Origin of the sequence: Chryseobacterium sp. RLHN22 (assembly GCF_051011795.1) — a bacterium.
GTDB lineage: Bacteria > Bacteroidota > Bacteroidia > Flavobacteriales > Weeksellaceae > Chryseobacterium > Chryseobacterium zhengzhouense.
Window position 1 is genome coordinate 1 of record NZ_JBPCHW010000007.1, and the last position, 57,671, is coordinate 57,671.

56 protein-coding genes (1 of these 56 running past the window's edge) are annotated in these 57,671 nt (G+C 34.4%); 22 read left to right on the plus strand and 34 right to left on the minus strand.

The features are described from left to right. Positions 1-58: 58 nt before the first annotated feature. From ACR1PN_RS08725 to ACR1PN_RS08740, 4 genes are all read right to left on the minus strand, one after another. On the minus strand, positions 59-883 hold the full coding sequence (locus tag ACR1PN_RS08725) for an alpha/beta hydrolase (RefSeq protein ID WP_433979724.1): 825 nt from the start codon (positions 881-883) through the stop codon (positions 59-61). 207 nt (positions 884-1,090) lie between these two features. After that, positions 1,091-3,427 carry an ATP-dependent helicase gene (locus ACR1PN_RS08730; protein WP_433979725.1) on the minus strand — a complete coding sequence of 779 codons (2,337 nt, stop codon included), beginning with the start codon at positions 3,425-3,427 and terminating at the stop codon, positions 1,091-1,093. 129 nt (positions 3,428-3,556) lie between these two features. Continuing rightward, positions 3,557-3,925: a response regulator transcription factor gene (locus ACR1PN_RS08735; RefSeq protein WP_433979726.1), complete on the minus strand. Its 369-nt coding sequence runs from the start codon at positions 3,923-3,925 to the stop codon at positions 3,557-3,559. Further along, complete coding sequence (locus ACR1PN_RS08740; protein WP_378182006.1) at positions 3,926-5,779, minus strand: ATP-binding protein; 1,854 nt, start codon at positions 5,777-5,779, stop codon at positions 3,926-3,928. 173 nt (positions 5,780-5,952) lie between these two features. Here ACR1PN_RS08740 and ACR1PN_RS08745 point away from each other — a divergent pair, with 173 nt between their 5' ends. The 3 genes from ACR1PN_RS08745 to secG all read left to right on the plus strand — a co-directional run bounded on the left by ACR1PN_RS08745 (position 5,953) and on the right by secG (position 9,838). After that, positions 5,953-7,266, plus strand: coding sequence for a M16 family metallopeptidase (locus ACR1PN_RS08745; RefSeq protein WP_433979727.1), 1,314 nt, complete (start codon positions 5,953-5,955; stop codon positions 7,264-7,266). 54 nt (positions 7,267-7,320) lie between these two features. Then, positions 7,321-9,366 (plus strand): M16 family metallopeptidase, encoded by a 2,046-nt coding sequence (locus ACR1PN_RS08750; protein ID WP_433979728.1) that lies wholly within the window; start codon positions 7,321-7,323, stop codon positions 9,364-9,366. A gap of 124 nt (positions 9,367-9,490) precedes the next feature. Beyond that, the gene (gene secG / locus ACR1PN_RS08755; protein ID WP_378182015.1) at positions 9,491-9,838 is read left to right on the plus strand and encodes a preprotein translocase subunit SecG; all 348 of its coding nucleotides are present in this window, start codon (positions 9,491-9,493) and stop codon (positions 9,836-9,838) included. A 50-nt stretch (positions 9,839-9,888) separates the two neighbouring features. On the opposite strand, the gene ACR1PN_RS08760 is transcribed toward secG, so the two are convergent. Continuing rightward, entirely contained in the window at positions 9,889-10,725 is an 837-nt protein-coding gene (locus tag ACR1PN_RS08760; RefSeq protein ID WP_433979729.1) for a glycosyltransferase family 2 protein, read from the minus strand. A gap of 3 nt (positions 10,726-10,728) precedes the next feature. After that, positions 10,729-11,340, minus strand: coding sequence for a recombination mediator RecR (gene recR / locus ACR1PN_RS08765; protein WP_378182021.1), 612 nt, complete (start codon positions 11,338-11,340; stop codon positions 10,729-10,731). Between the two features lie 165 nt (positions 11,341-11,505). On the opposite strand from recR, the gene ACR1PN_RS08770 reads away from it, so the two are divergent. From ACR1PN_RS08770 to ACR1PN_RS08800, 7 genes are all read left to right on the plus strand, one after another. Further along, positions 11,506-12,111 (plus strand): hypothetical protein, encoded by a 606-nt coding sequence (locus ACR1PN_RS08770; protein ID WP_378182024.1) that lies wholly within the window; start codon positions 11,506-11,508, stop codon positions 12,109-12,111. A 57-nt stretch (positions 12,112-12,168) separates the two neighbouring features. Then, entirely contained in the window at positions 12,169-12,660 is a 492-nt protein-coding gene (locus ACR1PN_RS08775; RefSeq protein WP_433979730.1) for a hypothetical protein, read from the plus strand. A gap of 131 nt (positions 12,661-12,791) precedes the next feature. Continuing rightward, positions 12,792-14,237, plus strand: coding sequence for an aminoacyl-histidine dipeptidase (locus tag ACR1PN_RS08780; protein ID WP_433979731.1), 1,446 nt, complete (start codon positions 12,792-12,794; stop codon positions 14,235-14,237). Between the two features lie 272 nt (positions 14,238-14,509). Further along, the gene (gene tnpA, locus ACR1PN_RS08785; protein ID WP_433979732.1) at positions 14,510-14,935 is read left to right on the plus strand and encodes an IS200/IS605 family transposase; all 426 of its coding nucleotides are present in this window, start codon (positions 14,510-14,512) and stop codon (positions 14,933-14,935) included. Positions 14,936-15,060: 125 nt separating this feature from the next. After that, positions 15,061-15,528 carry a hypothetical protein gene (locus ACR1PN_RS08790; RefSeq protein WP_433979733.1) on the plus strand — a complete coding sequence of 156 codons (468 nt, stop codon included), beginning with the start codon at positions 15,061-15,063 and terminating at the stop codon, positions 15,526-15,528. 4 nt (positions 15,529-15,532) lie between these two features. Then, the gene (locus ACR1PN_RS08795) at positions 15,533-16,114 is read left to right on the plus strand and encodes a TIGR00730 family Rossman fold protein (protein ID WP_433979734.1); all 582 of its coding nucleotides are present in this window, start codon (positions 15,533-15,535) and stop codon (positions 16,112-16,114) included. A 5-nt stretch (positions 16,115-16,119) separates the two neighbouring features. After that, entirely contained in the window at positions 16,120-16,488 is a 369-nt protein-coding gene (locus ACR1PN_RS08800; RefSeq protein ID WP_433979735.1) for a hypothetical protein, read from the plus strand. Positions 16,489-16,585: 97 nt separating this feature from the next. Here the strand turns inward: ACR1PN_RS08800 and ACR1PN_RS08805 are convergent, their stop codons facing one another. Next, a complete protein-coding gene (locus tag ACR1PN_RS08805) occupies positions 16,586-16,915 on the minus strand; it encodes a ferredoxin (RefSeq protein ID WP_378182046.1) in 330 nt (109 codons plus the stop codon). 75 nt (positions 16,916-16,990) lie between these two features. Beyond that, a complete protein-coding gene (locus ACR1PN_RS08810; protein ID WP_433979736.1) occupies positions 16,991-18,046 on the minus strand; it encodes an NAD(P)/FAD-dependent oxidoreductase in 1,056 nt (351 codons plus the stop codon). A gap of 155 nt (positions 18,047-18,201) precedes the next feature. Here ACR1PN_RS08810 and ACR1PN_RS08815 point away from each other — a divergent pair, with 155 nt between their 5' ends. Further along, positions 18,202-18,972, plus strand: coding sequence for a DUF3108 domain-containing protein (locus ACR1PN_RS08815; protein WP_378182052.1), 771 nt, complete (start codon positions 18,202-18,204; stop codon positions 18,970-18,972). A 561-nt stretch (positions 18,973-19,533) separates the two neighbouring features. On the opposite strand, the gene ACR1PN_RS08820 is transcribed toward ACR1PN_RS08815, so the two are convergent. The 5 genes from ACR1PN_RS08820 to ACR1PN_RS08840 all read right to left on the minus strand — a co-directional run bounded on the left by ACR1PN_RS08820 (position 19,534) and on the right by ACR1PN_RS08840 (position 24,282). Further along, on the minus strand, positions 19,534-20,178 hold the full coding sequence (locus tag ACR1PN_RS08820; protein ID WP_378182055.1) for a response regulator: 645 nt from the start codon (positions 20,176-20,178) through the stop codon (positions 19,534-19,536). Continuing rightward, a complete protein-coding gene (locus ACR1PN_RS08825) occupies positions 20,175-21,926 on the minus strand; it encodes a sensor histidine kinase (protein ID WP_433979737.1) in 1,752 nt (583 codons plus the stop codon). Before ACR1PN_RS08825 ends, ACR1PN_RS08820 begins: the two co-directional genes overlap by 4 nt. Before the next feature lie 278 nt (positions 21,927-22,204). Then, positions 22,205-23,215, minus strand: coding sequence for a phenylalanine--tRNA ligase subunit alpha (pheS, locus tag ACR1PN_RS08830; protein ID WP_433979738.1), 1,011 nt, complete (start codon positions 23,213-23,215; stop codon positions 22,205-22,207). Positions 23,216-23,341: 126 nt separating this feature from the next. Then, positions 23,342-23,608 carry a hypothetical protein gene (locus ACR1PN_RS08835; RefSeq protein ID WP_433979739.1) on the minus strand — a complete coding sequence of 89 codons (267 nt, stop codon included), beginning with the start codon at positions 23,606-23,608 and terminating at the stop codon, positions 23,342-23,344. Between the two features lie 14 nt (positions 23,609-23,622). Next, positions 23,623-24,282, minus strand: a complete 660-nt coding sequence (locus ACR1PN_RS08840; RefSeq protein ID WP_433979740.1) for a YceI family protein — start codon at positions 24,280-24,282, stop codon at positions 23,623-23,625. Between the two features lie 73 nt (positions 24,283-24,355). On the opposite strand from ACR1PN_RS08840, the gene ACR1PN_RS08845 reads away from it, so the two are divergent. Next, the gene (locus tag ACR1PN_RS08845; protein WP_433979741.1) at positions 24,356-25,291 is read left to right on the plus strand and encodes a sulfate/molybdate ABC transporter ATP-binding protein; all 936 of its coding nucleotides are present in this window, start codon (positions 24,356-24,358) and stop codon (positions 25,289-25,291) included. Positions 25,292-25,514: 223 nt separating this feature from the next. Here ACR1PN_RS08845 and ACR1PN_RS08850 read toward each other — a convergent pair whose 3' ends face one another. After that, entirely contained in the window at positions 25,515-25,847 is a 333-nt protein-coding gene (locus ACR1PN_RS08850) for a zinc ribbon domain-containing protein YjdM (protein ID WP_433979742.1), read from the minus strand. 278 nt (positions 25,848-26,125) lie between these two features. Between ACR1PN_RS08850 and ACR1PN_RS08855 the strand changes: the two genes are divergently transcribed. The 7 genes from ACR1PN_RS08855 to ACR1PN_RS08885 all read left to right on the plus strand — a co-directional run bounded on the left by ACR1PN_RS08855 (position 26,126) and on the right by ACR1PN_RS08885 (position 35,200). Beyond that, positions 26,126-27,331 (plus strand): RsmB/NOP family class I SAM-dependent RNA methyltransferase, encoded by a 1,206-nt coding sequence (locus ACR1PN_RS08855; RefSeq protein WP_433979743.1) that lies wholly within the window; start codon positions 26,126-26,128, stop codon positions 27,329-27,331. A 99-nt stretch (positions 27,332-27,430) separates the two neighbouring features. Continuing rightward, positions 27,431-29,095 (plus strand): GLPGLI family protein, encoded by a 1,665-nt coding sequence (locus ACR1PN_RS08860; protein ID WP_433979744.1) that lies wholly within the window; start codon positions 27,431-27,433, stop codon positions 29,093-29,095. A gap of 316 nt (positions 29,096-29,411) precedes the next feature. Then, positions 29,412-31,079: an asparagine synthase B gene (asnB, locus tag ACR1PN_RS08865; RefSeq protein WP_433979745.1), complete on the plus strand. Its 1,668-nt coding sequence runs from the start codon at positions 29,412-29,414 to the stop codon at positions 31,077-31,079. Positions 31,080-31,223: 144 nt separating this feature from the next. Next, positions 31,224-32,042, plus strand: a complete 819-nt coding sequence (locus tag ACR1PN_RS08870) for a hypothetical protein (protein WP_378182082.1) — start codon at positions 31,224-31,226, stop codon at positions 32,040-32,042. 98 nt (positions 32,043-32,140) lie between these two features. Further along, positions 32,141-33,280 carry a leucine-rich repeat domain-containing protein gene (locus ACR1PN_RS08875; RefSeq protein ID WP_433979746.1) on the plus strand — a complete coding sequence of 380 codons (1,140 nt, stop codon included), beginning with the start codon at positions 32,141-32,143 and terminating at the stop codon, positions 33,278-33,280. Positions 33,281-33,513: 233 nt separating this feature from the next. Next, entirely contained in the window at positions 33,514-34,713 is a 1,200-nt protein-coding gene (tyrS, locus tag ACR1PN_RS08880) for a tyrosine--tRNA ligase (protein ID WP_433979747.1), read from the plus strand. 52 nt (positions 34,714-34,765) lie between these two features. After that, positions 34,766-35,200 carry a GNAT family N-acetyltransferase gene (locus ACR1PN_RS08885; RefSeq protein WP_433979748.1) on the plus strand — a complete coding sequence of 145 codons (435 nt, stop codon included), beginning with the start codon at positions 34,766-34,768 and terminating at the stop codon, positions 35,198-35,200. Positions 35,201-35,219: 19 nt separating this feature from the next. On the opposite strand, the gene ACR1PN_RS08890 is transcribed toward ACR1PN_RS08885, so the two are convergent. The 10 genes from ACR1PN_RS08890 to panD all read right to left on the minus strand — a co-directional run bounded on the left by ACR1PN_RS08890 (position 35,220) and on the right by panD (position 44,494). Next, entirely contained in the window at positions 35,220-36,731 is a 1,512-nt protein-coding gene (locus ACR1PN_RS08890; protein WP_433979749.1) for a helix-hairpin-helix domain-containing protein, read from the minus strand. Between the two features lie 13 nt (positions 36,732-36,744). Then, on the minus strand, positions 36,745-37,332 hold the full coding sequence (locus ACR1PN_RS08895; protein WP_433979750.1) for a hypothetical protein: 588 nt from the start codon (positions 37,330-37,332) through the stop codon (positions 36,745-36,747). Continuing rightward, entirely contained in the window at positions 37,329-38,276 is a 948-nt protein-coding gene (locus ACR1PN_RS08900) for an RNA-directed DNA polymerase (protein ID WP_433979751.1), read from the minus strand. The genes ACR1PN_RS08895 and ACR1PN_RS08900 overlap by 4 nt, the downstream gene beginning before the upstream one ends. A gap of 12 nt (positions 38,277-38,288) precedes the next feature. Further along, positions 38,289-39,647, minus strand: a complete 1,359-nt coding sequence (locus ACR1PN_RS08905) for a PP2C family serine/threonine-protein phosphatase (protein WP_433979752.1) — start codon at positions 39,645-39,647, stop codon at positions 38,289-38,291. Beyond that, positions 39,648-40,691 carry a TerY-C metal binding domain-containing protein gene (locus ACR1PN_RS08910; RefSeq protein ID WP_433979753.1) on the minus strand — a complete coding sequence of 348 codons (1,044 nt, stop codon included), beginning with the start codon at positions 40,689-40,691 and terminating at the stop codon, positions 39,648-39,650. Positions 40,692-40,841: 150 nt separating this feature from the next. Beyond that, on the minus strand, positions 40,842-41,480 hold the full coding sequence (locus tag ACR1PN_RS08915; RefSeq protein ID WP_065722070.1) for a vWA domain-containing protein: 639 nt from the start codon (positions 41,478-41,480) through the stop codon (positions 40,842-40,844). Positions 41,481-41,559: 79 nt separating this feature from the next. Next, positions 41,560-42,225 (minus strand): TerD family protein, encoded by a 666-nt coding sequence (locus ACR1PN_RS08920; protein WP_378182106.1) that lies wholly within the window; start codon positions 42,223-42,225, stop codon positions 41,560-41,562. 153 nt (positions 42,226-42,378) lie between these two features. Further along, the gene (locus ACR1PN_RS08925) at positions 42,379-42,954 is read right to left on the minus strand and encodes a TerD family protein (RefSeq protein WP_378182109.1); all 576 of its coding nucleotides are present in this window, start codon (positions 42,952-42,954) and stop codon (positions 42,379-42,381) included. Between the two features lie 170 nt (positions 42,955-43,124). After that, a complete protein-coding gene (locus tag ACR1PN_RS08930; RefSeq protein ID WP_433979754.1) occupies positions 43,125-44,141 on the minus strand; it encodes a lysylphosphatidylglycerol synthase transmembrane domain-containing protein in 1,017 nt (338 codons plus the stop codon). Positions 44,142-44,143: 2 nt separating this feature from the next. After that, the gene (gene panD / locus ACR1PN_RS08935) at positions 44,144-44,494 is read right to left on the minus strand and encodes an aspartate 1-decarboxylase (RefSeq protein ID WP_433979755.1); all 351 of its coding nucleotides are present in this window, start codon (positions 44,492-44,494) and stop codon (positions 44,144-44,146) included. A gap of 399 nt (positions 44,495-44,893) precedes the next feature. Between panD and ACR1PN_RS08940 the strand changes: the two genes are divergently transcribed. After that, positions 44,894-45,193 carry an HU family DNA-binding protein gene (locus ACR1PN_RS08940; RefSeq protein WP_378182116.1) on the plus strand — a complete coding sequence of 100 codons (300 nt, stop codon included), beginning with the start codon at positions 44,894-44,896 and terminating at the stop codon, positions 45,191-45,193. Positions 45,194-45,246: 53 nt separating this feature from the next. On the opposite strand, the gene pdxH is transcribed toward ACR1PN_RS08940, so the two are convergent. Further along, a complete protein-coding gene (gene pdxH, locus ACR1PN_RS08945) occupies positions 45,247-45,888 on the minus strand; it encodes a pyridoxamine 5'-phosphate oxidase (RefSeq protein WP_433979756.1) in 642 nt (213 codons plus the stop codon). Positions 45,889-45,911: 23 nt separating this feature from the next. Here pdxH and ACR1PN_RS08950 point away from each other — a divergent pair, with 23 nt between their 5' ends. Together ACR1PN_RS08950 and ACR1PN_RS08955 are read left to right on the plus strand one after the other, a co-directional pair. Then, on the plus strand, positions 45,912-46,460 hold the full coding sequence (locus tag ACR1PN_RS08950; RefSeq protein WP_433979757.1) for a YqgE/AlgH family protein: 549 nt from the start codon (positions 45,912-45,914) through the stop codon (positions 46,458-46,460). Between the two features lie 104 nt (positions 46,461-46,564). Further along, entirely contained in the window at positions 46,565-47,146 is a 582-nt protein-coding gene (locus tag ACR1PN_RS08955) for an N-acetylmuramoyl-L-alanine amidase family protein (protein ID WP_433979758.1), read from the plus strand. Between the two features lie 81 nt (positions 47,147-47,227). Here the strand turns inward: ACR1PN_RS08955 and ACR1PN_RS08960 are convergent, their stop codons facing one another. From ACR1PN_RS08960 to ACR1PN_RS09000, 9 genes are all read right to left on the minus strand, one after another. Beyond that, positions 47,228-48,037, minus strand: a complete 810-nt coding sequence (locus ACR1PN_RS08960) for an aminotransferase class IV (RefSeq protein ID WP_433979759.1) — start codon at positions 48,035-48,037, stop codon at positions 47,228-47,230. A 78-nt stretch (positions 48,038-48,115) separates the two neighbouring features. After that, on the minus strand, positions 48,116-48,502 hold the full coding sequence (locus ACR1PN_RS08965) for an START-like domain-containing protein (RefSeq protein ID WP_034673241.1): 387 nt from the start codon (positions 48,500-48,502) through the stop codon (positions 48,116-48,118). Between the two features lie 178 nt (positions 48,503-48,680). Next, entirely contained in the window at positions 48,681-49,865 is a 1,185-nt protein-coding gene (locus tag ACR1PN_RS08970) for an aspartate aminotransferase family protein (RefSeq protein ID WP_433979760.1), read from the minus strand. A 232-nt stretch (positions 49,866-50,097) separates the two neighbouring features. After that, positions 50,098-51,843: an OstA-like protein gene (locus ACR1PN_RS08975; protein WP_433979761.1), complete on the minus strand. Its 1,746-nt coding sequence runs from the start codon at positions 51,841-51,843 to the stop codon at positions 50,098-50,100. Positions 51,844-51,846: 3 nt separating this feature from the next. Then, positions 51,847-52,320 carry a Fur family transcriptional regulator gene (locus ACR1PN_RS08980; RefSeq protein WP_047399628.1) on the minus strand — a complete coding sequence of 158 codons (474 nt, stop codon included), beginning with the start codon at positions 52,318-52,320 and terminating at the stop codon, positions 51,847-51,849. 75 nt (positions 52,321-52,395) lie between these two features. Next, entirely contained in the window at positions 52,396-54,387 is a 1,992-nt protein-coding gene (locus ACR1PN_RS08985; RefSeq protein ID WP_378182139.1) for a KUP/HAK/KT family potassium transporter, read from the minus strand. A gap of 125 nt (positions 54,388-54,512) precedes the next feature. Next, positions 54,513-55,493 (minus strand): pyruvate dehydrogenase complex E1 component subunit beta, encoded by a 981-nt coding sequence (locus tag ACR1PN_RS08990; RefSeq protein WP_433979762.1) that lies wholly within the window; start codon positions 55,491-55,493, stop codon positions 54,513-54,515. A gap of 111 nt (positions 55,494-55,604) precedes the next feature. Continuing rightward, entirely contained in the window at positions 55,605-56,021 is a 417-nt protein-coding gene (locus ACR1PN_RS08995; protein WP_378182145.1) for a DUF2147 domain-containing protein, read from the minus strand. Positions 56,022-56,167: 146 nt separating this feature from the next. Beyond that, on the minus strand, positions 56,168-57,671 hold the 3' portion of the coding sequence (locus tag ACR1PN_RS09000) for an LTA synthase family protein (RefSeq protein ID WP_433979763.1). Its footprint extends 425 nt past the window's final position; 1,504 of the gene's 1,929 nt are visible here — the last part of the coding sequence; its start codon lies beyond the right edge, outside the window; it ends in the stop codon at positions 56,168-56,170.

A 57,671-nucleotide genomic window follows, 5' to 3' on the forward strand; every position in this document is an offset into this window, starting at 1 on the left:
AACCCGGCTTTTCCTTTTCCCCCCCTCCCCCCCCCCCCCCCCGAAACGGTATCAGAAATTATTTTTTATTTTTAAGTTTCTCAACTCTTTTTATTTCATTTAAAAGCAATGGGAACGCCGGATGAGCCATTCCGCCGTGATCAAAACCATCCAATTCATACAGAACTGTTTCTTTATGACCTTTCAGCTTCATCATTCGCCACATATAAGCGTTTTCTTCATATCTTCCGAGAAGCTCTTTTTCACGGTCACCGGTAATAAGAAGCAAGGGTGATGCATCGGAACGGATAAAATGCAGAGGAGCCATTTCATCGATTCTTGCATCTAATTCATCAATTCCTTTTTCTTTCCTTGTCGTAAAATGCGAAATCATTTGTCCGCTGAAAGGGATAATTCCCGCCAGTTTATTGGCGTCGATCTGGTATTTATTCAAATACGATTTATCCAAACCAACCATGGATGCAAGATAACCACCCGCAGAATGACCTGTAATGAAAATTAATTCTTCGCTTCCGCCATAATTTTTAATATTTTTAAAAACCCAGGCTGTTGCAGCCGCGGCATCTTCAATGTATTTTGGAGCTTTTACTTTTGGAGAAAGGCGATAATTAACTCCAATTACGGCCACTCCTTTGCTTTTTAATTCTTCGGGAATATCTTTTTCTCCACCTGTAATTCCGCCCCCATGAAACCAGATTACGGTTGGAAATTTTTTAATATTAGTAGGAATATAAACATCCAAAACACATCTTTCATTGATATATGCATCAGATCTATTCGTTTTCTCATCGTAATAATGAATATTGCTGATGGTTTTATAATCCTGCGCAAATATTTGGATTGAAATTAAATTAAGAAAGAGTATAAAAAGAATTTTTTTCATTTTGAATATTTTGGAGTTTAATTGAAATAAATCCCACAGACAATTCAGTTTAAGTTTTATTTCAAATTACAGATTTTATTTGCCCCGAATGCACGAATTAATGAAGATTTTATTAATAACAAAATATCAAATTCGTGCATTCGTGGCTATCTTAATTTTACGCAATCAGCTATAGAATCCGCAAAATCTGTTGGACTATATTTTTTTTTAAATCTTCGTCAGTTTAGCATACTTCAAAATCAGATTCTTCTCGCCCTCATGCAAGAAAACAACTTTGGCTTTGATATTTTGTGGATCTGTTCCGTCTAAGAAGGCAACCTCCCCAATTCCGAAACGATCGTGTCTTACCTTGTCTCCCACTTCAATATCCTGAGAAGAAGCTCCGCTCGGATTAATGATTTTTGCTGTACTTACAGGTTTTAGTTTTCTTGGTTCAGCAATCGGCTTGTCGTTTTCGCTTTTAGAAATTGTTTTCTTTTCAACTTTTTTGAAGCTTCTCACTTCTGAAGGGTGCTCATCAAAAATATTGGAACTGATTCCGGATTTGTTGATAAATCGTCCTTCCATTGCCGGATTCAGGAACTCAATAAACTGATCATCGACCTCACTTAAAAATCGTGAAGGTTCAGCATCCGTAATTTTTCCCCATTGAAAACGGGAAACTGCGTATGAAAAAAATGCCTGTTTTTCGGCCCTTGTTAAAGCAACGTAAAATAAACGTCTCTCCTCTTCAAGGTCTTCTCTGGTTGCCGAACTCATAAAGCTCGGGAACAAATTTTCCTCTAATCCTACCAAGTGAACGACAGGAAATTCAAGACCTTTTGACAAGTGAATTGTCATTAAAGAAACCATATCTTCGTCACCATTCTTTTTATCTTGAGTATCGGCAGAAAGGGCTATATTTTCAAGGAAATTCGGTAAACTCGGGTCTCCGTCTTCGATCTGCATCTGTTCTTCAATGAAACCCTGCATCGAGTTCATCAATTCCTGAACGTTTTCTACCCTTGATATACCTTCCGGAGTCTGGTCGTCTTTTAAAAATTTAATCAAGCCGCTTCTTTTAGCCACTTCCATTGCAACATTATAAGCAGTCTCTGTTTTAAGCAAAACCTGAAATGCTTTGATCATCGACCAAAAATCGCTCAGCTTGTTTATCACACCATTATTAAAACCTAAATGCGGTGCATAAATCGGGAGATTATCCAAAACTTTAGAAACCGAAAGATTTTGTGCATCAGCAAAGACAATCAACTTGTTTTGAGTAGTTTCGCCAATTCCTCTTGCCGGATAATTGATGATTCTCATCAAAGCTTCAGAGTCATTTTCATTGACCAAAAGTCTCAAATAACCCAACAAATCCTTAACTTCCTTTCTTTGATAGAATGACAAACCGCCATAAACTTTATACGGAATATTTTTTCGTCTTAAAGCATCTTCAAACGCACGGGTTTGTGAATTGGTACGGTATAAAATCGCAAAATTGCTGAATTTCCTTTGCTCTCGGTTGTGAAGTTCCCAGATATTTCCGGCTACGAAATTGGCTTCATCAGCATCGGAAAGCGAACGGTATACTTTTATTTTTTCACCTTCTTCGTTTTCACTGAAAACATTTTTCTTGAACTGCTGAAGGTTTTTGGCAATAACAACATTGGCTGCGTTTACAATATTCTGTGTCGAGCGGTAATTTTGTTCCAGAGAAACGGTTACGGCTTCCGGATAATCTTTTTTAAAATTTAAAATATTATAAATATTCGCTCCACGGAACGAGTAAATCGACTGTGCATCGTCTCCGACCACACAGATATTTTCGAATTTCGAAGCCAAAGCTTTTACAATTAAATACTGAGAGTGGTTCGTATCCTGGTACTCATCTACCAAAATATATCTGAATCTATCTTGATATTTCGCCAAAACTTCAGGAAATCTTGTTAAAAGCTCATTGGTCTTCAATAACAAATCATCGAAATCCATTGACCCATTTTTAAAACATTCCTCTACATATTTCTTATAAATTTTCCCCATGAATTTCATATTGGCTTTTTCATCAGCCTCCATTAATTCCGGATTATTTTCATAAGCTCTTACCGTAATCAGATTGTTTTTATAATTCGAAATTCTTGCTAATACTTTTTTAGGCTTGTAAAGATCACCATCAATATTTAAATCTTTAATAACTTTTTTAAGCACATTCAAAGCATCCTGCTGATCGTAAATCGTAAAATTGGAAGGATATCCTAAATAGTGAGCCTCACTTCTCAAAATTCTTGCAAAAACCGAGTGAAAAGTTCCCATCCAAAGGCTTTTCGCATTGCTTTGTCCTACAACTTTTGCAATACGCTCTTTCATTTCTTTCGCCGCCTTGTTGGTAAAGGTAAGCGCAAGAATATTAAAAGGATCTATTCCATTGGTAATCAAATGAGCAATACGCATCGTAAGAACACGTGTCTTCCCGGAGCCCGCTCCCGCAAGAACCATTAATGGCCCCTGTAACGTCGTAACCGCTTCAAATTGTGATTCATTCAGTCCTTTCAAATAATCCTCCATACTGCAAAAAAATTAGGAATACAAAATTAGTGTATTATAAGGAGAATTCAAATTCAGATTAAAACTCTTATTGAATAGCATTATTATCAATTAAATTACAAGAAAATCTTTTTTATAAATTTATGATGATTACTTTATATAAGTACGTATTCTGGCTATCATATCTCCCATATCAAATGGCTTTGCAATAAAATCATTGGCTCCCGCATCCAGTGCAGACTGTTCTAATCCTCTGCTTGCCGACATTATTAATACCGGAATATCGCGAAGGTTCTCATCGGCTCTTATTGTACGGCTAATATCTCTTCCGTCTTCTCCCGAAAGCCACATATCCATTAAAATAACATCGGGTTTTGGTTGTGAATTTAAAGCATTAAGCATATCTGATCCTTTGTAAAATTTAGATATCGTTAAGCCTTCAAATTCCATCATCATTTCGATAGAATCAACAATGGCAGGACTGTCATCCAAAACTAAAACTTGTGCAGAAGTAGACATTTATATTTTAAATTTAGGTATTTCGAAGCAAAACTCAGACCCATTTCCCTCAATAGAATGAACATAAATTCTGCCTCCCGTTCGTTTTATAATTTCTGATGAAATAAAAAGACCAAGTCCCAAGCCGGGAAATGTATGTTCTTTCGTCTCATTTACCCGATAATATTGTTCAAAAACTTTCTGCAGTTTATTTTCCGGAATTCCTATACCGAAATCTTTTACGCTGAATTTAATTGTATTATCCTGCAAATCTGTTGAAACCTCAATTTTATCTGCATCAGGAGAATATTTAATAGCGTTGCTGATAAGATTGCTCATTACCTGAGAAATCCTGTGACGATCGGCAGTTACATCTCCTATCTTATAATGATTGAACAAGATTCTGTGTCTTGCTGTCATTTGCTGCTCGGCAATTATTTCATCCACCAGCTGATCAAAATCAAACTCAGATTCATTTAACTGAATCTTTCCTTTCTGAATTTTTGTGACGTCCAGCAAATCGTTGACTAAATCTGTTAATTTATCGATCTGATGATTCATTCTCCTTGCTACCTCGGCATTTCTGGTATCAGACTGCTTATTAAGATTTTGCTCAATAAATTGAGTGTATAATTTAAGACTTGTAAGCGGTGTTTTGAGTTCATGACTGGCAATGCCGAGAAAATTATCTTTCTGTGCCTGTAGCTGTTTAAAGTCATCAATGTCTGTAAATGTTCCAATCCATTGTTTTATTTCTCCTTTTTCGTCTATGTTAGCAACAGCTCTTCCTAAAAACCACCTGTATGTATCAGGGTTCTGAGGATCCAAAAATTCATATTCCACTTCAAACGGCTTTCCTGTTTTGACACTTTCATCCCAAACTTTCAGGACTTCAGGATATACTTCAGGTTTTATAATTTTTTCTATCGCTTCGTTGACATCATCATCTTTACTGAATCCCATATATTTATACCAACTATCATTCATATACGTTATCTTGCCATTCTTATCACACGTCCATACAAACTGCGGCATCGAGTCAGCAAGATCTCTGTATTTTTTTTCGCTTTCCTGAATTTTTGTTCTTGCTTCTACCAGATCGGTAACGTTTACCGCCATATTATGAATGGCATACACTTCTCCAGCAGAGTTCTTTAAAGGTTTATAAGAAAAATTATAATAAAAAGTCTGGAGTTTACCATCTACAACAAGCTCTACCTTATCTTCTGTTGCAGTATATGTTTTTCCGGTTCTGAATATATCTTTCAGAATACCTATGAACGGCTGTCCCTCAAGCTCAGGAAGGGCATCTTCAAGCTTCATCCCAATTACAGATTTATCTTTACCCCAGGTTTTAAGCATCGGCTCATTAGCAAGCTCAATCAACAGATCTTCCGAGCGATAAATTGCTATGGAATAGTCTGACTGCTTAATCAGATCCTCAAAACGGTATTCACTTTCTTTCAGCTTTTGCTCCGAAACTACCTGATCCGTAACTTCTGTAGCCACAATACTTACTCCTATTATTTTTTGATGATCATTATAGACAGGCGCGTATATGAAGTTGAAAAAATGTTCTTCATAACTTCCATATTTTTGCAGAAAAACAGACCATCTATTTCCGTTGAATGTTTCTCCTTTTTTGTAAACATGATCAAATATTTCAATAAATCCTTGAGATTTTATTTCGGGAAGTGCCTCAAACAATGGCTTTCCGATAACTGATTCATCACGTCCCCAAAGCTCAAGAATCTGAGGATTTGCACTATTAATAATAAACTCATCCCCGATTACCAGTGACATTGCGACAGGTGCTTTACTAAATAAAACAGACAGTGAGTCCTGTGAAATATTATGATGTAAAAAATTTTCCATTTCAACGGTTTACAGTCTGCAAAAATAGATGTTATTTTAAACTTCACGATAACTTTAAATACCACATAAGTTTTTAACAAATATTCTTAATTGTTTACAGAATAAACTTTTTTATTTTGTTAATGTAACAATTAACGTATTTTTGACACTCATTGATAAAACAATTTCTATTTATGAAAAAACGACTTCTTAGTGCTGCAGCGGCTGCCTTTTTCGGAGTGATGCTTAATGCACAGCAAATCAAATTTGAAGAGTATGATTTACCAAACGGTTTACATGTAATCTTGCATCAGGATAATTCTGCGCCGGTAGTTACAACAGGTGTAATGTATCACGTTGGAGCAAAAGATGAAGTAGTGGGAAGAACTGGTTTCGCACACTTTTTTGAGCACCTTTTATTTGAAGGAACTCCAAATATCAAAAGAGGAGAATGGTTTAAAATTGTTTCTTCGAATGGCGGACAGAACAATGCAAACACTACAAACGACAGAACTTATTATTACGAAACTTTCCCCTCAAACAACGAGCAGTTAGGTCTTTGGATGGAGGCAGAAAGAATGCGTCATGGTATCATCAACCAAATCGGGGTAGATACTCAGAGAGAAGTTGTAAAAGAAGAGAAAAGACTGAGAATGGATAACCAGCCTTATGGAAATCTGTTCACAAACGTACAGAAAAACCTTTTCACAAAACACCCGTACAATTGGTCAACAATCGGTTCTATGGAAGATCTGAATTCTGCAAAATTAGAAGAATTTCAGGCTTTCTATAAAAAATATTACGTTCCGAACAACGCAACATTGGTTGTAGCAGGAGACATCAAACCTGAGCAAACAAAAAAATGGATTGAAACATACTACGGAAGCATCCCGAAAGGAACAATTTATCCTAAAAACTTCCCGAAAGATGAGCCAATTACAAAAGAAAAAGAAGTAACAGCTTATGATCCGAATATTCAGCTTCCAGCTTATGTTTTCGCATACAGAACGCCGGGTAACAAAGAGAAAGATGCATATATTCTAGATATGCTTTCTTCATATTTAAGTAACGGGAAATCTTCAGTTTTATATAAAAAATTGGTAGATCAGGAGAAAAAAGCGCTTCAAGTAGCGGCTTTCAATCAAGGTCTTGAAGATTACGGTATTTTTGCATTTTTTGCAATCCCAATGGGAGCTACAACGAAGCAGACTTTACAGACAGACATCGATGCTGAAATTAAAAAACTTCAGACGACTTTAATTTCTGATGAAGATTACCAAAAGCTTCAGAATCAGTTTGAAAATCAGTTTGTAAATGCAAACTCAAGCATTCAGGGAATTGCTGCTTCATTGGCTACAAACCATGTATTGATGGGAGATACAAATCTTATCAACAAGGAAATCGACATTTACAAATCGATCACCAAGCAGGATTTACAAAATGCGGCTAAAAAGTATTTAAATTCTAACCAAAGAATCATCCTTAATTACTTACCTGAAAAAAAATAATCGTATAAAGACATCCGTGTTTTAGATATGATTATAAATTTTAAATTTTTTACAATGAAAAAACAATTTACCTATATAGCCGTAGCATTTTTATTCTCAGGAATGCTTTCTGCACAAAAAATTGACCTTAATGCGATGCCAAAACCGGGACCAACTCCTGCCATCAACATTGCAAAACCTAAAACTTTCCAGCTTAAAAACGGGATAACCGTAATGGTGGTTGAAAACAACAAATTACCGAGAGTAAACGTGAGCCTTTCTATGGACAGACAACCTTATTTTGAAGGTCCTGTAGCCGGAGTAAGCGAAATCATGGCAGATCAGCTTGGTAACGGAACAACTACGTTAAGCAAAGACGCTTTCAACAAAAGAGTAGACTTTTTAGGAGCTAACTTAAATTTTTCTTCTGCAGGAGCTTCTTCTAACTCCCTTTCGAAATATTTCCCTGAAGTTTTGAATTTAATGGCTGATGCCATTATCAATCCTAAATTTTCTGCTGATGAAATTACAAAATCTAAAGAAAGAGCTATTGAAGGATTAAAATCTTCAGAGAAGAGCGCAGATGCAATCGCTTCAAGAGTTTCAAATGCATTAGCTTACGGAAAAGATACTTCAAGAGGAGAATTTGAAACAGAAGAATCAATCAATAAAATTCAGCTTGCAGATGTTCAGAATGTGTACAAAAAATATTACGCTCCGGACAATGCATATCTTGTGATTGTAGGTGACGTAAAATTTGATCAGGTAAAGCCAATGGTTGAAAAAGCATTCAACAACTGGAAAAAAGCAGATACAAAATTCCCTGCTTTAGAACCTGCTGCAAATGTTGCTAAAACAGAGATCAATGTAGTAGATGTTCCTTCTGCAGTACAGTCAGTAGTTTCTGTAGGAAACCTGAATACATTGAAAATGAAGGATCCTAATTATTTCCCTGCAACAATTGCCAACTACATTCTTGGTGGTGGTGGAGAAGCCAGACTTTTCATGAACCTGCGTGAAAAAAACGGATTTACTTACGGTGCTTATTCCGATATGAGCGCAAGCAAATATTCTCCTTCTTTCTCTGCTGAAGCAAGTGTAAGAAATGAGGTTACTGACAAAGCAGTAAAAGAATTCATGAACGAAATCAATGGAATTTCTACAGTAAAAGCAGATGAACTTGAAAATGCTAAGGCAAAATTGAAAGGAAGCTTCATTATGGCATTAGAGCAGCCTGCAACCATTGCAAGATTTGCTGTTAACCAAAAAGTTCAGGATTTACCTGCTGATTTTTATACCAATTATTTAAAATCTATCGATAAAGTAACTGCAGCTGATGTTTCTAATGCCGTGAAAGCTACTATTTTGCCTAATCAGAGCAGAATTTTCATCGCTGGTAAAGCTTCTGATATTTCTGAAGGATTGGAAAAATTAGGTTACCCTGTAAAATATTACGATGCTTATGCAAATCCAGTAGCAAAACCAACAGTTCAAAAAGTTGATGCAAGTGTAACTGTGGCTTCTGTTGTTGATAAATATATTAATGCAATTGGTGGCAAAGCTAATTTGGCTAAAATAAATTCTTACACTACCAACGCATCAATGTCTATGCAAGGGCAGAACCTCGATTTTAAAATTGTTAAAGCGCAAGGAGGAAAAGAGCTTCAAACAATTTCTGCTGGTGGAATGACAGTTCAAAAACAGGTTTTTGACGGAAAAACAGGTTATTCTGAGCAAATGGGACAAAAAGTTCAAATGACTAAAGAAGAAATTGCTGACAATTTGAAAAACACTGAACTTTTCGAGGAATTAGGTTTTGCAAAATCTGCAGATTACAAATTAGCAGGAATTGAAAAAATCAACGGTGAAGATTCTTACGCAATCAAATCTGGTGATAAAGCTTATTACTACAGTGTAAAAACAGGTCTTAAAACAGGAGAAACAGAAACTGTAAGCGCGCAAGGGCAAACATTTACTGTTCCTACAACTTTTGCTGATTACAAAGATGTTTCTGGTGTGAAAATGCCTTACACCATTACCGTAAACCAGATGGGTATGGAAATGGTGATGAAAGTGAAATCTTACGAGGTAAACCAGGCTAAAGATTCTGACTTCAAATAAGAATTTATATATTTTTTGATAAAACGGTGGCTTTTGCTGCCGTTTTTTATTTTTAGCGTAAATCTTATTTTGTTGTTCGATAAAAAAAGATTAAATTTGCCCATTCAAAAAGATATCAGAATTAATGGATACTATATTTACACTATTGATGGTTCTAATTATGATTGCCAGCGTTTTATTGGTAATCGTTGTAATGGCTCAAAACCCGAAAGGCGGAGGTCTTTCGAGTACATTCGGAGGTGCTTCTTCTGCACAGTTCGGAGTACAGAGAACCAATGATTTTATGGAAAAATCTACATGGACCCTTGGAACAGTAATCATCGTTCTGATTTTGATAAGTGTTGTGGTAACAGGTAAGCCTAAGCAAACAGCAGCCCCTATTCCAACACCGGCTAAAACTGAAGCTCCTGCAGAAAAGGCTCCGGCTTCTACTAAAACTTCAGCTCCGGTAAGCGTTCCGGCTTCTAAATAAGCAATTATTACTTAAGATAAAATGAAAGCAACTCCATTGAGTTGCTTTTCTTATTTCAGTTTGATTTGTTCGATTTTGTGTCTGAGTTTTAAACCAGCTTTCAGAAAAGAATACTGTAAAGGTTTGCTTTCTTTGTAATATTTATCGATGAAAATCTGCATTGCCCCATAAAATCTTTCCAGATAAACATTATCTTTTATTGTGCTCTCTCCTTTATGATGAAGAATGGAAGCTCTACCATAATAATAGTTTTGATAACCGTGATTCAGCAAAGTGTAACAAATATCGATATCTTCGCCGTACATAAAATATTTTTCGTCTAAACCACCTATTTTATTATAAGCAGCTTTTTTAATCAGAAAAAATGCTCCGGTTATTACTTCAACCTCAGCAATTTCAAATTCTCCGATATCGTTTCTGTAATAGGACTTTGAGGTATTTTTTTTAAATTTTGTAAACAGTTTCTCGAAAGAATTAAACATATCCGGAACCGATCTCTTACTTTCAGGAAGAAATACACCGTTTGCATCATGCATTCTCACTCCTAAGCATCCAAATTTAGGTTTCGAATCGGCAAAATCCAACACTTCATTCATATACAAACCTTCGATTTCCGTATCGGGATTTAAAATCAGAAGATATTCGCCTTTAGCAGATTCAATGGCTTTATTATTGGCTTTAGCAAAACCATCATTCGTTTCGGAAGCAATAAAATGAAATTCAGGAAACTCAGAAATAAGATTTTTCCACGAAGAATCGGTTGAATTGTTATCAATCACAATGACTTCATAACTGACATTTTCTAAATATTTTTTAATAGAAAACAGACAGTTTCTAAGAAGTTGAGTTACATTATAATTAACGATAATCACAGAAAGTTTTACCATCTTCTAATCCTTTTCGTTATAAGGCAATCTATTCACTATTGATCTCCCTAAAGAAATTTCATCTGCATATTCCAGCTCATCGCCTACAGAAATCCCTCTTGCAATACTTGAAAATTTAATATCAAAATTCTTAAACTTTTTGTAGATATAATAAGCGGTTGTGTCACCTTCCATGGTTGCACTTAAGGCAAAAATAAGCTCTTTCGCTTTGCCTTCATTCAGTTTCCTTTCTATACTCGAAATATTCAATTGGTTTGGTCCTACTCCTTCCATTGGAGAAATTTTCCCGCCTAAAATAAGATATTTCCCGGTATACTTTCCTGTATTTTCAATTGCAATCACGTCACGAACATCTTCTACAATACAAACTACATCATCATTTCGCTTATGATTACTGCAGATTTCGCAAATATCAAAATCTGAAAAATTATGACATTCTTTGCAATATTTTATTTCATTAACCAGATTAATGAGTGATGTTCCCAGATTTGTTGCTCTCGAATTGGGTTGTTTCAGCAAATGAAGCGCTAAACGTAAAGCCGTTTTTCTGCCAATTCCCGGAAGTCCGGAAATTTCTTCTACTGCTTTTGCCAATACTTTACTTGGATAATCCATAATTACAAAAATACGCATTAAACTTGTAAAATAAATCTAAAAGCAGGTAATGAGGTATGATTTTTGATAACTAAAGATTTTTTTTAAATTCACAATTAAATGATTTTAAAAGTCTAGAATTATTTAAATTTACCTTTCAAAATATAAACTTGAAAATAAACTAAAATGGTACTTAACAACTTAAACTATCCGCTGGATTTTAAATTTAAAATCACAACGCTTGCCAGCGATTTCAACATTACAGACAGAAACGGGAATTATGTAGCATACGTTCGTCAGAAAATGTTTAAACTGAAAGAAGATGTGGTTGTTTTTAATGACGAAAGCAAGACAAAAGAACTCTTCAGAATTCAGGCAAACCAATGGATTGATTTCAATGCGTCATATTCTATCAAAGATGTATTCAACACAAAAAACTTCGGAAGATTAGCAAGAAAAGGTGTACGCTCTATATGGAAATCTACTTACAATGTCTTGGATGAAGCAGATCAGCAGAAATTCACAATTACAGAAGATAACGCCTGGGTAAAATTTTTCGACGGAATGGTAGGTGAAATCCCAATCATCGGGATGTTTACCGGATATTTTTTAAATCCTTCGTACACGGTAAAAGGAATTGACGGAAAAGAATATTTCAGACTAAAAAAAATGCCTTCGTTCTTTGGAAGAAGATTCCAATTAGACCGTTTGATTGATATTGATGATGAAGACGAAAGTTTGGTTGTTTTATCTTTATTGATGATGGTTCTTTTGGAAAGAGCAAGAGGATAAAAACTACTTTTAGCGATCTGCATTTTGCTTTTTTCTTAATTTTAAATAATATAAAAAATGAAATATTTAATCATTTTCTTTTCAGCATTCTTAGTTATTGCCTGCAAAAAGGATAAAGAAACTATTATAGATTCTCCAAAAACAGATTCTACAGCTTTTGTAAAAGATTCTGCAAAAACGGATGTTCAAAGTGCCAATATTGCAGTTGATACATTTCCTTTTCCAAAAGAAATCAAAGAATGTTCTTGCTATTTTGCCAAGAACAAAGCAGATTTTGAAAACGAAAAATACATTTACGCCGATGATGCAGGGAAAACAGCTTATATGATGCTTGACGGAAAAAGATTAGCTATGAATCTTATTTCATCCAGCGACATGGAAGTCGATGAAGAACTGACGAAGGAAATAGAAAATGAGAATTATAAAATTTCAGTAAAAGGTAAAAAGATCAAGCATGAAGAAGCTTTGCTTTTTGAAGGCACTTTAACGATTGAAAAACCTGACGGAAGCAAGACATCGATGCCAATTTATGGCGAATGCGGATGCTAAAGCAATAAGCAATAAGCAATAAGCAATAAGCAATAAGCAATAAGCAATAAGCAATAAGCAATAAGCAAAAATAAGTGCTACTGAATTTCGGGAGCATTTTTTATTTTGTAATTTTGATAAAAATAAATTTTATGGAATTATCCAATATAGAACCGCAGATTATCTGGAAAAATTTTTCCCGTTTAAATACAGTTCCGAGACCTTCTAAAAAAGAAGAAAAAGTAATCGCTTTCATTAAAGAATTTGGTGAGAATTTAGGACTGGAAACTACAGTTGACGAAGTAGGAAATGTGATTATTAAAAAACCGGCAACTCCTGGAATGGAAAACCGTAAATCGATTGTCATGCAGTCGCATCTGGATATGGTTTGCCAAAAAAACAATGATGTCAATTTCGATTTTGAAACTCAGGGAATCCAGATGGAAATTGATGGAGACTGGGTTAAAGCCAAAGGTACAACTTTAGGTGCTGATAATGGCTTAGGTGTAGCAACGATTATGTCAGTTCTTGAAAGCTCAGACATTCCGCATCCTGACCTGGAAGCATTATTTACGATTGATGAAGAAACAGGAATGACAGGAGCTTTAGGTTTAAAACCGGGACAACTAACAGGACAAATTTTATTAAATCTTGATACCGAAGAAGATGATGAAATTGACATCGGCTGCGCAGGAGGAATTGATGTGACCATCACTCAGAACTACGAAACTGAAGCAGCAAACGGACAGTTTGTAAAAATTGAAGTAAAAGGCTTACAGGGAGGACATTCAGGAATGGATATTCACAAAGGTTTCGGGAATTCCAATATTATTTTAGGCAGATTCTTGTATAAAGCTTTGGAAAACCAAAATGTCCAGTTGGTTTCTATTGATGGCGGAAGCTTGAGAAATGCAATTCCGAGAGAAGCTTTTGCCATTATTTCGGTAAGAAATGCTCAGGAATTCATTGAACATGTAACCAACGGACTGAAGAAACAGATTTTAGAAGAATTTGCTTCTATCGAGCCTGCTCTTCAAATCAACATCGAAAATACGACAAGTTCTGAGAAAGCTCTTTCAGAAGTAGATTCAAAGAAAATTATTTTAGTTTTAAAATCATTGCATAATGGTGTTTACAGAATGAGTCCTGATGTACAGGATCTGGTAGAATCATCAAACAACGTGGCAAGAGTTGAATTAAAAGAAGGCGGTTTAAAAATACTAAACCTTTCAAGATCATCTGTAGAATCGTCAAAAGATTCTGTTGCAGAACAATTGAAATCTGTAGCAGAATTAGCAGGAATGAACGTAGAATTTAGCGGTTCTTACCCAGGATGGAAACCAAAACCGGGTTCTGAAATCGTTCAGCTGATGGAAAAAATCTATGTTGAAAAATTCAGCGAAAAACCTCATGTTGTTGCTTGTCACGCCGGTCTGGAATGCGGAATTATCGGAGCCAATTATCCTGAAATGGAGATGGTAAGCTACGGTCCAACCATCAGAGGCGCACACTCTCCTGATGAAAAAGCAAATATCAGTTCGACCCAGAAATTCTGGGCTTTCACTAAAGATATTTTAGCAAATATCCCTTTTAAATAGGGATTATAAATATTGTTTTGAATATCCAAAGTCATTTGATTTTGGATATTTTTTTAATAGGTTTTGGCTAAAGCCAATCGATTAATTCATTTTATGTAGGTGGGCTAAAGCCCACCCCTATTGAATACAAAAACACCGACAAAACAATAATTAATAAAAATCACAATATGATTCAATAGGAACGGGCTTTAGCCCGTTTATAATAAAAAGACAATCCTTTGGCTTTAGCCAAAACTTAAAAATAATTTCTACTTTTGAAAAAAACAACACAAATGTCTTATCTCAAAATTTACATCCATATTGTCTTTTCTACAAAAAATAAACTTCCATATTTTGCTACTTTAGAACAAAGAATTAAAGTTTGGAAACATATTAAAGATAATGCTTCTGAAAAAGGTATTTTTCTGGATATGGTCAACGGATATTCTGACCATTGTCATTGCTTAATTTCATTAGGTTCAAATCAAAACATTGAAAATATTGTTCAACTTATAAAAGGCGAATCATCTTATTGGATTAATAAAAATTGTTTAACAAAAGAAAAATTTGCATGGCAAGATGAATATTTTGCGGTTTCCGTTTCCGAATCAAAAATCGAACAAGTAAGAAATTATATTAAAAATCAAAATACACATCATCAGAAAAAGACTTTTGACGAAGAATATCAGGATTTTATGGAGAAATACAATTTTGAATAAATTTTGGCTAAAGCCAATGGAAAATTTAATTTTGTCGGTGGGCTGAAGCCCACCCCTATTGAATGATAAAACTAAATTACATTAATGTGCTAAAACACACCATAAAAATGATAAACTAATTCCTCATGAAAATCATAACCAACAATCGCCTCGACCTCGAACAAAAACGGCAAATTCTGCAATTATGGAATAACGAATATCCGGAAAAGCTGGCTTACAAAAACTTGGAAGGTTTTGAAAATTATCTTGAAAAACTCCATAATGTCAATCATTTCCTTTTAACAGATAATGAAGAAATTCATGGTTGGGCAATTACTTTTATAAGAGATAGCGAAATTTGGTTTGCGATTATCCTTTCAGGAAATATTCACGGGGAAGGTTGGGGAACCAAAATGTTAAATGAGCTGAAACGAAATAAAACTGAGCTTAACGGTTGGGTAATCGACCATAACAATGATAAAAAAATCAATGGGGAGTTTTATAAATCTCCTTTAGAATTTTATTTAAAGAATGAGTTTAAAGTTTTATCAGATGTTAGATTAGAACTGGAAATAATGTCCGCGGTTAAAATAAAATGGACAAAAACAATTTAAAACAATGAAAAGTATTACTGTATTTTGCGGGTCAAGCTTTGGTTCGGAAGAAATTTATAAAGAACAAGCCTATTGGGTTGGAAAAACATTAGCAAAGGAAAACATCCGTTTAATTTATGGCGGAGCAAATGTGGGTTTAATGGGTGCTGTTGCAGATGGAACGATTCAGAATGGAGGAAAGGCAATTGGCGTTCTTCCTCATTTTTTACAGTCTAAAGAAATTGCACATACCAATCTTACCGAACTGATTTTAGTGGAAACTATGCACGAAAGAAAAACCAAGATGAATGAGCTTTCAGACGGTGTGATTGTTCTTCCCGGAGGTTACGGAACTTTGGAAGAATTTTTCGAAATGATTACCTGGGCACAACTCGGACTTCATAAAAAACCAATTGCGATTCTGAACATTTACGGATTTTATGATGACTTAATGAAGATGGTTCAGACCATGGTTGATAAAGGATTTTTAAAGCAAATCAATCAGGAAATGCTTTTAGTGAGTGACAATATTGGTGAGCTTTTAGAAAAAATGAAAAACTATCAGGCTCCGACCGTCGGAAAATGGATTTCTAAGGAGGAAATTTAAATAATATGGGGCTGGATATTTGTCATTGTATTTTAGTAGAGAAAGATAAAAATTTGGTTGATTATCATACCGTTGAAGACTTTGAAAACAATATTGAATTTTTAGATCATCATAGAGAAAAAATCATTTCAGAAGATAGCAGTGAAATCATTTATTACAAAGATATCGGCCATATCAGAAAACAAGTGTATGAAGACTTTCTAAAAGAATATCAAAATAACAAACTGTACTTCCGTAAAACAGATGTTATTAATTTTAAGAAATATCTAAAAGCTGACAATCCCGAAAACCAGGCAAGTTTAGAAAAATATTTTCAAGAAAACTTCATAGATAATTTTCAAGAAAATGAAAGTATATTTTTTATATCCTACTAAAACCAATACTATTTAACATAGACCCTTTGAAGCAATAAAATACCCCTCGAATTTTACTCGAGGGGTATTTTTATTTATTACATATCTTTTATAATGTTTAAGGATAAGGAGCAATCTCTACTTCCAGTCCTTCCATATCCATTGCCATGTGTAATTGGCAGCCCAATCTGCTGTTCTCTTGTACATGGAAAGCTTCACCCAACATAGCATCTTCCTCATCCCCCATTGGCTCAAGTCCGGGATCATTGATTACATAAACCTGACAGGAAGCACACATTGCCATTCCGCCACAAACTCCGATGGTTCCTTCTTCTGCCAATTCATACGAACGGATGATTTCCATTAGATTCATAGACATATCCGTCGGTGCAACGACATCATGAGTAACACCTTCTCTATCGGTAATCTTTATATTTATATCGCTCATCTTAGTTGATGGTTAATGGTTTAATGGTTGATGGCATTTGTTTTACTAACTAATAACCAACAACTAACAACCAGATTAATCTATTTTCTTTACTACTGCTTTTTCAGCTTCTTTACGGCTTCCGTCGAAACCATCTACCCCACTTACGGTTGTATATTTTAAAACGAATTTCTTACCCGGATTTAATCTATTGTAAACACTTTGACACATTAAAGTTGCTTCATGGAAGCCACAAAGAATCAGCTTCAGTTTTCCAGGATAAGTGTTGATATCACCAATTGCGTAGATACCGTCGATGTTGGTTTGATAATCCAATGCATTGTTTACGACGATTGCATTTTTTTCAATATTCAATCCCCAGTTTCCTATTTCTCCCAATTTTGGAGTTAAACCGAATAATGGAATGAAATAATCTGTGTCAATATCGTAAGGATCCTGTCCGTCAACTGCAACAGTGATTGCTTCCACTTTTCCGTCTCCTTTGATTGCGGTAACCTCTGCAGGAGTAATTAATTTAATTTTGCCCTGATTTTTTAAATCCTGAACTTTCTCTACAGAATCCAAAGCACCACGGAATTCGTTTCTTCTGTGAATTAAAGTAACTTCACTCGCAACATTCGACAAGAAAATACTCCAGTCAAGAGCTGAGTCTCCACCTCCTGCAATGACCACTTTTTTATTTCTGAAATGTTCAGGCTCTTTCACAAAATATTCAAGACCTTTCTCCTCGTAATCGGCAATATTTTCAATAGTCGGTTTTCTGGGCTCGAAAGTTCCCAATCCTCCTGCAATAGCAATCGCTTTAGCTCTGTGAATCGTCCCTTTGTTAGTTACCACCTCAAACCATTCATCATCAACTTTTGTGTAAGAAACAGCCGTTTCTCCTAAAGTGAAACCAGGCTGAAACTGCTTAATTTGCTCCATTAAATTATCTACCAGTTCACCTGCATTTACAGACGGATAACCTGGAATATCAAAAATCGGTTTCTTAGGATATAGCTCTGCCAACTGACCTCCCGGTTGTGGAAGTGCGTCGATGATGTGACATTTCATTTTCAGCAAACCTGCTTCAAATACGGCAAATAGCCCAGTTGGTCCCGCTCCGATAATTAATATATCTGTAGTAATCATAATATGATGATAATTTAATAATTTGTAGCTGCAAATTTACTAATTTTAATGCGAAGCATATTTAATAATGCCTAAATAAAAAACTGAGATTTATCAAAGACACGCAAAAAACTGAAAATGAAAAACTTGGCAGTGTTTTTGTAAAAATGTAATTTATGAAGAAGATACTTACTATCATTGCAATATTTGCCTTTTTTTTAGGCTATTCTCAATTGACCAATGTTGCAGACGGCGAATCTCTTACTTTAAGAATCCACTATGGGTTCTTGAATGCAGGAACTGCCAATCTTACTACAAAAAAGGTAAATTATAAAGGTGAGCCTCATTTATACGTAAAAGGAACCGGACAGACAACCGGAGCGGTACGCGCATTTTTCAAAGTAGAAGACTTGTATGAAAGCTATATTAATATGGAAACAGAGTTACCCAGCTTTTATGTAAGGAATGTAAAAGAAGGCAGCTATAGACAGCATCTGCAAACTGTTTTTAATCATGACAATCAGACTCTCATATTAACAGACAAAAAGACTCCGGCAAATGGTTCCAAAACAATCAAATCTGTGAAAGGAGTTCAGGATATGCTTTCCTGCTTTTATTTTCTGAGAAGTAAAAGCCCTGCGGAACTTAAAGTAGGAACAATAATCAATATGAATGTATGGATTGATGATGAGATGTTTCCTTTTCAGCTGAAAGTTACGGGAACAGAAAATCTAAAAACAAAATTCGGAACCATCAATGCTTTAAAAATTATTCCCTCTGTAAAGAGTGGTAGAGTTTTCAAGGAAAAAGAAGGCGTAACAATGTGGGTATCTAATGATGCGAACCATATTCCTCTGTTGCTAAAAGCCGAGCTTGCTGTTGGATCTTTAAAAGCCAGTATCGATGATTATAAAAATGTAAAATACCCTTTAAAATTCAGCAAATAAAAATAAAACCTCCGAGATTCTTCTCGGAGGTTTCCTGTAAACCTAAATTAACATAAATTCTGGAATCATTCCCAGGATAATTATGAAACTCTTTTTTCCTGTTCCTGCTACAGAGCTTTACAGTTCTGTAATCATACTAAGGATTAACTCATTTGTGTTTAAATTGAAAATTTCTTTTTAAGTATCTATTACAGAGCTTTACAGCTCTGTAATGATGACACTTAGGTTAATCAATTGTGTTTTTATTATGCGTTTTAATGATCTTGGTTTAGTATCTTATACAGAGCCTAAAAAGGCTCTGCTTCAGATACTCTTATTTTCGTCATTTGTGTTTTCAATCCACTTCAAAATCCCGTTTGTCTAGTTCACACACCACCATTGAACGTAGAACAAATTCACTAAATCCTTTTAGTTGAAAGCAGCTTTTTTCGCTTAGCTTTCATGTTGTAAAATTACCAAGTCCTGAGTTATCATAATAACTTTTTCTGTAGATATATTTCGATCTGTTTGTAGATATTTATCTACAAAATCAAGGTCTCGGAAAATTGATGTTAGAAGTAATTAATGATCGGCTTTCATTAATTCTATAAGTTCCACAAGATTTTCGATATTAAGTTTATCAAAAATTCTTTTCTTTATTGTACTTACGGTATTTTGCTTGATATCAAGATAGGCAGCAATTTCCAGATTTCCCAAACCTTTTGCATACAACCCTGCAATTTGAATTTCTCTTTCAGTAAGACTCTGAAGAGGATTTGCCAAGCTTTTATTGACAACAGAATCTAACAATGCGTTCTGGGTTATTTCTGAAATATATTTTCCATGCTGGTGTATTTTCAAAATGGCATTTTTAATTTCATCTTCTTCACTGAGTTTACTCAAAAAACCATTTGCACCAGACTGAATATATTTTACGGACTGAGTATTTTCGTCCACTCCCGAAAAAACAAGAATTTTAATCTCGGGTTTCAGCTGCTTTATTTGTGACAAGATAGAGAGACTGTTACCATCCGGGAAAATGGCATCTATAATTGCTATATCAATAGACTGGGTTTCTACAATTTCTAAAACTTTCTTTAAAGTCGATGCATGCAAAACCTCGCCATCAAATTCTAATTCTTCAATCAGAAATTCTATCCCCTGTCTTATAAGACTATGATCATCTGCAAGCAGAAAACTGATATTTTTAGAATCTAAATTATTCATTTATTAAGATTAAGATTAAGATTAATGGTAAAACTTACTGTTGTACCAAGATTCTTCTCACTGTCAACCGATATATTTCCAGAGTAGAGTTCCACGATTTCCTTACATAAGCTTAAACCTAACCCCGCTCCAAGATTTTCAACATCTTCAGATAAAACACCCTGATAATAAGGTTCAAATATTTTTTCAAGATCAGATTTAGAAATTCCTACCCCTGTATCACTGATTTTAGTTGTTAATGAAACTGTATGATCATCAATCTTATCGGCGTTTGTTGTAACTGTGATCACACCATTTTCGGTAAATTTATTTGCATTACCAAGGATATTCATGAAAATCTGGTTGATCTTGGTATTATCGGAATACACTTCAATTGCAGGATCAATATTTTCATTAACTACAAATTTATTATTTCTCGTCTCTATATAAGGTTCAATAGAATTACATATCGAATCGATCTCGCTTTTAAGATTGAAAACTACCGGAACAAGCTTATTTTCCACTTGCTGATTTTTGGTATACTCCAGAATTTGATTTGCCTGCATCAACAGCGTGTTATTGGTAAAGCTGATTGATTTCAGATATTCTTTAATACTTTCATCTGTTGTTTTTTTATTGATTTTCCTGATAAAAATACCTATGATTTTCAAAGGTGATCTTAATTCATGACTCAACATTCCCAAAATTCTGTTTTTGAAGTTAAGGTTTTCCTTAATCTGCTTATTGGCAGCGTTCAGTCTCCATTCATATATAAACGCAATTCTTGTAAAGTACATGATGAGAACAGAAACAATAAACATCAAAATCATTGATCCGAAAACGAGATATGTTCGAATTTTGTTACTTTCTGAATTGAGCTTAGCATATTCTTTTTCAAGATCTTTTTTAGAATCTTTTATGGCAAATTCATAAATATTCATTACCCCATTACTGTAAGCCAGAAGATTATTAAATATAGTATAAAATTTCCCGCTGTTGTTTTCTCTTTCAACGACATTCACCTGTATTTTTTTCACCTGCCCGGAATAATGATTCTGTACAAGATTCATAATACTGTCCATGTCTGCTTTTATTGCAGAAGCTTCAGGCACCTTTCCCTGTTTTACGGTAATAACAGTACTTTCCTTTCGTACGGTTTCTTTTCCTGCAATAGCATCGCCCAAACGTCCAAACAACCCTTTTTTCTTAACAGTATCCGAATAAGTTTTGGTTTCTATATTAAAATCATATTTGTCCAGATTATAATCAACATTGAGCTTTTTAATCTGAGGGATTGCAACCGGAGCTTTAAAACTAGCATTTGTTGAATAATTATATGTTGAATCAATGAGCAGCTTAAGGTTTTTACTGTCTAAAGAATCTTTTTTCTGCGTGGTTAAGATATTTTTAAGTTTAGGATATTTGGATTCATACTTATTAATACTTTCTAAATTTTCTCCAAGCTTGTCTAAAGACTGAAAATAAGACTGCAGATTCTTTTCATCAGAATCAGTCAGATATTTCTGAAGAAAATTCTGTGCATTTAGAAGTTCTTTTCTGGAATTATCTGTCAGATTTTCCAAAGAGTGAATTTCTTTCAGCTGGTTTTCTATAAAAGCTATATTTTTTCTATTGATAAACTCATTATAAAAAAAACCGGCTAAGATAAGCTGTATCAGTAAAATGCAAAAGATAAGTGAATAATGAACAATTTTTCTTGATTTAAAATTCAATGATTTTGCGTGATCATCGTTTGGCTTCGTATTCATGTATTAAAAGCATTTCTTATAATCTGCTGAGTATTTAACTCTTATAACAGTTTACAAAATTAAACATTCTTCTAAAAACATCACCCCATTCGATAGAAGACTTCGGTTTAAAAAACAGAAAATACAAATATCTCAATCTCTACGTAAGCATATTGTTTGCTCAGATGTTTAGGTGGTTTAACCTTCTTTTAAAATAAATTCAGGTAAGTGTGACTTTATAAAGTTATAAAAAAATCCTGTGAAATGTTCACAGGATCTTAATTTTATTTAAACTATTATTACAGCGTTTTAAACTGCTCTAAAGTTCTTATATCATTTTCAAAGAACATTCTGATATCACTCATTTGGTAAAGAAGCATTACAATTCTTTCTATACCCATTCCGAATGCATAACCGGAATATTTTTCAGAGTCAATATTTACATTTTTCAGAACTGCAGGATCTACCATTCCACAACCCATGATTTCCAGCCAGCCGGTTCCTTTTGTAATTCTGTAATCGGTTTCAGAGTTTAGTCCCCAATACACATCAATTTCAGCACTTGGTTCCGTAAAAGGGAAATAAGAAGGTCTTAATCTGATTTTTGATTTTCCGAAAAGTTCTGTAGTAAAAAACTGAATGGTCTGTTTCAAATCAGCAAAGCTTACATTTTCATCAATATATAAACCTTCAATCTGATGGAAAATGCAATGCGAGCGGGAAGAAACCGCTTCATTTCTGAAAACTCTGCCCGGTGATAAAATTCTGATTGGCGGCTGATTTTCTTCCATATAACGGATTTGCACTGAGGAAGTATGGGTTCTCAGCAAAATATCAGGATTCTGCTCAATAAAGAAAGTATCCTGCATATCTCTTGCCGGATGATATTCCGGAAGGTTCAATGCTGTAAAATTATGCCAATCATCTTCAATTTCCGGACCGTCTGCAACAGCAAAACCGATTGATTTGAAGATCTCGATGATTCTGTTTTTCACTAAATTAATCGGATGTCTTGATCCCAAATCCAACGGAAAAGCAGGTTTTGTAAGGTCATCTTTCTCTAAGATTATAGAAGAAGCAGAAGTATTTTTCAAATCCTCCAACTTTGCATTTACTGCTTGTTTCAGAGTATTGATTTTCTGCCCAAATTCTTTTTTCTGGTCGTTCGGAACTTCTTTGAATTTTTCAAAAAAATCATTCAGAATTCCCTTTTTCCCATTAAATTTGATACGGAAGTTTTCAATTTCCTCTTTACTTGATGTATTGAAACTGTTTACTTCAACAAGCAATTCTTCTATCTGTTCAATCATTGTTTTACCCTTTCAAAAAAATCTATTTGCAAAAATAGGGTTTTCAGTTTAAAAATCTGCTCCAAATTATCATAAAAAAATCTGCTTCTTGCGAAAACAGATTTTATAATTATTATTTGAAGATCATTAATTGTAATCTGAAATAGTAACAATACTTACCATCAGTATTGTAAAAATATTGACCCCAAAAATAAGGTAATACTCTTTATTTCCCTTCAATATATTAATAAAGCTAAAGACAGATGCAAAGATCACAAAAATGATTGATGGAATAGTAACCATTTCTCCCAACACCTGAATAATTTGATAATTTATAGAAAAATAATAAACAATCTGAAGACCAAGCAAAAATAACATACATGCAATACTGCTTATTAAAACTGCTTTGCTCATCAGACTTTTTTAAACTATTTCTTCTCTAAAGCCTTCACTTTAATCTGAAGCGTCACCTCATTTTTAATGACTCCATTTGCAGCAGGAGATTGAAATTTCACTCCGAATTCTTCTCTCATAATATCTTTCGGTTCGGTAGCAATTCTTACTTCTCCTTCATTTATTGCCACATTTGCTTTAAACTGAGTTGGTTTTGTAATACCTTTTACGGTTAAATTTCCATCCAAAACAGTATTGTAGTCACCTTCTGCTGCCGGACTTATTTTTGTAATTTCATAAGAAGCAGTCGGGAATTTTTCAACTTCAAAAAAATCGGCACTTTTAAGATGGCCATTTAGTTTTTCAAGATCTTCTTTTTTGTTTTTCAAATCTTCTGAAGTCAGAGAAGTCATATCGGCCACAAATTTTCCGCTTTCGAGTTTACCATCTTTCACAGTGACATCTCCACTTTCAAATTTTATTGTTCCAAAGTGGCTTGTATTTTCAGATTTAAAAATTTTATATCCTTTCCATTCCACATTACTGTTCAAAGTATCCAGAACAAACTTGTTACCGTCTTTCGTTGTGGTTACTTCATTATTTTCACTCGTTACAGGCTTTTCTTTAGAGCAGGAAACAATGATAAATGAAGTAAAAAGAGCAGGTATGGCGAGAGAAAATAATATTCTTTTCATTTTATTGGAATTTTTACATCGCTAAATTACTAAAAATATACCAGTCTTCTTTTAAAACCCTTATTTTTGCACTATGCTATTAGAGATAAATAACTTATACTTTTCTCATTCTCAGGAAAAACCTCTCTTTCAAAACCTACATCTGAAGCTGGATGAGGGTAAAATTATTGCTTTGGCAGGTGAAAGCGGCTGTGGGAAATCAACATTACTTAGTCTGATTTACGGATTGCTCGACTGGAATGAAGGTGAAATTATTTTTGACGGCAGAAAATTGATGGGGCCAAAAGGAAATCTTGTTCCTGGTGAATCCGATATGAAATTTGTTGCCCAGAATTTTGATCTGATGCCTTATGCAACCGTTGCAGACAATGTGGGAAAATTTATTTCTAATATCAATTTGGCAAAGAAAAAAGAAAAAGTTTTAGAGCTGTTGGATGTTGTCGGCTTGGTAGAATTTGCAAATATTTTGCCTAAATATCTAAGCGGAGGACAACAGCAGAGAGTAGCAATTGCAAGAGCACTTTCTGTACTTCCTAAATTGCTTTTGCTTGACGAACCCTTTAGCAATCTTGATTTTGCAAGAAAAATTGAGCTTCGTGAAAAGCTTTTCAGATATGTGAAAGAAAACAACATTTCTCTACTTATTTCTACACATGAGTTGCAGGATATCATTCCGTGGACCGATCAGATTATTGTTCTTCAAAATGGAAGACTTATTCAAAACGATACCGCTGAAGAAACGTACAAAAATCCTTATAATCCTTATGTCGCAAAACTTTTCGGTGAAGTCAATATTTTTACCGAAAAAGAAATTTCTGAATTGGGAATTATACGATTTTCCTATTATCCGCATCAGATTAAAATTTCTGAAAATGGTTTGCCGGCAGAAGTTTTAGAAAGCAGGTTCGCCGGGAATCACTACTGGAACAAAATCAGATTTAAAAATAAAGAAATCGTGATGTTTACCAATCATCAGCTTCAAGATTCTATTCAAATAATTTTTGACTAAAATTTTTAAAACATACATTTCATTAAATAAAAAAATCCACACTCATTGTTAGTATGTGGATAATTTTCAATGAATTAGAAAATGCGCTTAAAAATATTTTTATAATTTTACAGGATAACACATAAGGAAATTTTTGGTTAATTCTCTTTCTGCCTTCCAGACCGAAATTAGCATCCGCAATCAGGTCTTCGAAAGATTACCCTGTCCAACTCTTTCCTTTTTTTTATGCCTTTTTCACAAATTCAGATTTCAGAGCCATAGCGCCAAAACCATCAATCTTACAGTCAATATTATGGTCACTACCTGGTCTTAAACGGATATTTTTCACTTTAGTTCCTGCTTTTACAGGTTTTGGAGCACCTTTTACAGGAAGATCTTTAATAACAACTACAGAATCTCCGTCTTTCAGCTCATTCCCATTTGAATCTAAAATCTTTTCAGAATCATCATTTTCTGCAGGATTCCACTCATGAAAACACTGCGAACAAACCATCAAACCATCTTGCTCATACGTAAATTCAGAACTACATTTCGGACAAATAACTGCGTCGCTCATTTTATATTAATTTTTTGCAAAGGTAAGATTTTGGTATGAATGTCGAGTAATGATGTTAGTTATTGAATGATGAATAATGGATAAATGTGTCGCTCCTACGGAGCTCCGTTATCGAAATATTTTTTATGACTACAAAGGTTTCGCTCCTCCGGAGCTTCACTTCGCAATTTCCATTTTTACCACAGCTTTTTTTACCAAGCAATAATTTCAAATCTCAAACGTCACATCTCAAATTTAAAAATCGTATTTTTGCAGCTTCAAACAGCTTACAGCAATTTATGGAATTAATTCACAGAAATCTCGCCATCGGTATCCACGATGCTTTACAGGAAACATTTTTCGAAAAAAACAAATATGCCGATAAAGTCATTGAAAGACTTTTGAAAGCCAACAGAAAATGGGGAAGCCAGGATAGAGCCGTTGTTTCTGAGATTTTCTATAATATTATCCGCTGGAAGAAACGCCTTGAATATTACATGGGAGAAGGCGTAAAACCCAACAACATCTATAAACTAATTCTTGCTTACCTGCTTTGGAGCAAAACCAATTACAAGAAATTTGAAGAATTTGACGGAATTAAAATCGCCGATATTCTTACAAAACTAAAAAAAGGAACAGTTCCTACGAAAGCAATTGAGCATTCTATTCCTGATTGGCTTGCTGAAACTTTAGAAAAAGAATTGGGTGCAAAATGGGAAAAAGAAATGATTTCACTGAACGAACAGGCCCCAACGGTTTTGAGAGCAAATTCTTTAAGAACAACAACCAAAGAATTAATCTCTGATCTTTCAGACGAAAATGTAGTTTCTTATCCAATCAGAAATTATCCGGATGCGGTGCAGCTTGAGGAAAAGAAAAACGTGTTTCTTACAACTGCTTTCAAAGAAGGTTTGTTTGAAGTTCAGGATGCATCTTCACAGAAAATCGGTTATTTTCTTGATGTAAAAGAAGGACAAAGAGTTGTTGACGCTTGTGCAGGAGCTGGTGGAAAAACTCTTCACTTGGCTGCTTTAATGCAAAATAAAGGTCAGATTATCGCTTTAGACATCTTCGAGTGGAAATTAGCTGAACTGAAACGCCGTGCAAAAAGAGCAGGAGCTCACAATATTGAAACAAGAGTAATTTCTGACAATAAAGTGATCAAAAGACTGCACGACAAAGCAGATAGACTTTTAATTGACGCGCCTTGTTCCGGATTGGGAGTTTTAAAGAGAAATCCGGACAGCAAGTGGAAAATCGATCAGGATTTTATCGACCGAATTAAAAAAGAACAGCAGCAAATTATTCAGGATTATTCTAAAATGCTGAAAGTTGGTGGTAAGATGGTTTATGCAACCTGTTCTATTCTTCCTTCCGAAAATAATAAACAAGTTGATGAATTCATTAAAAATAATCCGAATTTTAAATTCATCAAAGACGAAAAAGTAATGCCAAGTGAAGGTTATGACGGATTCTATATGGCTTTGATTGAGAGAATTTCTTAATCAGATTTTAAAATAAATTATAAAAACTACTCTACTTTTTGGAGTAGTTTTTTGTTAACTGAAATCAAACGTTACCTTTGTAAAAACCATCAATTCATTATGTTTAAATCTATTTTAGCAAGTTTTTTTATCTTCTTTTCTATTTTTAGTTTTTCGCAGACTTACGAGATTCAATATGAAAGTTCTTACAATGGAAAAGTTCAGCCCAACCAGAATCCTGTGATTGTTTGGGTGAATGAGAATGAAAACTTTATTTTAAATACAAAAATCAAAGAACAAAAAAGCGATTATCCTTTTGAAATAAGTAAGATTGAAAAACCTTCCAACACAATTGTTTCTTATGCATTTTTGAAGCAAAATGAAACAATTTCAACTTCAGACAAAGAATCAATTGCAAAGCAGGAATTTGAATTAACCACACAAACGAAAAAGATTTTAGGCTATAATTGTAAAAAAGCAGTCACAAAAATCAATTCAAATACAATTGAAGTTTGGTACACCAATGATTTAAAGCTAAAAGGCGGTCCATCAAGTTTAGGGCAAAATTTAGGTTTGGTTTTGCAGGTTGAAAGAAACGGAAATTCCGCAACAACAGCAGTTTCTGTAAAGAAAATCAAACAAACAGGAATCGATAAAATTATTAATAAAACCATCTCTGCAACAGATTTACTTAGCTACAGAGATTTACTTTGGAAAAGTAGATTTACGACTTTAAAAGTTTTTGAAAATGAAATGATCAATTTCTCAGACCAGTCAAAATCAGATGAAAACATAAAAAGATTTGCCAACGGAACGATTATTCTAAAAAAGATCAAATTTCCTAAGATTTCTCAAGGTGAAAATATCTTCGTGGAATTAAAACAACAGTCAAACGGTGATGCTTACGACAGAACCGGAACTGTATTTTTCATTCCTGAAGAAAAATCGCAGACTTTTTTTGATGGCCTGGAAAAAGGAGCAAAAACACTTCCTCTTTACGAAAATGGAAACGGAAAACAATATTATGGAGTCGTTTCCACACAAAATTACCAGCCGACTGTAGAGCTGATGAGGTTTTTTACAGCTTTTGGAATCAATAAATTCAATCATATCGAGCTGAAAGGCAAAACCTGGCAAACAGTGAGCCCGTATCGTCAGGATGTTACAGAATTAAAACCTTCCCTTTCAGAAAAAGAAATCTGGATTGGCACTTTTATCGGAAATTACGATAAAGGCGGTCACAAAGTAAGCTTGGATGTTACCATTCACAACAGCGAACAAATTGTTCATAATAACAATAAAGTCATTCCGCTTTTCAATACGACCAACATCATGGAAATGGCGGGACAGGATTATGCAACGATGTTTAATAATGAAAAAGGTCTTTTTGTAGAATTTAATTTAGATAAAGATTTAAAAAATGTTCAGCTGAAATACATTACGACAGGACATGGAGGCTGGGAAAATGGTGATGAATTTATTCCGAAAACCAATTCAATTTATTTAGATGGAAAGTTAACTTTTTCATTTACTCCCTGGAGAACTGACTGTGGCTCTTACCGATTATTTAATCCCGCTTCAGGTAATTTTGCAGACGGACTTTCGTCGTCAGATTTAAGCAGATCAAATTGGTGCCCAGGAACAATAACAAATCCCAATTTTATTTCACTCGGTGATTTAAAGGCAGGAAAACATACGATTCAGGTTAAAATTCCACAGGGAGAGCCGGAAGGAACAAGCTTTAGCGCATGGAATGTTTCCGGGGTCTTATTGGGCAACGAATAAAAACAAAACCTCCTTGCAATATTATTGCAAGGAGGTAAAAACACAAATGATGAAAAAAAATTATTTCGAGCCACAAAGTAAGGGAAAATATTTGATTTATTTCTTAACATAGAATAAGATTTTTTTAAAAATAATTTCATAAAGACGCTTCAAATCATTCATAAAGTGAAAAAAATTCCGAAACAAGAGTTTCAAAAACAATTAGACTTAAAATTATACTATATAAATTAAAATTTAACCAAAAATATTAATTATAAGTAAATTTTATTTGTAAAAAATAAACACAAGAATTAGTTTTGCTATCAAATAATATAACATGTGCGGAATCGTATGCTTATTTGACGCAAAGCAGTCAACCGAAATATTAAGACCTCAGGTTTTAGAAATGTCTAAAAAAATCCGCCATCGCGGACCGGATTGGAGCGGAGTTTTTCAAAGTGAAAAAGTTGTTTTTTCTCATGAAAGATTAGCAATCGTAGATCCTACATCCGGAAAACAGCCTTTATTTTCTAAAGACGGAAAAATTGTTCTTGCTGTGAACGGAGAAATCTATAATCATCGAGAACTCAAAGAAGAATTCCGTGATTACGAATTTCAAACCCAATCTGACTGTGAAGTCATTCTTGCTCTTTACGGGAAATACGGAAAAGATTTTATCGAAAAGCTAAACGGCATCTTTGCTTTCGCATTGTATGATATTGAAAATAACATTTACCTTATTGCAAGAGATCACATGGGAATTTGTCCGCTTTACCAAGGCTGGGACAGAGAAGGAAATTACTACGTGGCTTCTGAACTAAAAGCTTTGGAAGGCATCTGTAAAAAAATTGAAACTTTTTTACCCGGACATTATTTATACAGTATTGAAGGATATGAACTGCAACAATGGTACAAAAGAGATTGGGAAGATTTTGAAGCCGTAAAAAACAACACCACAGATATTCAGGCAATCAGGAAAGGTTTAGAGGACGCTGTTCACAGACAGTTGATGAGCGATGTTCCTTACGGAGTTTTACTTTCGGGAGGTTTAGATTCCTCTATTATTTCTGCAGTTACTGCAAAGTTTGCAAGACAGAGAATTGAAAGCGGCGACACTCAGGAAGCCTGGTATCCGAGATTGCACAGTTTTGCGGTTGGATTGGTGGGTTCACCGGATTTAGCGGCAGCGAAAAAAGCTGCAGAACATATCGGTTCGGTTCACCATGAAGTCAATTTCACCGTTCAGGAAGGTTTAGATGCCATCCGCGATGTAATCTATCATTTAGAAACTTATGACGTGACAACCATTCGTGCTTCGACGCCGATGTATCTTTTGGCAAGAGTTATAAAATCAATGGGAATTAAAATGGTGCTTTCCGGGGAAGGTTCAGATGAATTGTTTGGTGGATATTTATATTTCCACAAAGCTCCGAATGCAAAAGAATTCCATGACGAAACGGTAAGAAAATTAGGCAAACTTCATTTATATGATTGCCTTAGAGCTAATAAAGCATTAATGAGCTGGGGAATTGAGGGAAGGGTTCCTTTTCTGGATAAAGAATTTATGGATATTGCGATGAATGTAAATCCTGAAGATAAAATGATCCGTAAAGAAGAAGGAAAAATCGAAAAATGGGTTTTAAGAAAAGCTTTTGAAGATCTTTTACCTGAATCGATCGTATGGAGACAGAAAGAACAGTTTTCAGACGGCGTTGGTTATTCATGGATTGACACATTAAAAGATATTGCTGAAAAATATGTAACAGATGAAATGATGGCGAATGCAAAATTCAGATTCCCTATAAACACTCCGCAAAATAAGGAGGAATACCGTTATCGAACCATCTTTGAAGAGCATTTTCCAAGTGAAACCGCAGCAGCAACGGTTCCTTCAGTTCCGTCTGTAGCCTGCTCTACTCCTATAGCATTAGAATGGGATGAAGCTTTTAAAAAAATGACCGACCCAAGCGGAAGAGCGGTGAAAGTACACGAAACTTCTTATTAATTATTCCATATTTTATTAATCCTGTATCACTACAGGATTTTTCATTACATAAAATCAATAAATTTTAGATATTTTAACTTACAATTAAACTTATTATCTAATAAATAATTATATTTGAAAAATTAAAAAAATCTCTGCTGTAAAATGAAAAGATCCATTTCTATTTTTTTTGCTTTACTATGTACCACAAGCTTAGCTTTCGCACAAGGTAAATACGGAAAATATCTTAATTCAAAAAAACTCGCATTAGCTTATAAAACTGTAAAACCTGCTGAAAAAGATGACTACTATCAACAATATTACTGGCTGGTAAAAGCAGAACAGCTAAAAACATATCCACATCTTGCAGATATAAAACCTGTTGTTTTATATAATTTCGTAAAAAAAGTAAATCCTCAGAATCCAACTAAAAAATTGGACGACAGAGGAAAAGAGCTTAGAAAAACGGCAGAATTATCTTTAGATCAGTATTTCAAGAATAAAAACTTCCAGAATAACCAGGTACTTTTGTACAATCTTGAAACATATGTAGATCCTTCTCAGGGAGAATATTTCACAAAAGTTGATGCAGAAAAAATCAAGCAGCTGGTTCCTAAAGAATTTTACGGATTTACCTCTTTAAATAAAAAAACTCACGAGGAAATCAACTATTATCTGTGGGTTGACAAGAAGAAAGATAAATTTAAGATTGTTGACGTTATTCCAAATGAAAAAGATAACGCTAAATTCTACGCATCTGTAAAGCAATATCTTCCGAAGTATAAGTTTGAGAAAAAATTTATGCCGACTGTAAAAAAGGGAACAAAAGCTGATAAAACAGACAAAGATTTCTTCTACATCATGCCATTTGAGCAGAATAAAGACAACATCGAGTATAAAACAGATGATTTTGAAACATTCACATTAAGCCAGGTAAAAAGAGAAGGCGAAGCGTGGATCGGTGTAGAAAAACCAAGAAAATAATACGATTCAATCTCAATAAAAAAACCCTGAAAATATTTATTTCAGGGTTTTTTTATTGAGACCATTAACTTATAATATATAATTTTCAAATAATTTGTATGAAAATATATTTAAGCATTATTGTATCGTTCATTTCTGTCATTTGTAAAAGTCAGCGCATGACGGTGAACCAAATCAATTATCAAATGACCGGTGACCATAAAGCAATGGTTGTAAAGGGCAGTTACAGCGGAAACATAATTATTCCTGATAAAATTACTTTTCAAGATGTGACATATGTTATTGAAGCTTTGGGGTACGACTCATTTAGTGGTTCTCATCAACTGATTTCTGTGAAACTTCCCGAAAGCATCAGAAATATAGAAGGTAGAGCGTTTGAAGACTGCATCAATCTGACGTCGATCAATTTTCCCAAATCGTTGCAGAGAATCGAAAACGCGGCATTCTTTAAATGTGACCAACTCAAAAAAGTAATAATTCCAGAAAATGTAGAGCTTATCAGCCCCAATGCATTTTCGTACTGTTCTTCACTTCAGGAAATTTCGGTTGATCCTAAAAATAAATTCTATGCTTCGAAAGATGGAGTTCTATATGATAAAACCTTTAAAATTTTAATAAAAGTTCCTGATACAAAATCCGAAGTCAATATTGCTGATACAGTTGAAAAAATTTTTCCAAGCACTTTTGAAAACTGCAGATTTTTATCAAAAATCGAGCTTCCGTTGTCAATAACAGATATTCCCACTTTTTCGTTTGACAATTGTAAAGCTTTGAAAGAATTTAATATTCATCAAAATATAAAAACTATTGGCTGGGACATTTTCCGCAATGCAGAAAATCTAGAAAAATTCACAGTTGATCCGCTAAACCCCAATTTTTCTACTGAAGAAGGTGTTTTGTACGACCATGAAAAAACCAGTCTTCTAAAATTTCCTCCGGCAAAAGAAAAATTCACAATTCCTGCTACCGTAAAAAACATCGTAACTTCCGCTTTTAATACAAGCAAAAACCTGAAAGAAATTATAATTCCTGAAACCGTTGAAAAAATAAATACATGGGCTTTTGCAAACTGTCCTGTATTAACGAAGATTACCATTATGGCTAAAAAGCCAACCTACATGTCCGAAGCATTTCAGATCAGCAGAAAAATAACTTTCTACGTTCCTAAAGAAACTGTTGAAGAATATAAAAAATCCAATGACAGCTCGTGGAAAAATGCAAATTATGTAGGAATATAATTTTTTAAAGAAAAAGATTGTGATAATCAGCTTATATAATTAAAAACTATATCTTTGCAAAGCAATGAAACACTTAAACAGCATATTACGTTTGCCATTTTTCAGCAACTATTATTACCCGTTCTATCGTTCGGGAAGTATTTCTATACCTAAAATTCAATAAAATTTAAACTAAAATATTGAGGAGCCCGAACAGATTTGTTCGGGCTTTTTTATACTTAAAATTCAACGAAATGATACAGACACTAAAAGAAAATGTAGAAATTATTCTACCGGAAAACGGTTTGGAACAGAAATTAAAACAAGCCGAAGAAGAAAACAGAAAGCTCATTATCAAACTCGGTTTTGATCCCACAGCTCCGGATTTGCATCTGGGACACGCCGTTGTTTTGAAAAAATTGAAACAGTTTCAGGATTTGGGGCATCAGATCATTATTATTGTCGGAAGCTTTACGGCAAGAATCGGTGATCCTACCGGAAAAAATAAAGCCAGAAAACCTTTGAGTGCAGAAGAAGTTCAGCACAATGCGGAAACTTATATTAATCAGCTTTCAAAAGTAATTGATGTGGAAAAGACGAAAATTGTTTTTAACTCGGATTGGCTGGATTTTCTAAACTTTTCCGAAGTTATTCAGCTGATGTCAAAAGTGACGGTCGCTCAACTGATGCACAGAAATGATTTTAATAAAAGATTTACCGAAAACTCTCCTATTGCAATGCATGAATTGGTTTACCCAATTTTACAGGGATTTGATTCTGTAAAAATCGAAGCAGATATTGAAATGGGCGGCACCGACCAGCTTTTCAACTGCACCATGGGAAGACAATTGCAGGAAAGTCATGGAAAATCACCACAAATCGTCATGTGTATGCCATTGCTAAAAGGTCTGGATGGAAAAGAAAAGATGAGCAAATCTTTAAATAACATCATCGGTTTAACAGATGAACCCAATGAAATGTTTGGAAAAACCATGTCGATTCCAGATTCTTTGATTGATGAATTTATTGACTTGACCACAGATTTTTCAGATGATGAAAAGAATAATTTAAAATCAAGAATTTCGGATGGAGAAAATCCAATGAACATCAAAAAAGTTATTGCGAAGAATATTATTTCTCAATACCATCATAAAGAATCTGCTAAACTTGCCGAACAGTTTTTCATCAATCAGTTTCAAAATAAAAATTTTGAAGAGAAAGTATTTAAACCTATCAATATCAAATCTTCATTTTCAAATCAATCAAAAATCAGCCTGATTGAGCTTTGTCATCAATTAAAAAATAATGAAAGTAAATCTTTTATCAGAAGATTAATTGAAAACGGTGGAATTCAAATTAACAATATAAAAATGACCGACCCGAATGAAGAGATTGACTTATTAAAACAAACGAAAATTAAAATTGGAAAAAGAGATTTTTTTGAATTGGTTTAGATGGTAAGATAAATCCATATATTCGTTTACAGTAATTTAAAAATTTAGAATAATGGATTTTTCACTCCTTCACATAAGAAAAGCAACCGAAAATGACCTCGATTTTCTTCTTGATTTGAGAGTGAAAACAATGAACGAACATCTTATAAATTCCGGTCTTTTAATTGATAAAGATGCTCATCTACAAAGGATTCTTTATAAGTTTGAAGACGCTCATATTCTTATTTATAAAGAAACAACAATTGGATTATTAAAAATACAACACAGAAAAACCGAGATTGAAATTATCCAGCTTCAGATTCTTCCAGCTTTCCAGGGTAATGGTCTTGGAAAGTATATTTTAAATATGATTATTGAAGAAGCTTCTCTCACTAAAACTCCGATTACTCTAAGTGTTCTAAAAATAAATCCTGCGCTTAAACTTTATCTTCGTACAGGATTTAAAATAGTTGAAGAAAACGAACATTCGTTTATTATGAAGTTTTGATATTGGTTTTTGTACAATATCACTGATTCGCCATCATCACATAAATAATTCTTCCACCTTCTTCATTGGAAAGCAGTATTTTTTTACCATCTGTCAGTTCTACCATCGAATTGGGTAGAATTTCTTTTTGTTCAGTTAAATCCTTCATTCCCGTCAAAGTCTGGTTGACCAAGACCCATTTATCCTCATAAAAAGTAAAATATCCGACCGGTTTTTTGTCTTCTGCAGTTAAACCTTCATTACGAATCACCTTTCTCGAAACATGCCATTTAAACAAATACTGATTGTGATAAACCATCAGTCGGTGGTTTTCAGGTTTCCAGACCTCATCATCATACTTAAAATACAAATCGAGAACGGGTAAAGTTCCTTTATGAGAAGTTCCACAGAACGGACATCTCGGAGTTTGGGTATTATCGAAAACATACCATTTTTCGTTACATTCAGGATTATGACAAGGCTGAATTAAATCTACCGTTTTCAGCAAAGCAGTTTCCCATTCAGTCGCCAAAGGTCTTCTGATCGGGTCATGAAGTCCGTCGATAAAAGCTTTTTTAAACAATTCAGACAAATACGGACCCGTAACGGTGTATGGAATTTTGTTTGGATCGCCCCAAAAGGAATCCCATTTTTTCAGATATTCAGTTCTGACTTTATTGCTTGAATCTGTCGGATGTTCTATGAAAAGAGCTTTTTCACCCATCGAAATGATTTCGTCTTTTTCAGAATCCAGATCCCAGATTTTCCCGCCTCTCAAAGGATGACGGCGAAGAAGATACATATAAATGAGCACCGCCAAAGCATGAAGATCAGTTTTCTGATTCGGAAGCTGCCTTCCCGGATCATGCAGATGCAAATGTTTTGTTTTTAAAACCTCGGGAGCGATAAAATCTGCTGTTCCAATCACTTCGGGAGGAAACAATTTTGGAACCACCAATCCGTCAATATCAATAATACAGGCTGATTTTGTCACCGGATCTACCAAAATATTATTATAAGAAAGATCTGAATGCGCCAAGCCCATCTGATGCAGTTTTTTAATTCCTCGGGTAATGTTGATGGCAATCTGAAAATAACTCAGCCAATCTCCCAATTCCGATTTATCTAAACGAAGCGGATAATGCTGATTTCTGAACATCGGCGCCGTAAACCACTTCCCCACTTTATCTCCACCCGCAATATTATCCGAACCAAAATAACCTTTGGCAAAAAAGAATTTCTGATGATAAACCGGAACCACAATTCCCGTTAAATTATTTTTATGAACAATATCATAAGGCCATCTGAAAACCTCATCCAGGTAATATTCTGAAGCATTTCCGTTCTGAATATTGGGTAAATATGTAGAAACAATTCTTTTGATTCTCTCTTTTTGTTCATTTTCCAAAGGAGCTCGGTAAAAAGCCACCACATATTTTCTGTCCGGTGAAAAATAAACATCTTTCACCCCGCCTTTTACAGGGCTTTCATCTACATATTCATACGATTTGGAAGGGTCTAAAATTGAGGAAACGGTGGTTGTTTTTTTCATTTGAGATTTAAATTTATTTCACAAAACTATCTAAGATAAAACTAATTTTTGCCTTCTTAAGATCTTTATATTTATCTCTTAATTCATTTTGAGTTAATATTTCATAGCAAAACAACCAATATCTTTGAAAGTCTTCATCATAAAGTTTTATTGCCAAATCTTTATATTCCTTTAAATACGATTTCTTTTGATTCTTTTTATCATACAAATATGCTATCATTAAGAAAATACAATCACAAGATCGTATAGAATCTTTCTTAATTGTTATTTGCGATAATTTAAAATCATACTTCATTGCATAATAAATTGCATAAGAACAGATTTCATAATTTTTCTTTCTAATTCCTAAGTTATAAAGATCATTTGCAATTATTTCAATTCTTTTTTTTTCAACATTATGTCTTTCGAAAACATACTCTTCTAAAATTAGAACCAAATATGGATATAATAAAGTTAAATGATGTACTTTTTTTATAAAATAATCATATGCAAAATTGCCCAAATGCTTATTAGATATAATTTTTATTGCATAATTTAAAATAGCTGCATCACTATTATTATCTAACATAACCTCAATAAAAAAATCAATGAAACCTCTCAATTCTTTAATTTCAAGCCCTTTTGTCCACTTACTGTAACATACTGATCTGTAAAATTAAAATGATTTAATTTAGTTACCCAGTTAGTAACAGTTGCTTGAGGTAATTGATTTATCTTACTTTTTTTACTATTTAGAGACAGTTTAAAGCCTTTTATAATTTCAGACAAATCAATAAAGAATTTTTCTGCTTCTTCAAAAGAATTTGTAAAACAAGTAAAATCATCAACATTACGATAAAATTGATACTTTCTTTTCAATAACTCACTATCAACACAAGCTAATATAATCTCAGATATTAAATTTGAAGAATGTGGACCAATTAGAACTCCATTTGTTTCGCCGTACTTCAAATTTCTGGTGTAAAAATCCAATTGATTAAACCATCTATCTTCGAATTTCTTCCCACTTTCTTTTTTGGCTATGGTTTTCCCAACTAAGGCCCACGAAATTGAATGACTGTATATACTTGGAAAGCAAGTTGCTATATCTGCAGTAGCAATATATTTACTTTTTATAAAAATTTCATCTTCTGGATTTCCATCAATTATAAAATTTTTATAATTCATTTGAAAAAGGCTATTGGTGTCCTTCAGTTTCCTAATATGTATACGACTTACTTTGTATGGTTGTGCTTTAGTTTTCTTTTTATAATGATTAACGATTTTTTTCCAATTTACACTAATTATTTTAACCTGATTTGCATATGAAAAAGGTTCCGGAATTGACAATGGTCTTGGAATATTGATATTTCGCATATTGGAATATCTAATATAGTCTGTTGGTTTTGAATCATTATATGGAAATTTTTTAAGTTTTATATATTTATAGAATTGTTCAGAAGTTAAAAAATGAGGTATTTTTTCGGCAAATAGCCCAAAGCCCAAAAGCCCTTTAAACAATTTATCTTCTGAAATTTCTTCGTGAAAAGCGTAATATGGTTTCATAATTGTTTTTACTTAATAAATCACCGCCAAAGTACGATCATCATGATTTCCTTTGCTCCAGAAATTCATCCAGGAAAGCAGCTGTTCATCGACTTGTTCATCATTTTGAAAATCGACTTTTGCTTCATCTTCATTGTTGCCGTTTAAATCTTCAAAAAAAGTTTTCCAGCTTTCGATATCTTCTAATTTGTTTTCGGTAATAAATTTCGGATCGTAAATTCCGTCGGTCATTAACACCAATTTAGAAAAATCTTTCACCAAAGTAATTCTAAAACGGGAAGAAATCGAATCATCAAAAATTTCATTCATTGTGATAAAGCGGGTTCCGCCACCGAATTCGCCGACATCCATTGTGTTGAGCAACTGAACTTCAGAAAAGCCTTCATTAATCAGATTAATCGGGCAATCACCAACACCAAAACTTAAAATGACATATCCGGAATCAAGCTTTTTAAGCAAAGCAAAAATTAAAGTGGAATGTAGATCTTTTAAGCTTACAAAATGTTCTTCTGCCTTTTCAGAAAGCGTTTTAAAAGTATTTGAAACTCCCTGATAAAGGATTCTTATAACTTCCTGTTTTGCTTCTGAATCATTTTTTTCATTATTAAAAATTTTCTCTACATGAAAATCTAACTCCGCTAAAACTTCTTTATTTTTAAAATAATCATTGATCGATTGTGTTGCCAGTTCAGAACCGTATCTTGCCAATTGTGCAGAACCTGCTCCATCAGAAACCGAAATGATATTCCATGAATTTGACAATTCATTTACCGCAAAATCATCATCTCTGAATTTTCCTTCATGCGCATGAGAACGGCCTCGTTTTGAAGCCACCACAATCTTTTTATCTGAAAAATTTCCTTTGAATTTCACTTCATCTGCTTTGTGAAAAGGCGCTTCTTCATCAGACGGAATATTCTTCCATAAATCTTTTGGATCGGCATTAACGAAAAGCTGAGCCTTTTTAAATTCAATATTTTCTTCATCCAAAATATGGAAAAACTCAATTTTCAAATCGTAGGTATCGCTTTCAGAAGGAATTCCCTTAATTTTATTTTCTTCAAAACTTAAGCCTGCCAAATCTAATCCTGACACATCTTTAATTCTGATATTTGGAAACTGCTCCATCGGAAGAATAAATTCATATTTCTTCCCGGAATTTGCATTGGTGATCGGGAAAAATGCATCGGCAAATTCTTCTCTTTCTTTGTAAATCATCGCTTCGTGCATAATTTTTTTCTGGGCATCTATAATCAGCTTTAAATTGTCCTGAATTTCGTTCTGAGTCAACAGTTTCGAAACCACTTTATCAATCACTTTACTATCATTGATGTTGTGATTTTTCAAAATCTGCCTGATTGTGTTTTCCATTTAGCCTAAAGTTCGGTTGATATCAAAACCTTCATTGCTGAATCCGTAATAATCGGAAGTTCCGCACCAAGGACATTCATTGTAACCCTCACCTTTTAGACAATGGATTCCGCCGCAAGAGCAGGTCGCCAAAGCAATCGGATTCGCACAATGCGGACAAGAAGGATTTCCGTGCAACTCTTCCACCGAAATTTTCTGAAAACTTTTCTGAGCCGAAGAAAGTCGGTAATAAGAAGAATCGTCAATTCTGTAAGTTCCTTCCAGTCTGTAATATCGGGTTTGCATTCCTGCAATTCCGGAGTCGGCGAAAGCTTTTTTATATTTAATTAAATATGATTTTTTTGATTCTGAACATTTTCCGTTCAACACCACAAAATTGTTATCGGGAAACATTTGTTGCGCTTCGGGATCTACTTTTTCTAAAATACTGTGATCGATTTTAGAGAGATTAATTCCGTCTTTATTCGCCTCCGTTACACTTTGACTCGTCGTTTTAATGGAATCTGTCACCCATTTGAAAAACTCTTTGTAAGAGTTTTCAGAATGATTATTAAACAGCAAAACGTTGTCAGAAAGCGAACCTAACAGCTTATGATTGGTGTTATCACCAATAGATATGGCAATTGTATTCGATTTTCCGTGATATTGTGAAGTCCATCTTTCAATTGCTTTCTGGGCATCATCCGTCGGAACACCGTCTGTAAAAAGGAAAACAAGAGGTTTCCAGTCACCTTTTCTATCATAAGTTGTTTTTACAATGTCTTTATTGATGCATTCCATCACTTTGAAAAGGCCTTTTGCCAAAGAAGTCCCACTTCCGACAGGAATTTTTGGAGGATAAAACGAAATAATATCCTGTAACGGTGTAATCACTTCGGCTTCTCCTGCAAAACCAATCACGGAAATCCAGACGGTTTCTAAGGAATACGGATCTTTTTTCAGTTCACGGACAATTGTGGAAATACCTTCCTGAACCTGATCAATCGGCTCTCCAATCATCGATTCGGAAATATCTATCAGAAAATAAATGGGAAGTCTTCTCATGAAATTTAGACTTAAATTATTCGTTTAAATTTTTAACGCAAAGTGCGCAAAGTTTTTTACCAGCCTTGTGCTTTTAAGTTCGCAAAGGCGTTTGACTTCGTCGAATCTTCGATTTCACTCAGCTAAGAACAGAAAGATTTATTTTTTTACTTAAATAATAATATTCAGTTCTGAAGGTGGAGGCGGAAGACTGATGCTTTCGCCTGTCCCTTGCGATTTTCCGCCCATTGTAATGGATGAACTTACCCATTTGAAGAATGACGAAAGTGTTGCCGCATCGGTTGTATCAAGTTTCACCACATTATCAGTTAATTCTTTCAGGAAACTTTCATCTGCTTTTGGTCCTGCAGCACAGCCTACAATCGCTCCGAAGTCCATATTTTTTATTACAGGAATCATCTGTCGGTATTTTTGTATATCGGATGGTTTTCCGTCGGTAAAAATAAATAGAAGAGGTTTCCAGTCGCCTTTCACTTCGGTTGAACCTTTAATTAAATCAACCTGAACCAACGCTGAAACCAATTCGAGAGCCGCTCCAGTATGAGTCGGGCCACTATCGGGACAGGTAATTTCCATGGGATGAAAACTCGCCAGATCAACCATCGGAATAATATTTTTTACTTCACGATCGAAAGTCGTGACGCTTAAATGCAGTGTATCCATCGCTTGCGGATCCGAGCGGAGCATAGAAATCAGTCCGTTGAAAGCATTATTTAAAGCATGAATCGGTTCGCCGTTCATTGAGCCGGAAGTATCCAGTAAAAAGTAGGCTAATAATCTTCTGTTCATCGTAGGACAGTATTAAATTGCTATTGGCAGTTGGTTTTTGACCAACTGCTTTTTAATCATGATTAAAATTCTGATAGAATTAGTAAGAATACCTCTGAAGAATATCCACAAAACTATCTGTATGATTAGGCTCTCCCAAAGCACGGAATTTCCAGTCGCCATTGTGTCGGTATGCTTCTGCAAAAACCATGGAGCACATTCCGTTCATGCTTGCATCTCCGGAAAGGCTGTATTTTGTGATTTCTTTTCCTCTTGCATCAACCGCACGGATAAAGGCATTATCGATCATCCCGAAATGCTGGTTGTTTTTTCTTCCCATATAAATGGTTACCAAAAAGACAATTTTCTGATAACGTTCATCCAACTGGTCTAGTTTAACAATAATCTGCTCATCGTCGCCATCTCCTGCTCCGGTTCTGTTGTCGCCGGTCAACCAGATATGTCCGCTTGGATGCTGCATCGAATTAAAATAGATCACATCTCCCTGATAAAGCCCCATTTGTCTCCCGTCATTCGTCTGAACGGTTCTTCCCAAGTTGGCAACTTTTCCGTTTCCATCTAAGAGAAATGCAATAGCATCCAGATCATATTCTGCTTCTTTGTTAAATATTTTTCCGAAGAAACCACCTTGCTTACGGACATCCCAACCTAAGCCTATTGTTACCTGAGATAAATCGTAAACACTTTCTCCACGGTCGTTTTTTCTTAAATCTATTGTTTGACCTTTCTGTAAATTGATTGCCATTTTTAATATCTTTTTTTGTGTTATTAATTTTGTTTTTAATTGTTTTTTAAACGCAAAGAGCGGAGTTTTTTTTATCTAATTGAGAATATTTTTTCGTTTGCAATGGCGTCTACTCAGCCACGTTCGCAAGCAATGCATTCTCGTGATGATTTATTATTTGATGATTTGACCTTTGTAATATTTCTCTAAAAAGAAACCAAGATCTGCTCTGTAACCAATTCCTGAAGCTTCAAATTTCCAGCTACCGTTTCTTTTGTACAAACGCCCGAATTCTACACCGGTTTCTATTGAAAAATCTTCATCAAGCTCGTATTTTGCAATTTCCTGATGGCTGTTATTATCAACAACTCTGATATAAGAATTTCTTACCATCCCGAAATTTTGCTTTCTTCTTTCAAAATCTTCAATAGTTACTACAAACAGTATCTCTTCCACTCTGGAATCTACTTTTTCAAGATCGATAATGATGGCCTCGTCATCGTCTCCATCACTGCTTTTTCCATCCGGATCATCTCCTGTATGCTGTAATGCTCCGTCCGGAGAATTGAGGTTATTATAAAAAACAAAATACTCATCACCGACAAGCTTCCTGTCTGAATCAATCATAATTGCTGAAGCATCCAAATCGAAAGCATAGCCGGTTCCTTCATTTGGATCCCAACCCAAACCAATTGTCATTTTTGTAAGCCCTAATTCTATTTTTTGCCCTTTCTGTAAATTAATTGCCATAATTTATAAATATAATTTTTCCCTTAAGATAGATTTGATTTTTGAATTAACCAAATTAATGATAAAAAGTCATACAGTTTTAAACTTTTTTTAATAATCACAAAAATTTTTAGACAAAAAAAATCCTGCTTCTCGAAACAGGACTTATAATATATTTAAGAGAATTAAACTTATTCTTCAATCATCATATTGTTACGGGCTTTTGCCAACATTGGAATAGAAATAAGACCCATCACCAACATCACAACGATCTGTAACGGAAGCGAAATAAATGAATACGTTAATCCCATTTCTCCGCCAAATTCAGCACTTTTACCCATCGCAAGAAACAATGCCATAAAACCATATTTCATCGCAAGATTAAATGCCCCGATTCCGCCACTTGCAGGGATAATCATACCCAAAGTTCCTACAACAATAATGAAAAACCCGTCTGCGAAAGTAAAATCTGAAGTTTCTGGAAGCGCAAAACAAACGAGATACGCGGCAAAATAATAAGAAATCCAAATTCCTAATGTATATATAATGAACTTCCCTTTTTCTTTTAATTTAAAAATTGATGTCAAGCCTTGAAGAATTCCATCAATAATACCAATGATTTTTCCTAAAACAGGAACATTGACAAATTTATTTTTAAAAATAAAAAATAAAACTCCAGCAATTGCTAAACCACCAAGAACCAGTAAAATCTTATTAGGATTTACATTGACTCCTGAATTTTCATAAAAAGATAAGATTGCTTCATATTTAAAAATTAAAGTCAATCCTAAAAATCCAAGCATACAAACCAAATCAACCACTCTTTCCAATATAATTGTTCCAAAAGATTTATCCACAGGAACTTTTTCAACACCATATAAAGCTGTGGCTCTTGCCAATTCGCCACTTCTCGGGATGGTAAGATTCATCAAATACCCAAAAGACAGTGACCAAAGAGCATTTGAACTTGAGATTTTGTGCCCCATCGGTTCTAATAATAAATTCCAGCGAATTGCCCTGAACCAATAGGCTAAAAGCGCAAAAACAGCAGCAAAAGCCACCCAAATATAATTTGCCTTTGCCAAAGATTTCTGAATGACTTTAAAGTCTAAACCTCTCAATGCTAACCACAAAAAAAAGCCTGCAAAAGCAAGCGAGATTACTATAGTGAGTACAGATTTTAAAGTTTTGTTTGATTTCTTCTCCATATTTACGTAAGAAGATTTGTTTTTTCGTCCGGGAAAACAATTTTCGGTTGAAAATTCTGAGCTTCTTCCGGGCTCATTTGAGCATAAGCAATAATAATGATAATATCATCGCGCTGAACTTTTCTTGCAGCGGGACCATTGAGGCAAACTTCTCCTGATTTTCTTTTCCCTTTGATCACATACGTATCAAAACGCTCTCCGTTGTTTACATTTACGATATATACCCTTTCCCCAACTACTAAACCTGCTGCCTCGATAAGATCTTCGTCAATGGTAATACTTCCTATATAATTAAGGTCTGAAGCCGTAACTCTTACCCTGTGAATTTTAGATTTAAATACTTCTATTAACATGATGCAAATTTATTAATAATATTTAAGAAAATCATTCTAAAATGAAATTTACAACTATCATATACTGAGGCAATTAATTTAACCAAACCCAAAATAATGCGAATTATTTTAAAAACTTAACAAGCATATCATCAAAAAAATCAATTGTTGACATCAAATTAAGAATTTAATAAATTTAAAAACAAATAGGCGAAATTTAGGAAAACCAATATACATAAGTAGTTGGCACGATTTTAGTATCTCAGAAGCTAGATTTTTCGCAAAGACATCAATTATGAAATTTTAATCGATTTCAAGAAATTTTAAAAAAAATCAATAAGTTTTTGCAAAAAATTTGCACAATTTGAAAATTGTTTTAAATTTGCTTTTATAACTAACTAACTTTTAATATTAAAAATTATGAACAAGTCTGAATTAATCGACGCAATCGCAAAAGACGCAGGAATCACTAAAGTGGCAGCAAAAGCAGCTTTAGAATCTTTCATTTCTAACGTAACTACAACATTGAAATCTAAAGACGGAAAAGTATCTTTAGTTGGATTTGGTACATTCTCTGTATCTGAAAGAGCTGCAAGACAGGGAATCAACCCTGCTACAAAGAAGCCAATTAAAATTGCTGCTAAGAAAGTAGCTAAATTTAAAGCGGGTGCAGACCTTTCAACTGCTGTTGCGGGAGCTGCTGCGGGAAAAAAGAAATAATCGTGCGATTATAAAAAAGCAAAACCTCATCATCTGATGGGGTTTTTTGTTTTCTATGGAGCCAAACGCGAAATTTTCCAGTCCAGACCACTCAGCTTGTAGATAATCCTATCATGCAATCTGTTGGGTCTTCCCTGCCAAAATTCTATTTCATATGGTTTTGCGATATAACCGCCCCAGTTTTCAGGTCTTGGAACTTCTGTATTTCCGTATTCTTTTTCTAAATTTTTCAATCTTTCTTCTAAAAACTCACGATCAGGAATTTCCTGGCTTTGCGGAGAAACAACCGCTCCAAGCTGGCTTCCTTTTGGCCTTGAGTGAAAATAGCCGTCACTCAGATTTTCAGCAACTCTTTCCAAATCTGCCTTGATAATAATCTGCCTTTCTAACCCCGGCCAAAAAAAATGCAGACAGGCTTTATGCGTTTTTTCGATTGATTTTCCTTTCCGGCTTTCATAGTTGGTGTAAAAAATAAATCCTTCATAGGTATATTGCTTTAACAAAACCATTCTTGTACGCGGACAGCCATCTTCTTCCAAGGTAGAAACCGACATTGCATTAGCTTCTGAGATGGATGGATTTTCTGAAGCTTCCAGAAACCAATCCCTGAATTGCTCAATAGGATTCTCTTTAATCTCACTTTCAACAAGTTGTAATTTTTCGTATACTTTTCTTTTATTGTGAAGGTTTTCCATGAATATTTTTATTAAATTTGAGTATGAATTACTCATACAAAGGTAAAATATTAATTTCCACACCTGATATTTCCGGCGACATTTTTTCAAGGTCAGTTGTTTTGGTAATTGATCATAATGAAAGTGGCGCGTTCGGTTTGATATTGAATAAGAAAAACAGCAAGATGAGTAATCGTTTCAGAAATTTCTTTGATTTCGAGATTGAAGTCTATGACGGCGGTCCTGTAGAAAACGATAAAGTTTTCTTTATTATTAAAGGAAAAAAAGTAACCGAACAATATACTGACATTACAGAAGAATTTTATTTAACTGAAGATATTGAGAGAATCATTAATGCCGTTCTTCAAAATGAAATCAGCATTCAGGATGTGAAAATATTTTCAGGATATTCCGGCTGGTCTTCTTTACAGCTTGATAATGAAATTCAGCAAAAAGTATGGACGGTTGTAGATGTTTATAATTTAGACTACACGCTTCCAAATGACCAGACATTATGGAAATCTATCATGCAAAATCTTGGCGGTGAGTATCTTTTGTGGGCCAACGCTCCGGAAGACATTTCTCTAAACTAATCATTACTTCACATAGAAGCGATATACTTTAACAAATTTTAAGTTTTCGTTAAACAATTATTAAGATACTTTTCACGTTCTTTGATAACCTAAAACAACGAACTATGAAAGCAATAAAATTACTGGCTTTATCATTAGCTTCTACCGCAATTCTTTCATTCACACCCGTTAGTAAAAAAATCATTGTAATTGACGCCGGACATGGCGGAAATGATTTAGGAGCCAATAAAAACGGCATCTTAGAGAAAGATCTTGTTTTAAAAATTGCTCAAGAGATCAAAAAAGCAAACGACAAAGACGGGAAATACGAAATTGTTTTAACCAGAGATAACGATATTTACGCAACTCTTTCGGAAAGAACAGCACAAATCAATAAGCTCAATCCTGAAATGGTTATTTCTCTTCATGTCAACTCAACTCCTGAAGCAGACACTCCGAAAAGTGGCCACGAGATATTTGTTCAGAGCAACGCTGAATCAAAATCTTTAGCTGAAAAATTATCTAAAAAACTCGGAAAATGTAATATCAAAGAACAGAATCTTCATATTCTTAAAAACTCTAAATCACCTGCACTATTGGTGGAATTAGGCTACATTAATAATACTCAGGAACGAGAATACCTAAACAGCAGCGACGGACAAAGAGAAATTGCCCAAAATTTTGCTGACTTCATCAACGAAAATTAATTTTAAAAATACAGTTTCTGATCTTAATCAGAATAAAACCCGGTAAAGGACGTCAGTGTTGTTTACCGGGTTTGTCAATTTTTAGAAGCTGTTTTTCCAGCTTTCAACCAATTCTGTGAAACGGTTGTTTTCAAATGTCTTATTTCTGATTTTCTTTACAGAAGAAATTCCTTTTTCGTCGGAAACCAATAAAATTTCTTCCGCTTTCTGAGACTCGAATGCAATGATCTCATGCTCCTGAATATCGGCAAGATTATTTTTATGCAGAAAGGTAACAAAATTCTCCAATAAAGGCGATATATAAGCTCCTTCAGACTGTTTCGGAACTTTAATTATATCTCCTTCCAAAAACAGAAGGTTTCCTGAGGTTGCTCTTGCAATTCGTTTATTAGGATTTAACAAAATCACGTCGTCCAAATCATTTTCCTGTGCATAGATTCCACCATAGATATTTTCCGGACAGTGCACCCGAATATTACTTAAAAGATTATTATTAACGTTGATTTCCTTTATTAAATCCAATTCCAAAGGTCTTTGCTGTATAGAAAGAACATCATCCATCTCATCCACTTCAAAATAATAGGAAACCGAAGATTTAGATAAAGTAATTCCGTCTGAATTTCTGAAGACAAGAAAATTGATGATTCCGTTCTGAACACCATTTCCTTCAATCACATTTTCAGTAAAAAGATTCTGAAAAAATTCGAGTGTATAGGTTAAAGGAATGTTCAGTCTCATTTTCCTCATCGATGCCATTAAAAAAAAATAGCATTCTTCATCCATAATCAGCTTTGAGTTTCGAATGAAAAATGAAACTTTCACAGCATCTCCGTAAAGAAAGGCACGGTTTTTCAACTGTAATTCTTCTGAAGTAAAATATGTATTTTCCAAAGTATGAATATTTATAAAAAAATAATGAACGATAAATCGTTCATCAGTTTTGTCGTTTAAAAACAGTACAGCCTACCATTAAGCGGCACCTAATTTTATTCTAAGATTTTCGATAAGGTTTTCCCAGTACATTGCGTTTTCCTCTTCGTCACCTTCTTCGCAGAAATCTGTAATATTTAAAGCTAAATCTTCTGTAATATCATCAATTGTAATCGTCATTTCGAAGAAGTTTTTTGTTCCTTCATCTTCTTCCCATCTGTAACGAACGAAACTTTCAGGCTTATATCTGATCAGAGTTGCCTTTTCAGCAGGACCTCCTCCCCAACTGAAAAAGAAATCATCGCCTTTCTCTACTACCTCATCCGCAAACCATTCAGATAATCCCTCCGCAGTTGCAAGATATTCATACAAAATCTCTGAAAGACAGTGCATTGGGAATTCGTAATGGACTTTATGTTTCGCCATATAACTTATTTTTAACGTGACGCAATATATAAATTAATTTTTTTATTACATAAGATTATAATTAAATTTTCATGATTTTTATCAGAAACTTTTATATTGTTTCAAAATGAATCTTAGAACAAATTTTCAGAATTATTTTTCAATAAAAAAGCTTCAAAGAAAGAGGCTTTAGAGTGACTTACTGATGATATTCTTCATTTAAAGCTTCAAGAATGATATTACAACCTTCCATAATTTCTTCTTTGGAAATTGTAAGTGGCGGAGAAATCCTCAGGTACTCATTTCTATACAACTGCCAGAACACAATCAACCCTTTTTCCATGCATTTTTTTGCAATATGCAAGGTAAATTCAGGAGTTCCGAGATTCACAGCAAGCATTAAGCCTTTACCATTGATATTTTTAATTTTAGGATGAACCAAAAGTTTGCGGTATAATTTTTCTTTTTCGTCTACTTCATTCATCAAACCGCTTTCCAGAACTTCTTTTAAAGTTGCATGAGAAGCTGCGGCAATTAAAGGATTCCCGCCAAAAGTTGTAATATGACCTAATTTCGGAGAATGCGAAAGAGTTTCCATAATTTTTTTAGAACTCATAAATGCTCCTACAGGAACACCACCACCCATTCCTTTTCCCATCACAAGAATATCCGGAACGATTCCGAAATGCTCAAAAGAAAACAACTTTCCTGTTCTTCCGAATCCTGGCTGAATTTCATCAAGAATCAACAAAGCACCAACTTCTTCACATCTTTTTTTCAGTTTAATTAAATAATCATCATTAGGAACTAAAAATCCTGCCGCTCCCTGAATGGTTTCAAGAATGACACACGCTGTTTTTTCTGTTATTTTATCGAAATCATCTTCATTATTAAATTCGATAAAAGAAACCATCGGCAACAAAGGACGGAATTCTCTTTTATGAAATTCATTCCCGGAAACACTTAACGCTCCGTGTGTATTACCGTGATAGGAATTTTTGAAAGAAACAATTTCTTCTCTTCCGGTGTATCTTTTTGCCAGTTTTAAGCTTCCGTCGATTGCTTCTGCTCCACTGTTGACCAAATAGGTAATTTCTAAAGGTTCAGGAGTAGCTTCAGCCAATAATCGGCAAAGTTCAACAGGTTTTTCCTGAGCGTATTCTCCGTAAACCATGACGTGAAGATATTTATCGGTCTGTTCTTTGATTGCGTTCACTACTTTCGGATGAGAGTGTCCTAAAGTATTTGCCGAAACGCCCGCCACAAAATCCAGATATTTTCTGCCGTCTTTTCCAAAAATATAGCTTCCTACTGCTTTTTCTACTTCAAAACCGGCTGCAAATTGGGTTGTTTGCGCCTGATATTTAAAAAAATCGTTTTGCATTTCCATTATATGAAAAATTTTTGCAAAGCTAAATAACATTCATCAGACGAAAAAATTTTATATATCAATAATCTGAAAGGATTAAAATTCTATGCTTTTAAAATAAGTTGCTTTAAGAGTCAATAAAACCATTAAGGTGATGTTTTGTATCCTTGTCAAGGTTTTAAACCTTGACAAGGATCATAGAAAAGATTTATAAAAAAAAGACCAGCTTAACAACTGATCTTTTCATTTATTTTCTTACCCTTTTAGGTTTTTTGGCTTCTTCTTTTGCCTTTTCTTTTTCTTCTGCTTCTTTTACCTTGTTATAAAGTGCGTCGTTTGGCTCATACTTGATTTCTTCGTAATTAGGCGAGTCGACGAGAATATCCTGCCATTTCCGTATTCGGTCTTTTGTATTCCAGTTGAAGTCGGGGAATTTCTTCTTATCAGGAGAAATCATACTCATAGGATAGGTTTCATCATTCGCTCCGATACTGCAGGAAATAATCTGAACTTTATTTTCTTCGAAAAGAGCACCAATAATTCCGCAGGTTGAAAGCGTTATTCCTATTCTTTCGTTCTTTTTTGTTTTTTCATTATAATCATCGGCATAAGTTATGGCCTGTGCATTTCCGATAACGTTTACCTGCTTAATATTTTTCCCTTCATAATAAACGGTCATCAAATTTCCTTTTACCTGATGAAATTCATCCAAAAGATTAAGGGAATCTACTTTAGCAATAGCCAAACCATTGCCGATTACTTTTAAAGAATCTATATTTTCTGTTTCTGTATTAAAATAAGCCTCTACTTTATCACCTGTAACCTGCTTTTCACCGCTCCAAAGAATAGGATCTGTGTACATGTGCATAATTCCGTCTGTTTCATTAAAAGCTATTGAATCTGCTCTTCCCTGTGCATCAGATTTATAAATTCTTGCTTTTTTAAACGCTCTCAGATAGCTTTTCTTTTTCGTAATATCTGCAGTATCGGGTTTCTGATAAGAAAGAATTTTTTCGGAGGCAAAATAAATAGAATCTTTTTCAAGAATTTTCACGGCATAAGGTCCTTTTGTCATCATTGCCGAATCTTTCTTCTCAAAAATTTCACCGTAACCACCTTTAATATATCTTTTTTCTAATGGATCGTCGAGGGTTACGTTTCCTGTTGCTTTTCCAAAACCGGTAAGCTGGTTGTAATACATTTCATCACCGGTAAGAATCTTGTCATTGTAATAAATCCGCGAATTTTTCGTAAGAAAAGATTCTTTGGTATTCATATTATGAGTTCCTTTCTCGGTAATAATCCTGTTTTTTGGATTTTTATTATTCGTAATTGTAGTGTAACCGTTAATAGTAACAATGTTTGTGTTTTGATTTTGTACTACATTATCGCCCTCCAACGTATAATCCTTATCCGTAATTTTCACTCTTCCTGTAAGATCGATAGTGCGGGTCGTAAGAAAGTAAGTAGCAGATTTTGCGTAGGTAATACTCTTCCCGTCATTGATGGTTCCCCCCGTATTGTAATAAGCCTGATTGGAAACCCTGTCATAATACATGGTTTCGGTCTTTATGATTGTTCCTTTAGGATCGGTAAGAACTACATTTTTCTTGGCAACTCCTTTTTGCGTATTTCCATCGTACTCCATTTCTGAGGAAGTAATAACGGAACCATCATTATTCTGAAGTCTCACATTACCGATTGCCCGGATAAAATTTTCTTCTTCATATCTGATGACTTCATCTGCCGAAAGCACAGAACCCTGGTGTTCGATCTGAACATTCCCTTTCAGATATTGATTACCATCATATTTTGTGGGATCTTTGATGATTTCATCTGCATGGATGATTCTTACCTTCTGCGCTGGTTTGCTTTTTTGTGGCTGATTTTTTACCGGATTTTGCAAATAAGGATCACGCTGCGCAGGTTTAGGACTAACCTGAGCCAAAGTAAACGAAGAAATAAAAACAAAGAGAAAAAGAATCAGTCTCATTGATTAATCATTCTTGGTGCCATAAAAATACAGCGAATGCGAATCAATTTTTACGCCAAAAGCTCCTTCTATTGCTTCTTTAATTCCCTGAATTCTAGGATCGCAGAATTCGATAATCTCTTCAATTTCTTTATCTGAATCTTTCTTGTAAATCACCAAATGATCGTGCTGCTTATCAAAATAAGATTTTTCGTAAGAAGATGAAGTCAGTGTTTTTTCTCCAAACTGGTGCTTACGGATCAATCCTGCATCAAGGAAAATTTCTATCGTGTTGTAAATCGTTGCTTTTGATACATGATATTTTTTCTGCATCATCAACAAATACAAATCATCGACGTTAAAGTGATGATCCATATTATAGATTTCCTCCAGAATTGTGTATCGTTCAGGCGTATTACGAAAACCTTTCTCAAGCAGATAATTTCGTAAAACGTCTTTGATTAAAGCTATATTTTTTTCTTTTTGTAAAGTATCCATTAAAAAATTTATCTTACAAATTTATTGATTTTTATTTAAATCAATATGATCCATTTCAGTCTCCTGAAACTTCCTTTAAGAATTATGCCTTAAAAATTCCGACTGCTGTATTCTGCTGCTTGAAATCGTTTCTTCCGTTAGTGGAGCCGATTCTACAATAACATTATGCGAGGTAACTCCCCAAGATTTGAAATCATCACTGCCAATATATTTAACGAAATTATAAATATTTAACGTTATTTTTTGTTTTACCGTTAAAAGAATATCGTTGATATAGGTGTTATCTATAATCACATATTTCAGATCTGGTGGAATATTGTGCGCTCTCAAAGACGGATGGCTGCTTCGGGAAGGAATTGTTCCGTCTGCCATTAAATCTTTCAGAACCATATTAAAATAATCGTTGATTCTTCGGTCAACTTTAAATCCTAAAAGGAAATTAATTTTATAAATTGTTCCCGGAAGAATTTCATCAACACTGTATTTAAAAGTGTAAGGATCTTCCTGATTCACAATACTCAAAATAAAGTAATGATCTGCTCTTTTAGGCTGCTTTTTGATGATTGAATAAATGATTTTAGATTCAATTTCGTCATTGCGTTTCGCACGGCTGAGATAAGCAAGATTGGTACAGTATTTCGGAATTGTTTCATCCAGCTTCATATCTTTGATGATATTGACGTATTTTCCAATTTTCACGTAGCTCGTAAAATTTGCTTTCAGTAACCTTCCGTTATACCATGCGTACATGCAAACTGCGATAAAACCACCAAGAACCATCGTTAGCCAACCACCTTCCATAAATTTCAGAACATTAGCATAGAAGAATCCAGATTCCAGAGCTAAATAAACTGCTACGAAGCCAAATATGAAAATTTTATTTACTCTCGTACGGCTCAGCCAATACGTAAGAAGTATCGTAGTCATCAGCATAGTAATGGTAATTGTCAAACCATAGGCCGCTTCCATATGCTCGGATTTCTGAAAGAAAATAACGACAATAAAACAGAAAAACATCAAACCCCAGTTGATTCGAGGAATATACATCTGTCCTTTTACCCCTGAAGGATATTCGATATGCTGATTCGGCCAGAATGATATAGACATGGCTTCAGAAAACATCGTAAATGAACCTGTAATTACAGCCTGACTTGCAATGATGGCTGCTGCTGTTGCTAAAATTACTCCCGGTAAAACCGCCCATTCAGGCATAATTCCGAAGAAAGGATTTACTCCTGTGAACACTTTCTGATAATTATCCAATAACCAGGCTCCCTGTCCTAAATAATTCAGAATCAGCATTACTTTAACAAAAACCCAGCTTACACGAATATTTTTTGCCCCGCAATGTCCTAAGTCTGAATACAATGCTTCCGCCCCTGTTGTACAAAGGAAAACTGCTCCCATAATGACTATTGCACTTGGCGAATGGGTAATCAGGTTATAGGCATATACAGGATTAAACGCCTTTAAAATTTCAATATGATCAAAAATATGCATGGCTCCGAAACCTCCCAAAACCAAAAACCAGGTAACCATGATTGGACCGAAAAACTTCCCGATTGAGGATGTCCCGAACTGCTGAACCAGAAAAACAACAAATAAAATAAAGAGGGTAATATAGACTACCGGAGTTTCAGGATTGTAAATTTTCAAACCTTCAATAGCCGACATTACGGTAAGAGACGGAGTAATGACACTATCTGCAACCAAGGTTGATGCCCCAATAATGGCGACTACATAGAGCCATTTCTTTTTCAGCCTTTTCACTAAAGAATACAGCGCAAGAATTCCGCCTTCTCCACGGTTATCTGCTTTCAGGGCAATGATCACATATTTAATTGTGGTCTGAAGAGTAAGTGTCCAGATGATACAGGATAATGCTCCTTCAATATATTCATCAAAAGGCATGGTTGCCCCTTGATTTCTTGCATTGACAATTGCTTTCATTACATACAAAGGAGAGGTTCCGATATCTCCAAATACGATTCCGAGAGAAACAATGACTCCCACAAATGAAAGTTTCTTAAGGTCGAAATGATGACCTCCTTCTGTAACTTCTGCCATGTCAGCGAATTATTTTTTAAAAGCGCAAATTTATATTAAATTTATGACGCAACGTCACATAAGTTATGCATTATATAAATGAAAAAACTTCCTTTCGGAAGTTTTTCTCTATAATTGCATAAAAATTATTTAACGTACATCGCTTTCTTGATTTCCTCTTTTACTTTTTCAAGTTTCGGGAACCATTCTGCAAATAAAGCTGATGAATATGGAGCAGGTGCATCAGGAGTAGTAATTCTCTTGATCGGTGCATCCAGATAATCAAATGCTTTTTGCTGTACCATATAAGTAATCTCTGAAGATACAGAACCAAATGGCCAAGCTTCTTCTAAAATCACCAGTCTGTTTGTTTTCTTCACTGAAGCTAAAATAGTATCGAAGTCTAAAGGACGAACCGTTCTAAGATCGATTACTTCTACAGAAATACCTTCTTTAGCCATATCTTCAGCCGCCTGAATAGCCAATTTCATGATTTTTCCGAAAGAAACCAAAGTAACATCAGTACCTTCTCTTTTAATATCTGCTTTCCCAATAGGGATGTAATACTCTTCTTCAGGAATTTCCATTTTATCTCCATACATCTGCTCAGATTCCATGAAGATTACAGGGTCATTATCCTGAATAGCTGTTTTTAATAATCCTTTCGCATCATAAGGGTTTGAAGGAACTACTACTTTAAGACCAGGAATATTTGCATACCAGTTTTCGAAAGCCTGAGAGTGCGTTGCTCCCAACTGGCCTGCAGAAGCTGTAGGGCCACGGAAAACAATCGGACAGTTCCACTGGCCACCGCTCATCTGACGGATTTTTGCTGCGTTGTTAATAATCTGATCAATCCCCACAAGCGCAAAGTTGAACGTCATATACTCTACAATCGGTCTGTTACCATTCATTGCTGCACCAACAGCAATCCCTGAAAACCCAAGTTCTGCAATAGGTGTATCGATTACTCTTTTAGCACCAAACTCATCCAACATTCCTTTTGAAGCTTTGTATGCACCATTGTATTCTGCTACTTCTTCTCCCATTAGAAAAATGGATTCGTCTTTACGCATTTCCTCGCTCATTGCCTGTGCAATTACCTCACGAAAAGTATATTCTGCCATATTTATTTGAAAAATTTAGAGTACAAAAATAGTGTTTTTTTATTATTTACATAACAAAAAAGACAACTCATTGCGGAGTTGCCTTGTATTTTAATATTTATTTTATGCAGATTAATCTACTTTATGCCATGTTTGGGTTTTCATAGCGATACCCAAAACTATAGCTTTCACTTTAAGTGTATTTCCTTCTCTTACAATTTCTGTCTTGTAGGTTTTACCATCTTTTGGATTTGTGATTGTTCCTCCGCCAAATTCGTTTCCGTCTTTGGATAAACCTCTGATAATTTCCATCCCGATTAAAGGTTTGTTTTTTCGATCGTCTTTACATTTTACACAATTGTTATTCTCCGGCTTTATCAGAAGCTGAGAAATTTTACCGTAATATTTCCCGTCGCTTTTCTTAAAAATCTCTACAATAGACTTTGGTTGTTTTGTTTCATCATCTATCGTTTTCCATTTACCTTCAATCTGCGCAAATGACATCACGCTGAACAAAGAAAGAACAAATGTTGCTAATAATTTTTTCATATTATAAAGTTTAATTTTAATTTATAGATCAATTAATTGTTGATTAGTTAAAAATATAAATAAATTTTAAACACACAAACATTTTTGTTATCCTTTGCATATATAACAGAAGATTTGAATTGTTTAAAAATTAAACAAGATGAAATTTAATTCAGTTTTCTGTTGATGACACGGTTCATATAATCCTGATACCAGGCTTTAGCAATCTGTTTTCCTTTTTCGGTTTCGGGAGTTTTTAGTTTGTCGTTCAGGTTATTTTCAAAACCTAAATCATTTTTATCATAAATTCCTGTGATATTTTTACCGTCAAATCTGTAAATATAATTTCCAATAATAAACTGCTCTGAAGTTCCGTCCGAATTAACGATCAGGTACGGATATTTTTTTTCGCTCAGTAAACTCCTTCCCCAACTTCTGACTTTTTTGTTATATCCTATTAAATCTGCCAAAGTAGGATAAATATCAATCTGTTGTGCCAATTCATTATTTACACCTTTTAAATTATATACAGGATTGGGAGAATAAAAGATCAACGGAACTGCAAAACGGTTCATTGCTTTTTCGTATTCAGGATAGTAAATCTGGTTGGGATGATCGCCCGTAAATACAAAAATAGTATTCTTGAACCAAGGCTGTTTTTTAGCAGTTTCAAAATATTTTTTAATGGAATAATCAGTATATTCCATAGGCTCATGCATTTCAACTTTACCTTTTTTGAATTTTCCGATATATTTTTCAGGAATCTTGAACGGATGATGTGATGACGCGGTAAAAACCGTCGCCATAAAAGGTTGAGTTTTTCCTACATTCTTTGCAAAATACTGTAAAAAAGGTTCATCCCAGATGGCCCACATTCCGTCGAAATCTTTGTCATTATTATATTCATTTTTACCATAATAATGTTTGTAGCCCAAAATATTCCCGAAACCTAAGAAACCCATCGAACCATTCGGTGCACCATGATAAAATGAAGTATCGTACCCCATATCATTACAAACAGAAACAATGGACTGGATTTTCTGATTCGAATATGGTGAGCTCGTAAAAGCATCCGTTAAACTCGGAATTCCTGCCAAAATACTGCTCATCCCGTGAATCGATTGTCTTCCGTTGGCAAAAGTATTCGGGAAAATGAGACTCTCATTCGCTAAACTATCAATAAACGGCGTGTAAGAAACATAATCTTTGATGTTTTTATCTTTATTAAAAGCTCCGGAATATTCTCTTCCGAAAGATTCTACAATAAAAATTACAACATTAGGTTTACCCTGAACTTCTCTTTCATAAGTTTTGTACGGATAAATATTATCATCAATAAATTTCTGATCGACAAACTGAACTTCTCTGAAATTATTGGTTCCCAACGTTCTGAAAAAAGAAAAAGTAGAATTCAGCACAATATTTCCCTGAAGCGGAGTTTTCACAAATCGATTGGCATCTACAAGATTGATTGGTCTTGTGCTGTGTTTAAAATCTCCTCTGATTCCGCCAACAATTAAGACCGCAGAAATACATAAAGTAAGAATTGATAAAACAAAATAAGGAATTAATTTTACCGGCTTTCTATATTCAATTTTAAATCTCTTATAAAGAAAAACCCATACAGTCATTAATACCACAAACCACAAGACCACAAAAGGATGTTCTTGG

Excerpts from the sequence above, each read along its gene's own strand:
- ACR1PN_RS08725 (WP_433979724.1), bottom strand. The coding sequence starts at position 883 with ATGAAAAAAATTCTTTTTATACTCTTTCTTAATTTAATTTCAATCCAA.
- ACR1PN_RS08730 (WP_433979725.1), bottom strand. The coding sequence starts at position 3,427 with ATGGAGGATTATTTGAAAGGACTGAATGAATCACAATTTGAAGCGGTT.
- ACR1PN_RS08735 (WP_433979726.1), bottom strand. The coding sequence starts at position 3,925 with ATGTCTACTTCTGCACAAGTTTTAGTTTTGGATGACAGTCCTGCCATT.
- ACR1PN_RS08740 (WP_378182006.1), bottom strand. The coding sequence starts at position 5,779 with ATGGAAAATTTTTTACATCATAATATTTCACAGGACTCACTGTCTGTT.
- ACR1PN_RS08745 (WP_433979727.1), top strand. The coding sequence starts at position 5,953 with ATGAAAAAACGACTTCTTAGTGCTGCAGCGGCTGCCTTTTTCGGAGTG.
- ACR1PN_RS08750 (WP_433979728.1), top strand. The coding sequence starts at position 7,321 with ATGAAAAAACAATTTACCTATATAGCCGTAGCATTTTTATTCTCAGGA.
- secG (WP_378182015.1), top strand. The coding sequence starts at position 9,491 with ATGGATACTATATTTACACTATTGATGGTTCTAATTATGATTGCCAGC.
- ACR1PN_RS08760 (WP_433979729.1), bottom strand. The coding sequence starts at position 10,725 with ATGGTAAAACTTTCTGTGATTATCGTTAATTATAATGTAACTCAACTT.
- recR (WP_378182021.1), bottom strand. The coding sequence starts at position 11,340 with ATGGATTATCCAAGTAAAGTATTGGCAAAAGCAGTAGAAGAAATTTCC.
- ACR1PN_RS08770 (WP_378182024.1), top strand. The coding sequence starts at position 11,506 with ATGGTACTTAACAACTTAAACTATCCGCTGGATTTTAAATTTAAAATC.
- ACR1PN_RS08775 (WP_433979730.1), top strand. The coding sequence starts at position 12,169 with ATGAAATATTTAATCATTTTCTTTTCAGCATTCTTAGTTATTGCCTGC.
- ACR1PN_RS08780 (WP_433979731.1), top strand. The coding sequence starts at position 12,792 with ATGGAATTATCCAATATAGAACCGCAGATTATCTGGAAAAATTTTTCC.
- tnpA (WP_433979732.1), top strand. The coding sequence starts at position 14,510 with ATGTCTTATCTCAAAATTTACATCCATATTGTCTTTTCTACAAAAAAT.
- ACR1PN_RS08790 (WP_433979733.1), top strand. The coding sequence starts at position 15,061 with ATGAAAATCATAACCAACAATCGCCTCGACCTCGAACAAAAACGGCAA.
- ACR1PN_RS08795 (WP_433979734.1), top strand. The coding sequence starts at position 15,533 with ATGAAAAGTATTACTGTATTTTGCGGGTCAAGCTTTGGTTCGGAAGAA.
- ACR1PN_RS08800 (WP_433979735.1), top strand. The coding sequence starts at position 16,120 with ATGGGGCTGGATATTTGTCATTGTATTTTAGTAGAGAAAGATAAAAAT.
- ACR1PN_RS08805 (WP_378182046.1), bottom strand. The coding sequence starts at position 16,915 with ATGAGCGATATAAATATAAAGATTACCGATAGAGAAGGTGTTACTCAT.
- ACR1PN_RS08810 (WP_433979736.1), bottom strand. The coding sequence starts at position 18,046 with ATGATTACTACAGATATATTAATTATCGGAGCGGGACCAACTGGGCTA.
- ACR1PN_RS08815 (WP_378182052.1), top strand. The coding sequence starts at position 18,202 with ATGAAGAAGATACTTACTATCATTGCAATATTTGCCTTTTTTTTAGGC.
- ACR1PN_RS08820 (WP_378182055.1), bottom strand. The coding sequence starts at position 20,178 with ATGAATAATTTAGATTCTAAAAATATCAGTTTTCTGCTTGCAGATGAT.
- ACR1PN_RS08825 (WP_433979737.1), bottom strand. The coding sequence starts at position 21,926 with ATGAATACGAAGCCAAACGATGATCACGCAAAATCATTGAATTTTAAA.
- pheS (WP_433979738.1), bottom strand. The coding sequence starts at position 23,215 with ATGATTGAACAGATAGAAGAATTGCTTGTTGAAGTAAACAGTTTCAAT.
- ACR1PN_RS08835 (WP_433979739.1), bottom strand. The coding sequence starts at position 23,608 with ATGAGCAAAGCAGTTTTAATAAGCAGTATTGCATGTATGTTATTTTTG.
- ACR1PN_RS08840 (WP_433979740.1), bottom strand. The coding sequence starts at position 24,282 with ATGAAAAGAATATTATTTTCTCTCGCCATACCTGCTCTTTTTACTTCA.
- ACR1PN_RS08845 (WP_433979741.1), top strand. The coding sequence starts at position 24,356 with ATGCTATTAGAGATAAATAACTTATACTTTTCTCATTCTCAGGAAAAA.
- ACR1PN_RS08850 (WP_433979742.1), bottom strand. The coding sequence starts at position 25,847 with ATGAGCGACGCAGTTATTTGTCCGAAATGTAGTTCTGAATTTACGTAT.
- ACR1PN_RS08855 (WP_433979743.1), top strand. The coding sequence starts at position 26,126 with ATGGAATTAATTCACAGAAATCTCGCCATCGGTATCCACGATGCTTTA.
- ACR1PN_RS08860 (WP_433979744.1), top strand. The coding sequence starts at position 27,431 with ATGTTTAAATCTATTTTAGCAAGTTTTTTTATCTTCTTTTCTATTTTT.
- asnB (WP_433979745.1), top strand. The coding sequence starts at position 29,412 with ATGTGCGGAATCGTATGCTTATTTGACGCAAAGCAGTCAACCGAAATA.
- ACR1PN_RS08870 (WP_378182082.1), top strand. The coding sequence starts at position 31,224 with ATGAAAAGATCCATTTCTATTTTTTTTGCTTTACTATGTACCACAAGC.
- ACR1PN_RS08875 (WP_433979746.1), top strand. The coding sequence starts at position 32,141 with ATGAAAATATATTTAAGCATTATTGTATCGTTCATTTCTGTCATTTGT.
- tyrS (WP_433979747.1), top strand. The coding sequence starts at position 33,514 with ATGATACAGACACTAAAAGAAAATGTAGAAATTATTCTACCGGAAAAC.
- ACR1PN_RS08885 (WP_433979748.1), top strand. The coding sequence starts at position 34,766 with ATGGATTTTTCACTCCTTCACATAAGAAAAGCAACCGAAAATGACCTC.
- ACR1PN_RS08890 (WP_433979749.1), bottom strand. The coding sequence starts at position 36,731 with ATGAAAAAAACAACCACCGTTTCCTCAATTTTAGACCCTTCCAAATCG.
- ACR1PN_RS08900 (WP_433979751.1), bottom strand. The coding sequence starts at position 38,276 with ATGAAACCATATTACGCTTTTCACGAAGAAATTTCAGAAGATAAATTG.
- ACR1PN_RS08905 (WP_433979752.1), bottom strand. The coding sequence starts at position 39,647 with ATGGAAAACACAATCAGGCAGATTTTGAAAAATCACAACATCAATGAT.
- ACR1PN_RS08910 (WP_433979753.1), bottom strand. The coding sequence starts at position 40,691 with ATGAGAAGACTTCCCATTTATTTTCTGATAGATATTTCCGAATCGATG.
- ACR1PN_RS08915 (WP_065722070.1), bottom strand. The coding sequence starts at position 41,480 with ATGAACAGAAGATTATTAGCCTACTTTTTACTGGATACTTCCGGCTCA.
- ACR1PN_RS08920 (WP_378182106.1), bottom strand. The coding sequence starts at position 42,225 with ATGGCAATCAATTTACAGAAAGGTCAAACAATAGATTTAAGAAAAAAC.
- ACR1PN_RS08925 (WP_378182109.1), bottom strand. The coding sequence starts at position 42,954 with ATGGCAATTAATTTACAGAAAGGGCAAAAAATAGAATTAGGGCTTACA.
- ACR1PN_RS08930 (WP_433979754.1), bottom strand. The coding sequence starts at position 44,141 with ATGGAGAAGAAATCAAACAAAACTTTAAAATCTGTACTCACTATAGTA.
- panD (WP_433979755.1), bottom strand. The coding sequence starts at position 44,494 with ATGTTAATAGAAGTATTTAAATCTAAAATTCACAGGGTAAGAGTTACG.
- ACR1PN_RS08940 (WP_378182116.1), top strand. The coding sequence starts at position 44,894 with ATGAACAAGTCTGAATTAATCGACGCAATCGCAAAAGACGCAGGAATC.
- pdxH (WP_433979756.1), bottom strand. The coding sequence starts at position 45,888 with ATGGAAAACCTTCACAATAAAAGAAAAGTATACGAAAAATTACAACTT.
- ACR1PN_RS08950 (WP_433979757.1), top strand. The coding sequence starts at position 45,912 with ATGAATTACTCATACAAAGGTAAAATATTAATTTCCACACCTGATATT.
- ACR1PN_RS08955 (WP_433979758.1), top strand. The coding sequence starts at position 46,565 with ATGAAAGCAATAAAATTACTGGCTTTATCATTAGCTTCTACCGCAATT.
- ACR1PN_RS08965 (WP_034673241.1), bottom strand. The coding sequence starts at position 48,502 with ATGGCGAAACATAAAGTCCATTACGAATTCCCAATGCACTGTCTTTCA.
- ACR1PN_RS08970 (WP_433979760.1), bottom strand. The coding sequence starts at position 49,865 with ATGCAAAACGATTTTTTTAAATATCAGGCGCAAACAACCCAATTTGCA.
- ACR1PN_RS08975 (WP_433979761.1), bottom strand. The coding sequence starts at position 51,843 with ATGAGACTGATTCTTTTTCTCTTTGTTTTTATTTCTTCGTTTACTTTG.
- ACR1PN_RS08980 (WP_047399628.1), bottom strand. The coding sequence starts at position 52,320 with ATGGATACTTTACAAAAAGAAAAAAATATAGCTTTAATCAAAGACGTT.
- ACR1PN_RS08985 (WP_378182139.1), bottom strand. The coding sequence starts at position 54,387 with ATGGCAGAAGTTACAGAAGGAGGTCATCATTTCGACCTTAAGAAACTT.
- ACR1PN_RS08990 (WP_433979762.1), bottom strand. The coding sequence starts at position 55,493 with ATGGCAGAATATACTTTTCGTGAGGTAATTGCACAGGCAATGAGCGAG.
- ACR1PN_RS08995 (WP_378182145.1), bottom strand. The coding sequence starts at position 56,021 with ATGAAAAAATTATTAGCAACATTTGTTCTTTCTTTGTTCAGCGTGATG.